This window comes from Pseudarthrobacter cellobiosi (assembly GCF_023913755.1).
Classification (GTDB): Bacteria; Actinomycetota; Actinomycetes; order Actinomycetales; family Micrococcaceae; genus Arthrobacter; species Arthrobacter cellobiosi.
On the sequence record NZ_JAMXBJ010000027.1, the window covers coordinates 1 to 57,671 of the forward strand.

General features: G+C 65.2%; 49 protein-coding genes. 38 read left to right on the plus strand and 11 right to left on the minus strand.

From position 1 onward, the window contains the following. Positions 1 to 49: 49 nt before the first annotated feature. Positions 50 to 1,876, minus strand: coding sequence for a hypothetical protein (locus tag NG696_RS02260; RefSeq protein WP_252573812.1), 1,827 nt, complete (start codon positions 1,874 to 1,876; stop codon positions 50 to 52). A gap of 123 nt (positions 1,877 to 1,999) precedes the next feature. Then, complete coding sequence (locus tag NG696_RS02265; RefSeq protein ID WP_252565553.1) at positions 2,000 to 2,674, minus strand: acVLRF1 family peptidyl-tRNA hydrolase; 675 nt, start codon at positions 2,672 to 2,674, stop codon at positions 2,000 to 2,002. Positions 2,675 to 2,735: 61 nt separating this feature from the next. On the opposite strand from NG696_RS02265, the gene NG696_RS02270 reads away from it, so the two are divergent. The 22 genes from NG696_RS02270 (at position 2,736) to NG696_RS02375 (ending at position 24,889) form a co-directional block, all read left to right on the plus strand. After that, complete coding sequence (locus NG696_RS02270) at positions 2,736 to 4,136, plus strand: replication-associated recombination protein A (RefSeq protein ID WP_252565551.1); 1,401 nt, start codon at positions 2,736 to 2,738, stop codon at positions 4,134 to 4,136. A gap of 279 nt (positions 4,137 to 4,415) precedes the next feature. Beyond that, positions 4,416 to 5,042 carry a 30S ribosomal protein S4 gene (rpsD, locus tag NG696_RS02275; protein ID WP_058932352.1) on the plus strand — a complete coding sequence of 209 codons (627 nt, stop codon included), beginning with the start codon at positions 4,416 to 4,418 and terminating at the stop codon, positions 5,040 to 5,042. 147 nt (positions 5,043 to 5,189) lie between these two features. Continuing rightward, positions 5,190 to 5,564 carry a DUF948 domain-containing protein gene (locus NG696_RS02280; RefSeq protein WP_252565549.1) on the plus strand — a complete coding sequence of 125 codons (375 nt, stop codon included), beginning with the start codon at positions 5,190 to 5,192 and terminating at the stop codon, positions 5,562 to 5,564. 18 nt (positions 5,565 to 5,582) lie between these two features. After that, the gene (locus NG696_RS02285) at positions 5,583 to 5,813 is read left to right on the plus strand and encodes a DUF6167 family protein (protein WP_252565547.1); all 231 of its coding nucleotides are present in this window, start codon (positions 5,583 to 5,585) and stop codon (positions 5,811 to 5,813) included. Positions 5,814 to 5,932: 119 nt separating this feature from the next. After that, the gene (gene alaS / locus NG696_RS02290) at positions 5,933 to 8,611 is read left to right on the plus strand and encodes an alanine--tRNA ligase (RefSeq protein WP_252565545.1); all 2,679 of its coding nucleotides are present in this window, start codon (positions 5,933 to 5,935) and stop codon (positions 8,609 to 8,611) included. Positions 8,612 to 8,618: 7 nt separating this feature from the next. Further along, complete coding sequence (ruvX, locus tag NG696_RS02295) at positions 8,619 to 9,230, plus strand: Holliday junction resolvase RuvX (protein WP_252565543.1); 612 nt, start codon at positions 8,619 to 8,621, stop codon at positions 9,228 to 9,230. Next, on the plus strand, positions 9,214 to 10,974 hold the full coding sequence (gene mltG / locus NG696_RS21165; protein WP_252573814.1) for an endolytic transglycosylase MltG: 1,761 nt from the start codon (positions 9,214 to 9,216) through the stop codon (positions 10,972 to 10,974). The genes ruvX and mltG overlap by 17 nt, the downstream gene beginning before the upstream one ends. Continuing rightward, positions 10,971 to 11,831: a shikimate dehydrogenase gene (locus NG696_RS02305; RefSeq protein WP_252565539.1), complete on the plus strand. Its 861-nt coding sequence runs from the start codon at positions 10,971 to 10,973 to the stop codon at positions 11,829 to 11,831. Before mltG ends, NG696_RS02305 begins: the two co-directional genes overlap by 4 nt. Positions 11,832 to 11,857: 26 nt before the next feature. Then, positions 11,858 to 13,057, plus strand: coding sequence for a chorismate synthase (gene aroC / locus NG696_RS02310; protein ID WP_252565537.1), 1,200 nt, complete (start codon positions 11,858 to 11,860; stop codon positions 13,055 to 13,057). A gap of 23 nt (positions 13,058 to 13,080) precedes the next feature. After that, positions 13,081 to 13,626 carry a shikimate kinase gene (locus NG696_RS02315; RefSeq protein WP_308291928.1) on the plus strand — a complete coding sequence of 182 codons (546 nt, stop codon included), beginning with the start codon at positions 13,081 to 13,083 and terminating at the stop codon, positions 13,624 to 13,626. Continuing rightward, positions 13,623 to 14,714, plus strand: coding sequence for a 3-dehydroquinate synthase (gene aroB, locus NG696_RS02320; RefSeq protein ID WP_058932360.1), 1,092 nt, complete (start codon positions 13,623 to 13,625; stop codon positions 14,712 to 14,714). The genes NG696_RS02315 and aroB overlap by 4 nt, the downstream gene beginning before the upstream one ends. Then, positions 14,714 to 15,232, plus strand: coding sequence for a tetratricopeptide repeat protein (locus NG696_RS02325; protein ID WP_252565534.1), 519 nt, complete (start codon positions 14,714 to 14,716; stop codon positions 15,230 to 15,232). Before aroB ends, NG696_RS02325 begins: the two co-directional genes overlap by 1 nt. Before the next feature lie 178 nt (positions 15,233 to 15,410). After that, entirely contained in the window at positions 15,411 to 15,974 is a 564-nt protein-coding gene (efp, locus tag NG696_RS02330; protein ID WP_056340266.1) for an elongation factor P, read from the plus strand. Then, a complete protein-coding gene (gene nusB / locus NG696_RS02335; RefSeq protein ID WP_056340263.1) occupies positions 15,974 to 16,384 on the plus strand; it encodes a transcription antitermination factor NusB in 411 nt (136 codons plus the stop codon). The genes efp and nusB overlap by 1 nt, the downstream gene beginning before the upstream one ends. Positions 16,385 to 16,509: 125 nt before the next feature. Beyond that, positions 16,510 to 17,244, plus strand: a complete 735-nt coding sequence (locus tag NG696_RS02340) for a GntR family transcriptional regulator (RefSeq protein ID WP_252565532.1) — start codon at positions 16,510 to 16,512, stop codon at positions 17,242 to 17,244. Between the two features lie 131 nt (positions 17,245 to 17,375). After that, positions 17,376 to 18,377 (plus strand): sugar phosphate isomerase/epimerase family protein, encoded by a 1,002-nt coding sequence (locus NG696_RS02345; RefSeq protein WP_252565530.1) that lies wholly within the window; start codon positions 17,376 to 17,378, stop codon positions 18,375 to 18,377. Positions 18,378 to 18,385: 8 nt separating this feature from the next. After that, positions 18,386 to 20,176, plus strand: coding sequence for a dihydroxyacetone kinase family protein (locus NG696_RS02350; RefSeq protein WP_252573816.1), 1,791 nt, complete (start codon positions 18,386 to 18,388; stop codon positions 20,174 to 20,176). After that, positions 20,173 to 20,655 carry a ribose-5-phosphate isomerase gene (locus NG696_RS02355; RefSeq protein WP_252573818.1) on the plus strand — a complete coding sequence of 161 codons (483 nt, stop codon included), beginning with the start codon at positions 20,173 to 20,175 and terminating at the stop codon, positions 20,653 to 20,655. Before NG696_RS02350 ends, NG696_RS02355 begins: the two co-directional genes overlap by 4 nt. A 2-nt stretch (positions 20,656 to 20,657) precedes the next feature. Further along, entirely contained in the window at positions 20,658 to 21,626 is a 969-nt protein-coding gene (locus NG696_RS02360; protein WP_252565524.1) for a 3-hydroxyacyl-CoA dehydrogenase family protein, read from the plus strand. Positions 21,627 to 21,637: 11 nt separating this feature from the next. Continuing rightward, entirely contained in the window at positions 21,638 to 22,405 is a 768-nt protein-coding gene (locus tag NG696_RS02365) for an SDR family NAD(P)-dependent oxidoreductase (protein ID WP_252565523.1), read from the plus strand. 156 nt (positions 22,406 to 22,561) lie between these two features. Beyond that, positions 22,562 to 23,920 (plus strand): MFS transporter, encoded by a 1,359-nt coding sequence (locus NG696_RS02370; RefSeq protein ID WP_252573821.1) that lies wholly within the window; start codon positions 22,562 to 22,564, stop codon positions 23,918 to 23,920. A gap of 9 nt (positions 23,921 to 23,929) precedes the next feature. Continuing rightward, complete coding sequence (locus tag NG696_RS02375) at positions 23,930 to 24,889, plus strand: triose-phosphate isomerase family protein (RefSeq protein ID WP_252565521.1); 960 nt, start codon at positions 23,930 to 23,932, stop codon at positions 24,887 to 24,889. Here NG696_RS02375 and NG696_RS02380 read toward each other — a convergent pair. Further along, complete coding sequence (locus NG696_RS02380; protein ID WP_252565520.1) at positions 24,801 to 26,063, minus strand: PrsW family intramembrane metalloprotease; 1,263 nt, start codon at positions 26,061 to 26,063, stop codon at positions 24,801 to 24,803. The genes NG696_RS02375 and NG696_RS02380 overlap by 89 nt on opposite strands. Before the next feature lie 100 nt (positions 26,064 to 26,163). Here NG696_RS02380 and pyrR point away from each other — a divergent pair, with 100 nt between their 5' ends. The 13 genes from pyrR to NG696_RS02445 all read left to right on the plus strand — a co-directional run bounded on the left by pyrR (position 26,164) and on the right by NG696_RS02445 (position 41,240). Continuing rightward, positions 26,164 to 26,751: a bifunctional pyr operon transcriptional regulator/uracil phosphoribosyltransferase PyrR gene (gene pyrR / locus NG696_RS02385; RefSeq protein ID WP_252565519.1), complete on the plus strand. Its 588-nt coding sequence runs from the start codon at positions 26,164 to 26,166 to the stop codon at positions 26,749 to 26,751. Then, positions 26,748 to 27,791 (plus strand): aspartate carbamoyltransferase catalytic subunit, encoded by a 1,044-nt coding sequence (locus NG696_RS02390; protein WP_252573822.1) that lies wholly within the window; start codon positions 26,748 to 26,750, stop codon positions 27,789 to 27,791. Before pyrR ends, NG696_RS02390 begins: the two co-directional genes overlap by 4 nt. Beyond that, a complete protein-coding gene (locus NG696_RS02395; RefSeq protein ID WP_252565516.1) occupies positions 27,791 to 29,143 on the plus strand; it encodes a dihydroorotase in 1,353 nt (450 codons plus the stop codon). Before NG696_RS02390 ends, NG696_RS02395 begins: the two co-directional genes overlap by 1 nt. Continuing rightward, positions 29,143 to 29,673, plus strand: coding sequence for a PH-like domain-containing protein (locus NG696_RS02400; RefSeq protein ID WP_252565513.1), 531 nt, complete (start codon positions 29,143 to 29,145; stop codon positions 29,671 to 29,673). The genes NG696_RS02395 and NG696_RS02400 overlap by 1 nt, the downstream gene beginning before the upstream one ends. Beyond that, entirely contained in the window at positions 29,654 to 30,925 is a 1,272-nt protein-coding gene (gene carA / locus NG696_RS02405) for a glutamine-hydrolyzing carbamoyl-phosphate synthase small subunit (RefSeq protein ID WP_374208660.1), read from the plus strand. The genes NG696_RS02400 and carA overlap by 20 nt, the downstream gene beginning before the upstream one ends. Then, positions 30,925 to 34,269, plus strand: a complete 3,345-nt coding sequence (carB, locus tag NG696_RS02410; RefSeq protein WP_252565511.1) for a carbamoyl-phosphate synthase large subunit — start codon at positions 30,925 to 30,927, stop codon at positions 34,267 to 34,269. The genes carA and carB overlap by 1 nt, the downstream gene beginning before the upstream one ends. Next, entirely contained in the window at positions 34,262 to 35,134 is an 873-nt protein-coding gene (pyrF, locus tag NG696_RS02415; RefSeq protein WP_252565509.1) for an orotidine-5'-phosphate decarboxylase, read from the plus strand. Before carB ends, pyrF begins: the two co-directional genes overlap by 8 nt. Before the next feature lie 109 nt (positions 35,135 to 35,243). Beyond that, positions 35,244 to 35,561: an integration host factor, actinobacterial type gene (gene mihF, locus NG696_RS02420; protein ID WP_252565589.1), complete on the plus strand. Its 318-nt coding sequence runs from the start codon at positions 35,244 to 35,246 to the stop codon at positions 35,559 to 35,561. 47 nt (positions 35,562 to 35,608) lie between these two features. Beyond that, complete coding sequence (gmk, locus tag NG696_RS02425; RefSeq protein WP_252573825.1) at positions 35,609 to 36,181, plus strand: guanylate kinase; 573 nt, start codon at positions 35,609 to 35,611, stop codon at positions 36,179 to 36,181. A 39-nt stretch (positions 36,182 to 36,220) separates the two neighbouring features. Then, positions 36,221 to 36,481, plus strand: coding sequence for a DNA-directed RNA polymerase subunit omega (gene rpoZ / locus NG696_RS02430; RefSeq protein WP_056340218.1), 261 nt, complete (start codon positions 36,221 to 36,223; stop codon positions 36,479 to 36,481). A gap of 29 nt (positions 36,482 to 36,510) precedes the next feature. Then, complete coding sequence (gene coaBC / locus NG696_RS02435; protein WP_252565505.1) at positions 36,511 to 37,761, plus strand: bifunctional phosphopantothenoylcysteine decarboxylase/phosphopantothenate--cysteine ligase CoaBC; 1,251 nt, start codon at positions 36,511 to 36,513, stop codon at positions 37,759 to 37,761. 78 nt (positions 37,762 to 37,839) lie between these two features. Then, positions 37,840 to 39,075: a methionine adenosyltransferase gene (metK, locus tag NG696_RS02440; RefSeq protein ID WP_252565503.1), complete on the plus strand. Its 1,236-nt coding sequence runs from the start codon at positions 37,840 to 37,842 to the stop codon at positions 39,073 to 39,075. Between the two features lie 11 nt (positions 39,076 to 39,086). Next, the gene (locus NG696_RS02445) at positions 39,087 to 41,240 is read left to right on the plus strand and encodes a primosomal protein N' (RefSeq protein WP_252573827.1); all 2,154 of its coding nucleotides are present in this window, start codon (positions 39,087 to 39,089) and stop codon (positions 41,238 to 41,240) included. A gap of 22 nt (positions 41,241 to 41,262) precedes the next feature. On the opposite strand, the gene NG696_RS02450 is transcribed toward NG696_RS02445, so the two are convergent. Genes NG696_RS02450 through NG696_RS02465 form a run of 4 tightly spaced genes read right to left on the minus strand, consistent with a single transcriptional unit; the run spans position 41,263 to position 45,131 of the window. Then, positions 41,263 to 42,339: a glycosyltransferase family 4 protein gene (locus tag NG696_RS02450; protein ID WP_252565499.1), complete on the minus strand. Its 1,077-nt coding sequence runs from the start codon at positions 42,337 to 42,339 to the stop codon at positions 41,263 to 41,265. Beyond that, positions 42,336 to 43,265, minus strand: coding sequence for an alpha/beta fold hydrolase (locus NG696_RS02455; RefSeq protein ID WP_252565498.1), 930 nt, complete (start codon positions 43,263 to 43,265; stop codon positions 42,336 to 42,338). Before NG696_RS02455 ends, NG696_RS02450 begins: the two co-directional genes overlap by 4 nt. Before the next feature lie 11 nt (positions 43,266 to 43,276). Continuing rightward, positions 43,277 to 44,146 carry an aldo/keto reductase gene (locus NG696_RS02460; protein WP_252573829.1) on the minus strand — a complete coding sequence of 290 codons (870 nt, stop codon included), beginning with the start codon at positions 44,144 to 44,146 and terminating at the stop codon, positions 43,277 to 43,279. Between the two features lie 10 nt (positions 44,147 to 44,156). Further along, positions 44,157 to 45,131, minus strand: a complete 975-nt coding sequence (locus NG696_RS02465; RefSeq protein ID WP_252565495.1) for a sugar-binding transcriptional regulator — start codon at positions 45,129 to 45,131, stop codon at positions 44,157 to 44,159. Between the two features lie 124 nt (positions 45,132 to 45,255). Between NG696_RS02465 and NG696_RS02470 the strand changes: the two genes are divergently transcribed. From NG696_RS02470 to glpK, 3 genes are all read left to right on the plus strand, one after another. After that, positions 45,256 to 47,115 (plus strand): glycerol-3-phosphate dehydrogenase/oxidase, encoded by a 1,860-nt coding sequence (locus NG696_RS02470; protein ID WP_374208659.1) that lies wholly within the window; start codon positions 45,256 to 45,258, stop codon positions 47,113 to 47,115. Between the two features lie 93 nt (positions 47,116 to 47,208). Then, entirely contained in the window at positions 47,209 to 47,961 is a 753-nt protein-coding gene (locus NG696_RS02475; protein WP_252565493.1) for an MIP/aquaporin family protein, read from the plus strand. 49 nt (positions 47,962 to 48,010) lie between these two features. Next, the gene (gene glpK / locus NG696_RS02480; protein WP_252565491.1) at positions 48,011 to 49,525 is read left to right on the plus strand and encodes a glycerol kinase GlpK; all 1,515 of its coding nucleotides are present in this window, start codon (positions 48,011 to 48,013) and stop codon (positions 49,523 to 49,525) included. Positions 49,526 to 49,643: 118 nt separating this feature from the next. Here the strand turns inward: glpK and NG696_RS02485 are convergent, their stop codons facing one another. From NG696_RS02485 to NG696_RS02500, 4 genes are read right to left on the minus strand one after another with little or no spacing between them, the layout of a single operon-like run. Next, positions 49,644 to 50,546 carry a hypothetical protein gene (locus NG696_RS02485; RefSeq protein ID WP_252573831.1) on the minus strand — a complete coding sequence of 301 codons (903 nt, stop codon included), beginning with the start codon at positions 50,544 to 50,546 and terminating at the stop codon, positions 49,644 to 49,646. A gap of 30 nt (positions 50,547 to 50,576) precedes the next feature. Further along, positions 50,577 to 53,714, minus strand: a complete 3,138-nt coding sequence (locus tag NG696_RS02490; protein ID WP_256471886.1) for an efflux RND transporter permease subunit — start codon at positions 53,712 to 53,714, stop codon at positions 50,577 to 50,579. A gap of 1 nt (position 53,715) precedes the next feature. Then, positions 53,716 to 54,171 (minus strand): hypothetical protein, encoded by a 456-nt coding sequence (locus NG696_RS02495; RefSeq protein WP_252565485.1) that lies wholly within the window; start codon positions 54,169 to 54,171, stop codon positions 53,716 to 53,718. Further along, a complete protein-coding gene (locus NG696_RS02500) occupies positions 54,168 to 57,344 on the minus strand; it encodes an efflux RND transporter permease subunit (protein WP_252573834.1) in 3,177 nt (1,058 codons plus the stop codon). The genes NG696_RS02495 and NG696_RS02500 overlap by 4 nt, the downstream gene beginning before the upstream one ends. Positions 57,345 to 57,671: the final 327 nt, after the last annotated feature.

Consider the following 57,671-nt stretch of genomic DNA (forward strand, 5'->3'; position numbering starts at 1 on the left):
TGGGTTCTAGACAAGCTCCATTTTCCTTGAAAAGACGGGCATTCTCGGTTTAAACCGCCGTCGGCGCCCCGAGCAACATCGGTGGATCAAGGCTTAGGTGCCCCTCGTGGATGGATCCGCCAGCCAGCACCGTCCGGGCCGGCGTCTCGGCCAGTGAACCGATGTAGCGGCCAGCGGACGGCTTGCCCCGGAGATCGCTTCCCTGGACATGGCTCCACCTGGCGCCGTCCTCGGAAACAGCGATTCCCGCATGGTCGGCATCGTCCGCGCGGAACCATCCGGCTGCGAGGAAGCCGTGGCTGGAGGGCAGCGCCGCTTTCACCGGCGAGTCCCCGTTCTCTGTGCCGGCACCGAATATGTTGCCGGTATACACCGACCATGCTCCGCCTTCGGGCCGTGACCAGATGACCGGCAGTTGGCTGTTCGCGGTGCTGCTGCTGCCCAGCAGCATCAGACCGCCGGTTCCGGCCGCCATGGTGTCCAACGTCTGGTTCTCGTCACTGACCAGGGTGGTGTAGTTGCTGAAGTCCCGTTCGCCCTCCAGCTCCCAGATAGTGGGCTGGGAACCCACCGAGCCGAATGCCAGCGGTTTGCCGCTGCCGCTGCTAAAACCGGTGATATACGGTTCCTGCCCGGCGGCGAGCCAGGGTGCCGCGGTTTCCAGGGCGGCATGCCGTTCGGTGATGGCTCCGCTGGCGTCTATGTGCCAGAGGCGGACCTGGTCGTTTCCATGGTTGGAGTCGGTGCCGGCCACCAGGAAGCCGTCAGCCACTGCTGTCACGTCGGAATAGAGCCGAAGCCAGTCTTCGGCCGGTTCAGGTATCGGCAGTTCGGACCAGGGCTGGCCAGGCCGCTGAAGCAGGACCTTGGGTATGTCGACGCTCAGTTCGCCGATCATCTGTGTGGCGATCGCACCGGCGGAACCGTAGGCCACGATGGACTGCCGGGGGAATTCCTGGTCCTGGCTGCTCCACGCATGGTCAGCGGAGAGTTGCCATCCACCTTCCGGCGTCCAGCTGCCGGACATGCCAAGGGGAAAGTGTTTCGGCACGGAGACTCCAGGCCACGCATGTCCAGTCACCCTGAAATCCGTTCCCGACCAGGCCGCGGTCCAGAGGGCGTTGCCGAGGGGACCCACACCCGAGCTGTCCGGTGTGGCATCCTGCCAACTGCTCCCGCCGTCGGTGGAGGAAAAGGCCCGTGAATATGGTGGACGGCTGGGATCGTTTTCCTGCCCCACGAGAAGCACGGCTGCCGGTCCCACGGCCATGTTCAGGGGATGGAAGGTGCCGTGCGCCGGGGGCAGCCCGGCAGCCGTGCCGTCCCGCCCGGTCCAGGCTGATCCGTCGGTGCTTTGGTAGAGCGTCATAGCCGTGCCGTCGGATTCCTGCTCTGGTGACGTGGCGATGAGCCAGCCCAGATCGGTACCCACCACCGTGTTCAGGCTCGTGGCGGTGGTTTCGAAAATTGGTCCCTGCTGAAGGCTGAAGTCCTTGCCGTTGCTGCTGGTGAAGGCGAAGACCTGCCCGTTTCGGTGCCCTAGCAGGAGCCACTGGCCCTCACGGGCAGTAGGCAAGCTGTACAGCACCATGCCCGGATCTGCCTGGCCATCAAACAACACTGGTTGCCAGGAAACACCGTTGTCCGGTGAGTAGGCAGCTCGGTGACCATCGAAGGCTGCGTTTGCAATGCCCAGCACCGCCAGGACTTCCTGTCCCCGGCTCGTGAGGTCCCGCAGCGAACTGTTGGCGCGCTCTTCGCTGGCCAGCGCGGTGTCGATGCCGCCGATATGGAAGGAGAGCCGGGACTGGTCCAGCCAGCTGCCGTCCGTGCAGCCGGTGCAAGACAGTGTCAGCGCTGCCACAATGGCAGCCATTCTCGTTCTTAGGTTCATGTCTTCCCCCGGCAGCTGATCCGGGCCGCGGCAGCGGCCCCTTGCTGGGGAGTCTAGGCAGGAAGAGTCGGCCGGCGCTTGTCACCGAGGGCCGGTTGTGGATAACTATGCCGGTGAGTCGGCCACCTGTATCCGGACGGCGCAGACATCCGCGGCGGCCTTCCGCAGCACCGAGCCATTGGGATCAGGCACATCCAGGAAGTCCAGCCGCGGGACTGAGGCGTAAACCTTCAGGGCCGGGTGGTCCACGACCAGCCCCGCAAGGGTCCGGTCCCCGCCGGGCGCCAGGTACTCGATCGGCTGGCCGCCAAAGACCACGGCTGCGTGCGCCGCCACCTTCTCCACCAGCTCATCAGCCTGATTGGCCCGGCGGCGCGCGAACCGCTGCTGGGACTGGCCACCGGCCGCCGTGCGGGACTGCACGTAGCGGGACCCCGCCTTGGACGCGAGCAGGATGCCTTCCCGGGCCACGGCCACCGCATAGCCGCCGCGCCGCACAAGCACCAGGCCAGCCGTCCGGGGCTGGGCGGCCACTGACGCCAAACGTTCCAAGGGATCGGCGCCCCGTCCAGGCCGTCCGTCCGGCGGCCACGGAGCCTGAAGCAGCGCAGTGGTGCCGTCGGCCGCCAGCAGCCGCACGCCGTCGTCGTTATCGCTGATCCGGAAGCCGCCGTGCGAGGCACCGAAGCGATCCGCCCAGCCAGCCAGGCGTTCGCCGGACACAAACGCGGTCCTGACGGACCCCGGCCGGCTGGCGCCGGGGGTACTGCGTGCGCTCATGGCGGGATTCCTTGCATGGAGGGCGGAAGTGGGGCAGTGAACTAATGAGTAGCCTATCTATGTGGATGATCTCTTCGCCCAAGGGCATGGCAATGACGACGACGACACTGACGAACCGTCGTCGTCCGGCCGTACCGCCGCGCCCCGCAGTCCGTTGGCCGTGCGGATGCGGCCACGCACCCTGGATGACGTGGTGGGCCAGCAGCACCTGCTGGGGCAGGGATCGCCGTTGCGGCAACTGGCCGCCGGCACCGACGCCCTGGGTCCCGCAGGGCCCAGCTCGCTGATCCTCTGGGGACCGCCCGGTACCGGGAAAACCACGCTGGCGCACGTGATCGCCAAGGGCAAGGGGCGGAAGTTCGTGGAGCTGTCCGCCATCACCGCAGGCGTCAAGGACGTCCGGCGGGTTATGGACGAAGCCCTGACGGCGCGGGACCTGTACAAAACCACCACCGTGCTTTTCCTCGACGAGATCCACCGCTTCAACAAGGCCCAGCAGGATGCCCTGCTGCCCGGCGTCGAAAACCGCTGGGTGGTGCTCGTAGCAGCAACCACCGAGAACCCGTCCTTTTCGGTGGTCTCGCCACTGCTGTCCCGCTCCCTCCTGCTCACCCTGAAACCGCTGACGGAGGCGGACATTGAAGGGCTGCTGCAGCGCGCCGTGGCGGACGAACGCGGCCTGAACGGGAAAGTGGAGCTCTCCGCCGAGGCCCTGGCGCACCTCGTCCGGCTCGCGGGCGGCGACGCCCGGCGAGCCCTGACGGCCCTCGAAGCCGCAGCAGGCGTGGCCTTCGGCGATGCGGACGATGCCGCTTCCGACTCGCTGGTCACCGTGGAACTCAAGCACACCGAACGCGCCCTGGATGTGGCCGCCGTGCGCTACGACCGCGCCGGGGACCAGCACTACGACGTCGCCAGCGCATTCATCAAATCGGTCCGCGGCTCCGACGTCGACGCCGCACTGCACTACCTGGCCAGAATGCTGGAGGCAGGGGAGGACCCGAGGTTCATTGCCCGGCGCATCGTGATTTCCGCGGCGGAAGACGTGGGAATGGCGGACCCCACAGCGCTGCAGACGGCGGTCGCCGCCGCCCAGGCAGTCCAGCTGATCGGCATGCCCGAGGGGCGGATCGTCCTGGCCGAGGCCGTGGTGCATCTGGCCACCGCGCCGAAATCCAATGCCGCGTACATGGGAATCAACAAGGCCGTCGCGGATGTCCGTGCCGGCCTGGGCAACGGGATCCCGGCGCACCTGCGTGACGCGCACTACCCCGGCTCCAAGCAGCTGGGCCACGGGCTCGGCTACAAATACGCCCACGATGCCCCCCATTCCGTGGCCAGCCAGCAGTACCCGCCGGATGATCTGGTGGGTCGGGACTACTACGAGCCCACCGCCAACGGCGCGGAACGGGACATCGCCGTGCGCCTCGAACGCCTGCGCAAGATCATCCGCGGCAACTGACCGGCCTTGGCGGTGGAGTGGACCCGGGGAAGTGATGCCACGGGAGTGACGGCGGGCGAGCGCGGCCGGAGCGGCCGGCGGAGTGTGGGAGTGCAGCCGAATCCTGCTAAGATTGTTCGTTGTCTGGCAAGGCGCGGACGCAATCTCCCCATCCTTCAGTATTTTCTGCTGTTTCGTTGGGGTAGCCCTGTGCCCAGTAGCAAAAGGCAGCGGTTGGCCGATGCTCTCCATTATGGAGGCCAGTAACACTGACACACCGCAGATATTGAAAGGACACAAGTGGCTAACAACACTCGTGCTCGCCGTACAGCACGCCTCTCGCGTGCACTCGGCATTGCTCTGACCCCCAAGGCCGCCAAGTACATGGAGCGCCGTCCGTACGGCCCCGGTGAGCATGGCCGTGCCCGCAAGAAGCAGGACTCCGACTACGCCGTACGTCTGCGCGAAAAGCAGCGTCTGCGCGCCCAGTACGGCATCCGCGAAGCCCAGATGACCCGCGCCTTCGAAGAAGCCCGCCGCACCAAGGGCCTGACCGGTGAAAACCTGATCGAACTGCTCGAAATGCGTCTCGACGCCCTCGTGCTGCGTGCCGGCTTCGCCCGCACCATCGCCCAGGCCCGCCAGCTTGTTGTGCACCGCCACATCATGGTTGACGGCATCCGCGTTGACCGCCCGTCCTTCCGCGTCAGCGAAGGCCAGCTTGTCCACGTCCACACCCGCAGCGAAACCATGGTTCCGCTCCAGGTTGCAGCAGCCGGCGCACACCGCGACGTCCTGCCCCAGGTTCCGGCCTACCTGGACGTCAAGCTTGACGCCCTGCAGGCCCGCCTGGTCCGTCGCCCGAAGCGCTCCGAGGTTCCCGTAACCTGCGAAGAGCAGCTCGTCGTCGAATTCTACGCACGCTAAATCCCAGCAGCGTATCCAAAGAAGCCCGTGGCAAGCGCCACGGGCTTCTTTGTATGTAAGGTACTTGGGGGACATCTGCGGAACGCATCAAGGCAGCGTGCGCGCGGAGGTAAAAGATCCACGTCAGTTTCAAGGAGATGAACGTCTATGTCTGGTGGCGATATTGCCGGCCTGATCGCAGCCGGGGTGTTCGCGCTCCTGGTGCTGCTGCTCGCCGTGCCCATCCTGAAGCTCGGCAGTGTGCTGGAGGAAATTCGGACCTCCATCCGCTCCCTCAGCGATGGCGCCACGCCTCTGATGGACGAAGTCACCGCGACTGTGTCCACCACCAACCAGCAGCTGAAGAAAGTGGATGGCATCACCTCCAACGTTTCGGATGCGTCGGCAAACCTTTCGGCGCTGTCATCACTCGTAGCAGCGACAGTCGGTTCACCGCTGATCAAGGTGGCGGCCTTCAGTTACGGCGTGCGCTCAGCACTGGCCAACCGCAAGAAGCCCGCCCCCGGCCGCCGCAGCCGCTAAGCCACCGGAGAAACTGAAATGAAACGATTTGTCTGGATGGGAATCGGCGTGGCCATCGGAGTCATCGCGTTCCGTAAGGTCACCGAAGCCCAGTCCAACCTGGGGCCCGAGGGCCTGAACCGCGCGGTGGGCCGGCTGGCTGACGGCGTATACGACTTCGCCGACGCCGTGCGTTCAGGAATGCATGAGCGCGAGACCGACCTTCGGGCCGCCCTCGGGGTCGACTCCCAGGACGTAGCCCGCCGCTGAACGCGCGGGAAAAACGCGCGAGAATTAAACCAGCAGCCGCCGCTTGCCGGCACTGCCGTCTGAATCAATAAGTCATGCGTGGCATAACGCGTGAACCGAGAAGGGTATGTAATCAGCTCATGAAGTCGCAGGAGATCACAAAGCGCTGGGTGGACTTTTTTGTCAGCAAAGGACACACAGCAGTTCCCTCCGCCTCGCTGGTCTCCAGCGACCCCTCCCTCCTGTTCACCGTGGCCGGCATGGTCCCGTTCATCCCTTACCTGACTGCCCGCGAAGAGGCCCCTTTCGCTCGGGCCACCAGCGTTCAAAAATGCATCCGCACCGGTGACATCGAGGAGGTGGGCAAGACCGCCCGCCACGGCACCTTCTTCCAGATGTGCGGCAACTTCTCCTTCGGTGATTACTTCAAGGAAGACGCCATCAAGTACGCCTGGGAGCTGCTTACCAAGAGCGTGGACGACGGCGGCTACGGCCTTCCGCCGGAACTGCTGTGGGTGACGGTCTACGAAGAGGATGACGAAGCCAAGGAGCTGTGGCTCACAAACACCGGCGTCCCGTCCGAGCGCATCCAGCGCATGGGCAAAGCCGACAACTACTGGCACACCGGCCAGCCGGGCCCCGCAGGCCCCTGCTCGGAGATCTACTACGACCGGGGCCCTGCCTACGGCGTCGAGGGCGGACCCATCGCCGACGAAAACCGCTACGTTGAAATCTGGAACCTGGTGTTTATGCAGTACCAGATCGACAACGTCCGCTCCAAGGACGACTTCGACGTCGTCGGCGAGCTGCCCAAAAAGAACATCGATACCGGCCTCGGCATGGAGCGCCTCGCGATGATCCTGCAGGGCGTCGAGAACATGTACGAGACCGACCAGGTCCGGCCTGTGATCGACAAGGCTGCCGAGCTGTCGGGCCGGGAGTACACCTCGGCCGAAACACCCGAGGACCCGCACCACACGGACGACGTCCGCATGCGCGTTGTCGGTGACCACATCCGCTCAGCCCTCATGCTGATCGCCGACGGCGTGACCCCGTCCAACGAGGGCCGCGGCTACGTCCTACGCCGCCTGATCCGCCGTGCCGTGCGTTCCATGCGCCTGCTCGGCGTCGAAAAGGCCTGCCTGCCGGACCTGCTCCCCGCCTCACGCGATGCCATGAAGGGCGTCTACCCCATCGTGGCGACGGACTTTGACCGCATCAGCCGGATCGCCTACGCCGAAGAGCGGGCCTTCCTGCGCACCATCGCTTCAGGTACCGCCCGCCTCGAAGACGCTGTAACGGAGTCCAAGGCCGCCGGCACGCCGCTGTCCGGGGCAGATGCCTTCGCCCTGCACGACACCTACGGCTTCCCGATCGACCTCACCCTGGAGATGGCAGAGGAAGCCGGGCTCAAGGTCGATGAGCCGGAATTCCGCCGACTGATGCTCGAGCAGCGCCAGCGTGCCCAGGCGGACGCCAAGGGCAAGAAGGGCGGCCACGCCGATCTCAGCGCCTTCCAGGAACTGCTGGCGCAGGGCGAGACTGTCTTCACCGGTTACACCGAGCTGGATGGTGAGTCCCGGGTCCGGGGCATCCTCAGCCGCGGACAGAACGTGGGGCACGCCGCCACCGGCGACGAGATTGAACTCGTCCTGGCGGAGACCCCGTTTTACGCTGAGGCAGGCGGCCAGTCGGCTGACACCGGCCTCATTACCGGTGATGGATTCGTCGTCGAAGTCCTTGACGTCCAACGCCCCATCAAGGGACTGAGTGTTCACAAGGCAATCGTCCGCGAAGGGGAGATCGGCTCCGACTCACTGGTCCGCGCAGCCGTGGACCGCGAGCGGCGCCACGCCGCCGAGCAGGCCCACACCGGCACGCACATCGTCCATGCCGCGCTGCACCAGATCCTCGGCCCCGAAGCCACCCAGCGTGGTTCCTACAACAAGGCCGGCTACCTGCGCTTCGACTTCGCCTGGGGCGAAGGCCTCAGCACCGCCACGCGTTCGGAAATCGAGGAAGTCTCCAACCTCGCCATCCGCAACAACTTCCGCGTGGACACGAAGGTCATGGGCCTGGCAGAGGCCAAGGCGCTGGGCGCCATGGCGCTCTTCGGCGAAAACTACGGCAGCGAAGTCCGTGTTGTGGAGATCGACGGCGCGTGGTCCCGGGAACTCTGCGGCGGCACGCACGTAGCAAACACGTCGCTGATCGGCAGCCTGTCGCTGCTCGGCGAGCAGTCAGTCGGTTCAGGAAACCGCCGTGTGGAGGCGTTCGTGGGCATGGATGCTTTCCGCCACCTGGCCGCCGAGCGTGCCCTGGTGACTGAACTGACCGAGATGCTCAAAGTGCCTTCGGGTCAGCTCGCCGACAGAATCGCCAGCACGCTGAACAAGCTCAAGGCCACGGAGAAGGAACTCGACCGCCTGCGCAAGGAACAGATCGCCGCGGCGGCCGGAAACCTCGTGGGCACAGCCCGGGACGCAGCCGGCGTCCAGGTCATTGCACACGACGCCGGCCAGATCGGCGGCGCTGACGACATCCGCAACCTTGCCCTCGACCTGCGCAACCGACTCGGTTCGGCAGCATCCACCGTGGCAGTAGCCGGTGTCAGCAATGACCGGCCCATGATTCTCGTGGCCACCAACGAGGCAGCCCGGGAAGCCGGCGTGAAGGCCGGCGCACTGGTCCGGCTCGCGGCCGGAATCCTCGGCGGCGGCGGCGGCGGCAAGGACGACGTCGCCCAGGGTGGCGGCACGGACACCGCCAAGGTCGCACCGGCGCTGGCCGCCGTTGTGGACGCCATCTCCCGGCGCTAGGGAACCCGTGACAGAATCCGCTGGCGTCGCCGTCTACCCCCAGGGCATCAAACTGGGTGTAGACGTCGGCACCGTCCGCGTGGGCGTGGCCATCTGCGACCGGGACGAAATCCTGGCCACTCCGCACAAGACCCTGGACCGCAACGTCAAGAAGAATTCCGACGTGCGTGTCATCGCGTCCCTCGCTGTGGAACTGGGCGCCGTCCAGGTCTTCGTGGGGCTGCCACGCACTATGAAGGGCGAGGAGCACGCCTCTGCCAGGATGGCCACCGACTACGCCGAACTGCTGGTCGCGGAGTTCGTTGCCCGGGGAATGGATGTTCCGGTAAACCTCGTGGACGAGCGTCTGAGCAGTGTTACGGCGCACCGTAACCTGCACGAAGCTGGCATGAGCAGCCGGAACCACCGTAAAGTGGTGGATCAGGTCGCGGCGGCAGGCATCCTCCAGCACGCCATCGACATGCAAAAAGCCAGGGGAACGGACGTTGGCAGCCGCGTGACTGCGCCGCCCCGTACTCGGCCATCCGGAGCAGGTTCGGCAGTTCAGCCGGGGCATGCGGCCCCGGAAGGCACGACTCGATCTCAGAACACGGAAGGCTACAGTGAGCCCGTCCAATAACGACGACGCCTCAGGCGCCACGAGCAACGATGGCGCCAGGCCGCTGACCCGAAAAGAGCTCCGCGCCCTGGAGAAGCACACGGGAAGCAGCGATGTGGTTCCCGAGCAGGCCTACGAAACGGGGCAGGATGCGCCCGCACCTGCCACGGCTCCTGTTCCCGAAGCTGCACCCGCTCCGGCGCCTGCCCCCGTTCCGGTCCGGGCGCCCGAACCTGTTCAGGCGCCTGAACCGGATCCGGAGCCGGCTGTTCCCACAGTCCCGGAAACGCCGCCTTCCATCCAGGACGCCGGTCCGGCCGCAGCCCACCAGCCGGATGACGCCCAGGTTCAGGAATACCAACCCGAAGAGCAGCACTTTTATGAAGCGCACGACGCCGGGCACCACCACCCTGACGAAGCGCTCCATGAAGCCGGGCACCACTATCCGGACGAAGAACACCATGATGCAGGCCACCATGATGATCGCCATGCCGATGACCACTACCCTGATGATCACCATGCCGATGACCACTACCCTGATGATCACCATGCCGATGACCACTACCCTGATGATCACCATGCCGATGACCACTACCCTGATGATCACCANGATGATCACCATGCCGATGACCACTACCCTGATGATCACCACCCCGACACCGGCCTGTTCGCCGGCCCAGCCGCGGTTTCCGTAGTGGCGAAGCCCTCCAAGAAGGTGCGGCGCCGGCGCCGCCTCCTGGCCCTGTTCCTGACCCTTGTGGTCTTCGTGGCAGCGATCGCCGTGGGCGCGCAGTTCCTGAAGCCCCTGCTTGGAAACGACAAAGCGGCCGACTACCCCGGCCCCGGCACGGGCGAAGTCATAGTTTCGGTCCAGCCAGGTGAAGGTACGCGCTCTGTGGCCACCAAACTGGAAAGCGGGAAAGTCGTGGCCAACGCTGACACTTTCCTGCAGGCATTTGCTTCTTCCGGCGGAACGCTGTCGCCGGGGGACTACACGTTCATGATGGAAATGAAGAACTCCGACGCCGTCAGCGTCCTTCTCGGCACCGACAAGAGCAAGGTCATCTACTTCGCATTGAGTGCCGGTCTCAGGGTCGGCGAGTCGCTTCAGGCCATATCCGAGGGCTCCGGTGTATCGCTGCAGCAACTGAAGGAGCTCAGCAACGCTCCCGCACAGTTTGGGCTCCCAGCCAACGCCAAGAACCTTGAGGGCTACCTCGCTCCGGGGGAGTACCGCTTCCCGCTCGGCACACCGGCCAAGGACATCCTCCAGTCACTGGTCAAGGGAACCACCGACGAACTGGTGGCACAGGGCATCACCGATCCGGCGAAGCAGTATGAAGCCGTGATCGTGGCGAGCATTGTGCAGGCCGAAGGCGGCCAGGCTGAGTACGGCGATGTTGCAGGAGCCATCTACAACCGCCTCAAGCCGAATGACCAGACCTCCGGTTACCTGCAGGTCGATTCGGCCGTGACGTACGGGCTGGGCACCAAGAGCTTCAACTTCACCGATGAAGAGCGCCAGGACAAGTCCAACCTCTACAACACCTACGCCAACCCCGGCCTACCGCCGGGCCCCATCGGCTCCCCGGGCAAGACCGCTATCGACGCTGCGGCGAAGCCCAAAACCAACGACTACCTCTACTGGGTAACCATCAACCTGGACACGAAAGAGACAAAGTTCTCTAAGACGCTCGACGAGCACAACGTCTACGTCAACCAGTACAACACCTGGTGCCAGGCCAACGTGGGCCGCTGCACATGAGTCTCCGGGCCGCCGTCCTGGGCCATCCGATCAGCCACTCCAAATCCCCGGCCCTGCACCTGGCGGCCTACCGCAAACTCGGGATGGACATCGACTACACGGCCCTGGACCTGACCGAGCAGGCTCTGCCCGCGTTTATGGAACAGGTCAGGACACAGCAGGGCTGGCGTGGTCTCTCAGTCACCATGCCCCTGAAATCAGGCATGGTTGCCGAAGTGGACGAAGTCCGCGGCGTGGCACGGACACTGGGCGTGGTCAACACCGTCGCCTTCGAGGAAAACCTCGGCTCCGTCAGGCGTATCGGCTACAACACCGACGTCGCCGGCATCGTCAACGCTGTCCTTAACGCCGGAGTGGCGGCCAGCCCCGCCGCCGTGGTGCTGGGCGGAGGCGGTACAGCCGCAGCCGCAGTGGCCGCGCTGAAGGATCTGGGCACGCAGCACGCCCAGGTGTTCGTCCGGGACATCTCCCGGGCCGACGAAGCACGCGCCGCCGCGGCCGGAGTAGGCCTTTCCATCGTCGTCCGGCCGCTGACCGAAGCCGCCGTTCCGACCGCAAGTGCCGACGTCGTAATTTCCACGCTCCCGCCGCGCGCAGCGGACGGGCTGGCGGCGGAGATCGCCGCGTTGGGGACCGGAACACCCGGTGTCCTCCTGGACGTGGCCTATGATCCGTGGCCCAGCCAGATTGCGTCGGCGTGGCAGTCCGGCGGCGGTGCGGTGGTGCCCGGACTCGAAATGTTGATGTACCAGGCGGTGGAACAGGTACGCCTGTTCACCGGCCGCGGTGACGACGTTAATGCAGCTGTCATAGATGTGATGTGCGACTCAGTCGGCCTTCCCCGACGGGCGTTCTGACCGCCATACGTGGCAGGATGGAAATTATGTTGCGTTGGTTGACTGCCGGTGAATCCCATGGTCCGGCCCTGATGGGAATTATTGAAGGCGTCCCCGCCGGTGTTGAACTCACCAGCGGGCAGATCGCCGATTCATTGGCACGCCGCCGTCTTGGCTACGGCCGGGGCGCACGGATGAAGTTCGAGCAGGACGTCGTGACCATTCTCGGCGGCGTCCGCCACGGCCTGACCCAGGGCGGTCCTGTGGCCGTCCAAGTCGCCAACACCGAATGGCCCAAGTGGGAGCAGATCATGTCTGCCGATCCCGTGGATCCGGAAATCCTGGCGGACCAGGCCCGCAACGCACCGCTGACCCGGCCCCGTCCGGGACACGCAGACTTCACCGGGATGCAGAAGTACGGATTCTCCGAGGCCCGCCCTGTCCTGGAACGCGCCAGCGCCCGGGAGACCGCCACACGGGTTGCCATGGGCACCGTGGCGTCCCAGTTCCTCAAAGCGCTCGGCATCGAACTGGTCAGCCACACAGTCTCCATTGCCAGCGTGACCGTACCGGAGGGCCGTCCGCTGCCCGTTCCGGCCAACGTGATTGCGCTCGACGCCGATCCTTTGCGCTGCTTTGACCGTGAGACCTCTGACGCCATGGTGGCCGAGGTTGACGCTGCTCACAAGGAAGGCGAAACCCTGGGCGGTGTGGTGGAGGTACTCGCGTACGGACTGCCGCCGGGACTGGGCAGCTATGTCCACTGGGACCGCAGGCTTGATTCGCGCCTCGCCGCCGCCCTGATGGGCATCCAGGCCATCAAGGGCGTGGAGGTCGGCGACGGTTTCCTGACAGCTGCGCGCCGCGGCTCCGCTGCCCACGACGAAATCGTCAAGGACGCGGACGGCAAGATCATCCGGACCAGCAACCGGGCCGGCGGCATCGAAGGCGGCATGAGCATCGGCGACGTCCTGCGCGTACGTGCGGCCATGAAACCCATCGCCACGGTGCCCCGCGCCCTGCGCACAGTTGACGTCAGCACGGGAGAGCCTGCCAAGGCGCACCACCAGCGCTCCGACGTCTGTGCCGTGCCGGCTGCCGGCGTGGTGGCTGAGGCGATGGTGGCGCTGGTCCTGGCGGAAGCCGTCACCGAAAAGTTCGGCGGTGACTCCGTGGCGGAGACCGCCCGCAACATCAAGGGTTACCTGGACAACATTCCGGCATCCCTGGACTCGATCGGCCACTAGTGCCCGGGAGCCGTAAGGCCGGTGTGCCTGGCAACCGGCCCATTGTCCTCATCGGACCCATGGCGGTGGGAAAGTCCGCGATCGGCCACGAGCTGGCCAAGCTGCTGGACGTGCCGTTTGTCGACACGGATAATCTGATCGTGGACGCCCATGGCAGTATCGCTTCCATTTTTGCCGGCCGCGGCGAGCACGCGTTCCGGGAGATTGAGGCCCGGACGGTGGCCAGCGCGGTGGAGCATGCAGAAGGCTCGGCCAGCGTGATTTCCCTGGGCGGCGGTGCAGTGCTGGATTCCGGCACGCAGCAGCTTCTGGGCCGCTGCACTGTGGTGTACCTCGAATGCGATGAGGAAACCGTGGCCGTCCGCATTGCCCGGAACTCGGGCCGGCCGCTGCTTGCCGGCGATGCCATGGCCCGATGGTCCGCCCTCTTTGTCACCAGGAAACCCGTTTACGAACGGCTGGCCGACCTCGTGGTGGATGTCCGCCATGGCTCGGTCAGCGAGCTGGGACACCGGCTCGAAGTTGCGCTGCGTGACTACGCGGCCGCCAAACAGGAAGTTGAAAATTGAGCGTTGATTCAACAGTCATCAAGGTCACCGGCGAATCCGCTGGGCAGAATTACGACGTCGTAGTTGGCCGCGGTCTGCTGGGGAACCTTCCGGCGTTGCTGGGGGAGCGGGTGCGGCGTGTCCTGGTCATCCATCCCCGTGCGTTGCGGCTCACGGGTGATACTGTCCGCGACGAGCTGGCTGCAGCGGGTTTCACCTCGCTGACCGCGGAAATCCCGGACGCTGAAGAGGGAAAACACATCCAGGTCGCCGCTTTCTGTTGGCAGGTCCTGGGCCAGAACGATTTCACGCGCTCCGACGCCATCGTGGCAGTGGGCGGCGGGGCCGTCACCGACCTGGCCGGTTTTGTGGCGGCCACCTGGCTCCGCGGCGTGAAGGTCATCCACATGCCTACCAGCCTGCTGGGCATGGTGGATGCTTCCGTGGGTGGAAAGACCGGCATTAATACGGCTGAGGGCAAGAACCTGGTGGGCTCCTTCCACCCGCCGGCCGGAGTGCTGGTGGACCTGGATACCCTTAACACGTTGCCCAGGAATGAAATCATTTCCGGCATGGCAGAAGTTATCAAGTGCGGCTTCATCGCAGATCCGGCCATCCTTGACCTGGTTGAAAAGGACCCGGCGGCGGCCACCGACCCCGGATCGGACGCCCTGCGCGAACTCATTGAACGCGCCATTGCGGTCAAGGCCAAAGTGGTCTCGGAAGACCTCAAGGAATCCGGGCTGCGCGAAATCCTGAACTACGGCCACACCCTGGCCCACGCCATTGAACTGGTGGAGCGGTACTCCTGGCGCCACGGCGCGGCAGTATCGGTGGGCATGATGTTCGCCGCTGAACTTGCCCGCAGCGTTGGCCGGCTCAGCGACGCCGACGCCGACCGCCACCGCAGCATCCTGGAAACACTGGGACTCCCGGTCACGTACCGGCGGGACCGTTGGCAGGGGCTGCTGGACGGCATGCGGCGGGACAAGAAATCACGCGGGGACCTCCTGCGTTTTGTGGTCCTGGACGGCATCGCCAAGCCGGGCATCCTGGATGTCCCGGACACATCCCTGCTCTTCGCGGCCTACCAGGAAATCGCCTCCTGATGCAGGGCGACGTGGCGGGCACCAGCGACTGGCCCGAGGCTGGCTTCCCCGGAATCCGGATCAACCCGGTCTCCCTGCTGCCGGAGATTGTCAACGAGGACGCCTGCCGCGCGGCCCTGGCGGCGTCCACGGACCCGTCAGACCAGATCTTCGTCCTGATCGTGGAAGGGCACGCTGCGGAGGCGGCCGAACTGCTCGCGGAGGCCCGCTTCAAGGACCCTGAGTCTTTCCGGCTCCGCACGTTCGAGGCCGAGGTGCTGCGCGTCTCACACCGCACCGACCGCGCCCTTGATTTGTTCAGGCAGTTGCTCGCGGAGTTCCAAGGCACTGACCGTGAAGCCCTGGTCCTGCAACACCTGGGCAAGACTCAATACGCCGCCGGACACACGTCCGCCGCGGTGGAAGCCTTTGCCCGTGCACTGGATCTGCGGGTCGCGCAATCGGCTGATGCCGCACAGATCTACTCGTCCACCGTGGCGCTACAGCGGGCCCGCGACGTCCTGGATCTCGCCTGCTGACACGCCTGTCACGTTCCGGGGTGGGCGGCCGGTAAAGCCCGGACGCAGGCCGCCCGGGTTTTACCGGTAGAATGGTTCTTGGATTTTTGATAAACACGCGCTGGCGGGCCGTTCGGCATGCCTGGCCGGCATAGAACGTCTGACAACTGACCAGACAGATAGAAACCAGAGGATACCAGTGGCAACCACTAACGACATCAAGAACGGAACGGTCCTGAAGCTTGAGGGCCAGCTCTGGAACATCATTGAATTCCAGCACGTCAAGCCCGGCAAAGGTGGCGCGTTTGTGCGGACCAAGATGCGGAACGTGATGTCCGGCAAAGTTGTAGACAAGACGTTCAACGCCGGCCTTAAGATCGAGACCGCCACGGTTGACCGCCGCGACTACCAGTACCTGTACCAGGACGGCGCCGACTTCGTGTTTATGGACACCTCGGACTTCGACCAGCTCACCGTCTCCGGCGCCACTGTTGGCGACGCCACCAACTTCATGCTGGAGAACCAGATGGTGAACATCGCCATCCACGAAGGCAACCCGCTCTACATCGAACTTCCTCCCAGCGTTGTCCTGGAGATCACCTACACCGAGCCTGGCCTGCAGGGCGACCGCTCCTCGGCCGGCACCAAGCCCGCAACGCTGGAAACCGGCTACGAGATCCAGGTTCCGTTGTTCGTCGAGAACAACACCAAGGTCAAGGTCGATACTCGCGACGGCAGCTACCTCGGCCGGGTCAGCGAGTAGTGAGCGCACGCGGTAAGGCCCGTAACAGGGCGCTGGATGTCCTCTTCGAAGCTGAGCAGCGCTCGGTTTCCGCCTTCGATGTACTCAGGTCCCGGCGCGAACTGACAGACCAGATCGTGAACCCGTACACCTTGGAAATCGTGGAAGGCGTCGTCTCACAGCAGACCGCCATCGACGAATTCCTCGAGACCTATTCCCAGGGCTGGACCCTGGAACGTATGCCTTCGGTGGACCGGATCATCCTGCGGATCGGCACCTGGGAACTGCTGTACAACGACGACGTTCCCGACGGTGTCGCGGTCAGTGAGGCAGTGGCACTGTCCAAGACGCTCTCAACGGATGAATCGCCGTCGTTCATTAACGGCCTCCTCGGCCGGCTGCAGCAGCTGAAGCCCTCCCTCTTGGCCTGAGCTGTTACGGCGCGGGCAAAGAGCCCGCGCAGAGCGTCATGAAGAGCCCCGGCCAGGTCCACCTGGCCGGGGCACTTTGCGTCCCGGAAACGATCGCTGACCGGCGCTTCCTATAGGATCTGACTATGCAAAACGCGTCCCCAGGCCCCCGCGCCGGCAGCAGCACAGATGACCAGACCGGCCCCCGCAGGACCGGCCGCGCGGTCAGCCGCGAGGTGCTGGCGGACCACGTTTATGCGGAGCTCCTGGCCTCCCTCATGGATGGCCGGCTGGCGCCCGGCGCCGTGGTCAGCATTGACGGGACGGCCCGCGAACTGGACGTTTCTCCCACTCCGGTCCGCGAGGCCCTTGCACGGCTTGAGCACACCGGAATGGTCCGCAGGGTGGCGCTGAAAGGCTACCGCGTGGCTCCCGTTTTTACGCAAGAGGATTTTGCGGAGCTGATGGAGGCGCGGTTGGCAATCGAGCCCGTCAACGCCCGGCTGGCCTGTGAACGCATCAACCAGCACGGCCTGGCCGAGCTCGGGAAGGCCGTCGAGGACTTGAAATCCGCACCGCGGGGACCTTCGTTTGCCGAGTTCAAGGACTACCTCGAAGCGGACGAGAGGTTCCACCAGCTGATTGCGCGGCAAACGGGCAATCAGTTTATGGAGGCCGCCTACTCAGCCCTTGGGGGACAGGTCCAACGGTTCCGGCTTTTTGGCGGCGTGGGCATTACGGACGCCGAGCACGCCATCGCGGAACACCAGGCAGTCCTGGATGCCGTTACCACCGGGGATCCGGACAAAGCAGCGGCAGCCATGGCGGACCACATCCGCAAGGTCCGTTCCCGGGCCATTGCCGACGCCCCGGAAAGCTAAACCCGGCCCCATCCAGGTAGCGCTCCAGAGCCCTATCTAGTTTGGGAGGACCCAGCCAGGATGTGATCTTGACAACTCTTTTTTGATAGTAGATCCTATAGGAAAGAGGATACGAAGAGGAGTAAAGCACCGTGGCTTACACAGCTGAGAATTGGCCCATCACCGCGGCACTGCTGCAGTTTCCGGGAACTGATGCCAAGGGCACACAGATCAATGACGCCGACGCGTCCAGTTGGGCGGAAGTCCTGACCGAGGTCAAGGAAGCCGGCTTCACCAACGCTGACCTGACCGACAGCTGGGTCCGCCCCGGCGATCTGAGCAACGAGCGGCTCGCCGAGTTCAAGCAGACCGCAGAGATTGTGGGCATCGGGATCCCGGTCATTTCCGCCATCCGCCGCAGCGTGATCCACCAGACGGACTGGGCAGACAACCTCGCCTACAGCCACCGGACCATCGACGCAGCCGCCGAGCTCGGCTGCGAAGTAGTTTCCTTCGGACTGCACCAAGCCATTACTCCGGAGCAGCAGAAGCAGCTGTGGTTCTGGACCGTTGAGGGCTACAAGGACCCGGTGGGGGACAAGGAAGTGTGGGGCAAGGCAGTCTCCCGCATCCGTGAGCTGGGCAAGCACGCAGCAGACGCCGGCGTCCTGCTCTCCCTGGAGATGTACGAGGATACCTACCTCGGCACGGCAGACTCCTCGGTACAGCTGGTGCAGGACATCGGCCTGGCCAATGTTGGGCTCAACCCGGACCTCGGCAACCTGATCCGGCTGCACCGGCCCATCGAGGACTGGCGCGAAATGGTAGCCAAGACCATGCCGTACTCGAACTACTGGCACATGAAGAACTACATCCGGGACGAGGACGTGGCGCGGGACAGCTACATCACCATGCCCGCCCCGATGGAGAGCGGCCTCATCAACTACCGCGAAGCCTTCAAGGTTGCACTCGCCGCCGGCTACCAGGGCATCATCTGCGCCGAGCACTACGGCGGGGACGGCCTGAGCGTTACGGCACGCAACCAGGAGTACCTCCGCCGCCATGTCCTGCCGAAGCGGGACGGCTACGCCCTGGGCCAGAGCCAGGTGTCCCAGGGGCGGCAACAGCCCGCCGCGGAACTGGCAGGAGTCTAGGAAGAGCCATGACGCAGATCTTTGACAATCCCGCTGATTTCGCGGATGAGGCGCTGGACGGCTTCATCGCTGCCAACCGCGCATACGTTGCCCGCGTTGACGGCGGTGTGGTCCGCTCGACTGAGGTGCCCGCCGGCCAGGTTGCACTGGTCGTCGGCGGCGGCTCCGGCCACTACCCGGCCTTCGCCGGTCTGGTTGGGCCGGGGCTGGCAACAGCCTCCGCCTGCGGCAACATGTTCGCTTCACCGGCCGCCGGGCAGATTTACCGCGTGGCCAAAGAGGCAAACGCCGGCGGGGGAGTGCTGCTGAGCTACGGCAACTACGCGGGCGACGTCCTTCACTTCGGCCAGGCGCAGCTGCGCCTGAACGCCGAAGGCATCGAGACCCGCACCGTCACCGTCACGGACGACATCGCCAGTGCACCACCGGACCAGATCGGAAAGCGCCGCGGCATTGCCGGCGACCTCACGGTTTTCAAGATTGCCGGCGCCGCCGCCGAGGCAGGTCTGGGCCTGGACGAGGTGGAACGGCTCGCCATCAAGGCCAATGACCGCACGCGTTCCCTGGGCGTGGCCTTCGACGGCTGCACGCTGCCCGGCGCCGGCGAACCGCTCTTCCACGTGCCCGTAGGCCAGATGTCCCTGGGCCTGGGCATCCACGGGGAACCGGGCATCTCGGAACATCCCATGCCCACGGCGTCCGAACTCGCCGAACTGTTGGTCTCGCGCCTCCTCGCGGACACCCCGGATCGCCGCGGAAGCCGCGTGGTGGCCATCGTCAACGGACTGGGGACCGTCAAGTACGATGAACTCTTCCTCCTGTTCGGCAAGATCGAGAAACTCCTCGTCAACGCCGGACTGACAGTGGTGGAACCGGAATGCGGCGAGTTGGTCACGAGCCTGGACATGTCCGGACTTTCCCTCACGCTGCTCTGGCTGGACGAGGAACTCGAACGCTACTGGGCCGCCCCTGCAGACTCACCGGCCTACCGCAAGGGCAACCTTGCAAAGCGTGCCCGCCGCGACGCTGTACAGCAGGAAGACCTTGAGGCAGCCGAGGCGGAATCACCGTCACTGGCTTCCGCTGACCTGGGCCAGCTGGCAGCCGCCGTGCTCGCCCAGGTTCGGGACGTCGTCGTCGAGCACGAAGAGGAACTGGGCAACCTGGACGCCATTGCCGGCGACGGCGACCACGGCATCGGCATGCGCCGCGGCGTGGAAGCCGCAGTCGACGCCGCCGCGCAGGCCGCAGCGGCCGGAGCTTCGGTAGGGCGGGTGCTTGAAGCAGCCGGCGAAGCCTGGAGCGAACGAGCCGGCGGCACCTCAGGCGCACTGTGGGGATCCGCGGTCATCGCTTCAGGACTGGCCCTGGGCAACCGGGAAACCTACACCGACGAGGACGCGGTTGCCGCCGTGACCGCATTCGTGGGTGCCATTACAGAGCTCGGCAAGGCCGAGCCGGGCGACAAGACCATGGTGGACGCGCTCCTGCCCTTCCGGGAGGCTCTTCTCCGGGAGTTCGACGGCGGCACCTCCCTCGCAGGGTCTCTCACCGCAGCCGCAGTCGCTGCCCGGGCGGCGGCCGCGAAGACAGCGGAACTGCGCCCGCTCAAGGGCCGCGCCCGTCCGCTGGCCGAAAAGAGCCTCGGGCACCCCGACCCCGGCGCGGTCTCCTTTGGACTGATCGCCGAACGGATTGCCGCATACTTCCACGCCGGGCCCGCGGACCCAGGCTTCACGCAATCAGGGCTGGCCCATTCTGAACTGGCCTCCGCGGCTGGAAAAGGAGCAACGACATGAATACCCACGCAGGGTGGCGCATCGTCATCGGCAACGATGAGGCCGGCGTTGAATACAAGGAAGCACTGAAAGCGCTGCTTACGGCAGACAGCCGCGTTGCCTCTGTGCTGGACATCGGTGTTGGGGCCAACGATGCCACCGCCTACCCGCACGTCGCGGTCAATGCCGCCCGTAAGGTGGCCGACGGCGACGCCGACCGTGCACTCCTCATCTGCGGAACGGGACTGGGCGTGGCCATCGCAGCCAACAAGGTCCCCGGAATCCGGGCCGTGACGGCCCACGACAGCTATTCCGTGGAGCGCTCCGTCCTCAGCAACAACGCCCAGGTCCTCACCCTGGGCCAGCGGGTCATCGGCCTGGAACTCGCCAAGAAGCTCGTGGGCGAGTGGCTCAAGTACCGCTTTGATGAAAGTTCAGCGTCCGCCGACAAGGTCGACGCCATCTGCTCCTATGAGCCCGAATACACGAAGGCAGTCTGATCATGACCACAACACCTAACAGCGCACGCAAGATCGCCGTCGTCGGATCGGGCTACATGGGCGGCGGTATCGCCCAGGTCCTGGCACTGGGCGGAGCCCGCGTTGCCCTGGCCGATGTCTCCGCCGAGGTGGCGCAGAAGAACTATGACCGTCTGCTGGCCGAATCGGACCAGTTCGTGGCCGACGGACTGTTCCCCGAGGGTTCAACCGCCATCCTCAAGCAGAATCTGTGGGCCGCCAACGACATCGAGGAAGCCGTGGCGGATGCCGACTTCATCGAAGAAGCCGTGCCCGAAGTCATCGCCATCAAGCACCAGACGCTGGCCCGGATCAGCGCCGCCGCCCGGCCGGACGCCATCATCGGTTCCAACACGTCAACCATCTCCATCGCGGAGCTGTCCGAGCCGGTCGCCAACTCGGAGCGGTTCCTGGGCGTGCACTTCTCGAACCCGTCCCCGTTCATCCCTGGCGTGGAAATCATCCCGCATGCCGGTACGTCGGCGGCCACCATCGGCGCCGTCCGGGACCTGGTCCATGCCGCCAACAAGCAGACCGCGGTGGTCAAGGACGTCACAGGATTCGTCCTGAACCGCCTGCAGTACGCCCTCTTCCACGAGGCCGCGCAGCTCGTGGAGCAGGGAATCGCTACCGCTGAGGACGTGGACACCCTGGTCCGCACCACCTTCGGCTTCCGCCTGCCGTTCTTCGGTCCGTTCGCCATCGCAGACATGGCCGGACTGGACGTCTACAACTTCTGCTACAACTCCCTGCAGACCGAATTCCCGGAACGCTTCGCCACGCCCAAGATCCTGAGTGACCTAGTGGAAGCAGGCAAACTCGGCACCAAGACCGGCGCGGGCTTCCTCAACGTCCCGGCCGAACGCACCCCGGAACTCATCGCCTACCGGAACAGGGCCTACGTGGCCATGCAGAAGCTCATCGACGGGCTCGGCCCGGCCCCCATCAACTAAGGAGCATTTCCATGACCACTTTCCCCACTGAACGCACCGCAATCATCACCGGCGCCGTCTCCGAACGCGGTATCGGCCGTGCCACGGCCGGATACCTTGCCGCCCAGGGCTGGAACATCGGCATCATCGACCTGGATGACGCCCAGTCCCAGGCCACCGCCAAGGAAATCGCCGCCCAGTACGGCGTGAAGGCCCACGGCGTCGGCGCCAACATCGGCGACGAAGCCTCCGTCCGCGCAGCCATCGACTCGATCGAAGCAGAGCTGCCACAGGTCGTCGCACTGGCCAATGTGGCCGGCGTCAGCTCGCCTGTTCCGTATCTTGAACTGGACGCCGCTGAATGGGACCGCGTCATGAGCATCAACCTCAACGGTGTCCATTACGCCACCCGCCGCGTCGCCGAATCCATGGCGAAGAACCGGATCGGACGCATCGTGAACATCTCTTCCGTCTCCGCGCAACGCGGCGGCGGCACCTTCTCCAAAACGCCGTACTCCGCGGCCAAGGCAGGGGTCATCGGCCTGACCCGCGCCACCGCCCGCGAACTGGGGGAGTATGACATCACGGTCAACGCCATTTCCCCTGGCCCCGTCGACACGGACATCATGGGCGGCACCCTCAGCCAGGAACGCAAAGACGAACTCACCAAGGACCTCGTGGTCAACCGCGTCGGTTCCACCCGCGACATCGCAGCAGCCATCGCCTTCCTCATCAGCGAGGACGCCGGATACATCTCCGGCCAGACGCTGAACGTGGATGGCGGACTCTACATGCACTAGGAAGGACCACCATGGGCTCCTGGACCAAGGAACGCAGAATCTACATGGCCGTGGGCGTGTTCGCCTGCCTGGTCGGCGCAATACTCATCGCCTTCTCGCTCTAATCGCTCCACCTTCCACTGATTTGCTCACCTACTTACTCAACGAGGAGTTTGAATGACTGTCACCACTGGAACAAACGCCACCAAGGAGTTACTGGATTCACCGGTCCTCAAATCGGCGATCTCCAAAGCCTCCTTCCGGCTGATGCCGATGCTCGTCATCCTGTACGTCGTGGCATTCCTGGACCGCACCAACGTGGGCTTCGCCGAGGCAGCACTGGAAGTGGACAGAGGCATCACCGCCGGCGCATATGCCCTCGGCGCCGGAATCTTCTTCATCGGCTACGCCTTGTTCGAGATCCCTTCCAACCTGCTGCTGACCAAGTTCGGTGCCAAGGTGTGGCTGGCCCGCATCGCCATCACGTGGGGCATCGTCTCCGCCTGCTTCGCCTTCGTCCAGGGCGAGACGTCCTTCATCATCCTGCGCTTCCTGCTGGGCGTCACCGAGGCCGGCCTGTTCCCGGGCGTCATCATGTTCCTGGCCGCCTGGTTCCCCAACAAGGTCCGCGTCAAGATGTTCGCCATCTTCTACCTGGCCCAGCCGTTCTCCCAGATGATGGGCGCCCCGCTGTCGGGGTGGCTCATCAACATCGGCGACCAGGTTCCCGGCGTTGCCGGCTGGCAAGTCATGTTCTTCGTTGAAGGCATGCTGGCGGTACTCGCCGGTATTGCGGCGTACTTCTTCCTCATCAACTCCCCGCAGGACGCGAAATTCCTGGACAAGGACGAGAAAAAGGCGCTTCTGGACGTTATGGCCCTCGAGGACGGGGTCAAGGAAAAGGACGGCCCCCGCGGAGTCCTCGCCGCCATGAAGAACCGCAAGGTCTGGTACTTCACCGCCATCTACTTCTGCCTCCAGATTGCCGTCTACGGCGTGACGTTCTACCTGCCGCAGCAGGTGGCACAGCTCACCGGGCAGAAGGTGGGCATCGAAGTCGGCCTGCTGGCGGCCATCCCATGGTTCTTCGGCATCTTCGCGTGCTACTTCATCGGCAAGGCTGCCAACACCATCGTCCGCCGCCGCATTTGGGGCACGGGCCTGTTTATCTCCACCGGCCTGTGCATCTTCGGCTCCGCCTGGGCGGGCTCCAACCACCTCCCGGCGCTGGGCATCATCTTCATCACCCTCGCGGTGTGCAGCTTCCTCTCGATCGGTCCCATCGCATGGTCCTACCCGACGGCGTTCCTCACCGGAACGGCGGCCGCTGCGGGCATCGGCTTGATTAACTCGCTGGGTAACCTGGGCGGCTTCGTGGCCCCCATCCTGCGGACCACGGTCAACCAGGTCACCGCATCGGACACCGGCACCATGGGCGTGTACGCCCTCGGCGGGCTTCCGTTCGTGGCGGCCATCATGATGTACGCCACCAAGAGGTTCCGCAACAAGGCCGACGATCTGCTCGACAACAAGTGACCGGACACCATGACTGAATGGAGCAGCGCTGACCAGAGCGGCACCCCGGAGATCCTCTACATCGGCGTCAGCACCAAGATGTACATGGGATACCGGGACTGCCTGGACTGGCTCGCCCGCATACGGCATGAAGTGGACTCCCGTCCGGCCCTTGCGGCCGGGCGTGTGGTCCCGTTTGTGATCCCTTCCTTCCCGGTTCTTCCGGCCGCCGGCAGCGTCATCTCAGGATCACCGCTTCTGCTGGGGGCCCAGAACTGCGGCTGGGCGGACGGCCCGTGGACAGGTGAGGTGTCGCCGTCGCTTCTGGCCGAGCTTGGGGTAAGCCTCGTGGAGATCGGCCACGCCGAACGGCGGCGGCACTTCGGCGAGGATAACACCATGATCGCCCGGAAAGTCAGGGCAGCCGACGACGCCGGCATTACCCCGCTGCTGTGCGTGGGCGAGGAAACACGCGATGAAAAAACCGGGACCGGAGCCAGCGGAGCGGCTGCATTTGTCCATCAGCAGATCGACGAGGCGGTCGGCGGTGACTGGGCCCTGGCATCCCGGCTCATGATCGCCTACGAACCGGTCTGGGCCATTGGCGCAGCGGAGCCCGCCGACGCAGGCTGCGTCGCCGCCGTCGTGCGTTCACTGCGGACGCTGCTGGCTGCCCATTCGCACGAGGCCGGCGACGCGTTGGGGGAGCTGCCGGTCATCTATGGCGGGTCGGCCAGGCCAGGGCTGCTGCCCGCGCTCGACGGCGTCTCCGGGCTTTTCCTGGGCCGTTTCGCCCACGATGCGGAGAACTTCGGCAAAGTCCTCGATGAGGCACTGTCAATGACGGCTTTGCCGGAAGCTCTCCGGGGAACGTGGCAGGAGGAACCGAACAGCGCCCACGTCAGCCCGCGACGGCGGCGCGCAACGACAGAATCCGCTGAAGTTGCTGCTGTTCCTCCATCTGGTGCAGCCGGACGTCGCGGCCGCTGAGGATGCGCTGCCGGATGAAGGCGAGCTGGGTGGCAGAGTGCAGGAACGCCTTCATCTGCGGGCGGCGGTTATAGCCGGCCGCCCACTGCAGGGCGGTCCGCCGGCCGCGCGGGGTGGCCAGCAGTTCCACCTCGGCGGGGCTGAACCAGCCAGCCGCGGAATATTCCATCAGCCGTTGGCGCGTGAGCCGGTTTTCAGCGACGCGGAGGAGGATGATGCCCACAATAGCCAGCACAAAGATGGGCACCTGGATCAGGATGTACTCGGCCAGGAACCCCGCGCCCATGCTGTTCCACCGGTTATGCAGCAGCATCGCCGGGATCAGTCCGATGACAAAGGCCAGCACCGAGGCCCCGGGGTGCCAGCGGCGGGCAGCGAAACCCATGATGAGGCCGGTGGTTCCCGTGAAAATGGCATGGGCGAAGGGTGACATCGCGCCGCGGAGGAGGAAGATCTGGGCCAGGTCCGTTCCCGGGTTGGCGGATTCGGCGATGGCCCGTCCAAAGTAGAGGATGTTTTCGGTGAACGCGAAGCCGCCGGCGATGGTGAAGGCGAAGACTATGCCGTCCACCGGACCGTCGAAGTGTTTGCGCGCCAGCAGCAGGATCAGCAGCAGGCCCAGGGACTTCGCGAACTCCTCCACCACGGGCGCCTGGACGGTGGCCATAAACGTCTGGAAGTCCGCCACATCGCTGAACTGGAAGGTCAGGGCAAAGAGCGGCTGGATGAGCAGTGTGACGGCGATGGACACGGCCGCGCCCCAGGTGAATGCGAAGAGCAGGAGCCGCTTTGGTTCCGGTTCCCACCGGTCGATCAGGTAGACGGCAAGGAGCACCGCGGACAGCGGGATCAGCGACACCACAAAGCCCACCAGGAAGCCGCCCACGCCGGTGTTGGCCAGCAGGAAGGGCACCACCAGGAACAGGCTCAGGAACACAAGGGCGGCGCCGCCCACCGTGAGGGCCAGGAGGCCTGCGGGCCGCCTGCCTGCCAGGGTTGCCGGCGGAGGCCCCAGCGGCGGCAGCTGAGCTGCGTTGATTCCGGGCGCGGGACGGTAGTACTCCGGCTCAACCCGGCCCATCCAGCTGGGGTTGGCCTGCGTGGGGAAGGAATCCGGTGGCCCGGCCGGCCCGCTGGCCGGGCCGGAACCCGGCTGATGAGGGTGCATGGACATACTGGAAGCCTATGATGCCCCGCCCGATGTGGTAATTTTGAAACGCAAATGATCCTTTTTTAATTCCGTCCCGTGAGGCGGGGAAAGGGGAGACGAGAGTTTGACTTCTGTTACAAACGCACCGGTTCCAGCCAGGGTTGTCCTCAACCAGGCGGACATTGACCGTGCACTCACTCGAATCGCCCACGAGATCCTTGAGGCCAACAAAGGGGCCGAGGACCTGGTCCTGCTGGGCATCCCGCGCCGCGGTTACCCGCTGGCCGTCCGCCTCGCACACAAGATTGCAGCCGCGGACCCCAACGTGGACGCCACCGCCATTGTCGGGCAGCTGGACGTCACCATGTTCCGCGATGACCTTTCCCACCAGCCCACCAGGCCGCCGTACCCCACCCAGCTCCCGCGCACGGGAATCGATAACAAGGTTGTGGTGCTCATCGATGATGTCCTGTATTCCGGCCGCACCATCCGTGCCGCCCTTGACGCCATCATCGACCTCGGCCGTCCGCGGATCGTCCGGCTCGCTGTGCTGATCGACCGCGGCCACCGTGAGCTGCCCATCCGGGCCGACCACGTGGGCAAGAACCTGCCCACCTCGTCCGCCGAGAAGGTCCGGGTCCGCCTTGAGGAAACCGACACCGCCGCCGACGGTTCCGTAGTCAACGAAGTAGTTATCGAGGGCGGCGCGTGAGACACCTCCTCTCCACCGAAGACCTCAGCCTGGCCAACGCCATCCGCATCCTCGACACCGCCGAGGAAATGGCTGCCGTAGGGGACCGCGAAGTCAAAAAGCTCCCGGCCCTCCGCGGCCGCACCGTGGTGAACCTCTTCTTCGAAGACTCAACCCGCACGCGGATCTCCTTCGAAGCGGCCGCCAAGAGGCTGTCCGCCGACGTCATCAACTTCGCCGCGAAGGGCTCCTCCGTCTCCAAGGGCGAATCCCTCAAGGACACAGCCCAGACGCTGGCAGCCATGGGCGCGGACGCCGTTGTGATCCGGCACTGGGCCTCGGGTGCGCCGCACCGGCTCGCCGCCACGGACTGGATCGACGCCGCCGTCATCAACGCCGGCGACGGCACCCACGAACACCCCACGCAGGCCCTCCTGGACGCCTTCACCATGCGCCGGCACTGGTCAAAGCTGGCGGGATCCGCCTCGACCGGGTCGGACCTCAAAGGCATGCGCGTAGCCATCGCCGGGGACGTCCTGCACTCCCGCGTGGCCCGCTCCAACGTCTGGCTGCTCCGCACGCTCGGCGCCGAAGTCACACTCGTGGCGCCACCCACCCTGCTGCCCATCGGCGTCGAACACTGGCCGTGCAAGGTCAGCTACGACATGGACGACACCCTGGCGCAGGGTGTGGACGCCGTGATGATGCTGCGCGTGCAGGGCGAGCGGATGAACGCCTCGTTCTTCCCCTCCACCCGCGAATACTCGCGCCGCTGGGGCTTCGATGACAACCGGCTCCGGGCCCTGGACAGCCTGGGACTGAAGGACACCATCATCATGCATCCCGGACCCATGAACCGAGGCCTGGAGATTTCTTCCGCCGCCGCCGACTCACCCCGTTCCACCGTGCTTGCGCAGGTGCGCAACGGCGTCTCGGTCCGGATGGCCACCCTCTATCTGCTGCTCTCCGGGGATACCCGCGAACCAGCCGCCACAGCGGGCGCAGCCCGCACCAATGAAGCGCGTTCAAACGCCGCCCATTCCACCAAGGAGAGCAACTGATGGCAGAGAACAACGGAACCTATCTGATCCGCGGTGCGTCGATCCTGGGCGCCGGGGCCGAGGACCTGCTGATCAGTGGCGGCGTCATCGCCGCCCGGGGCGCAGCCGCTGCCACCCACCAAGACGCCCATGGCGCCACCATCATCGAAGCCGCCGGCCTGGTGGCCCTGCCCGGCATGGTGGACGTGCACACGCACCTGCGCGAACCCGGCCGCGAAGACGCTGAAACCGTCGAAACCGGCACCCGCGCCGCCGCCTTGGGCGGGTTCACCGCGGTCCACGCCATGGCCAACAGCAACCCGGTGGCGGACACCGCCGGTGTGGTGGAACAGGTCCACAGCCTCGGCCGCGCGGCCGGCTGGGTGGACGTCCGTCCTGTCGGCGCCGTGACCGTCGGCCTGGCCGGCGAGCAGCTCGCCGAACTCGGCGCCATGGCAGATTCCCGCGCCCAGGTCCGCATGTTCTCCGACGACGGCATCTGCGTCCACGATCCCGTGCTGATGCGCCGCGCCCTGGAGTACGTCAAAGCCTTCGACGGCGTGGTGGCCCAGCACGCGCAGGAACCCCGCCTTACCGCCGGGGCCCAGATGAACGAGGGCGCCGTCTCCGCCGTCCTGGGACTCACCGGCTGGCCGGCGGTGGCCGAGGAGAGCATCATCGCCCGTGACGTCCTGCTGACGCAGCACGTGAACTCCCGCCTGCACGTCTGCCACGTCTCCACCGCCGGCTCCGTGGAAATCATCCGCTGGGCCAAGGCACGCGGCATCAACGTCACCGCCGAAGTCACCCCGCACCACCTTCTGCTCACCGACGACCTGGTCCGCAGCTACAACCCCGTCTACAAGGTCAACCCGCCGCTGCGGACAGATGCAGATGTACAGGCACTGCGCGCCGGCCTGGCTGACGGCACCATCGACGTGGTGGGCACCGACCACGCCCCGCACCCGAGCGAGCACAAGGAATGCGAGTGGGCACAGGCCGCCATGGGCATGACCGGGCTGGAAACCGCTCTGTCCGTGGTCCAGCACACCATGATCGAAACCGGCCTCATGACCTGGGCCGATTTCGCCCGCGTGACCTCCACCGCGGCGGCGCAGATCGGCCGAGTGGCGGACCAGGGCCGTCCCCTGGACGCCGGCGAACCCGCCAACATGATCCTGGTGGACCCGGCGGCACGCTGGACCGTTGACCCTGCCACGATGGCAACCATGGGCCGCAACTCCCCGTTCGCCGGCCTGGAGCTGCCGGGCAAGGTGGTGTCCACCTTCTACAAGGGCCACCCCACCGTCCTGGACGGAAAGCTCAACACGCCGTACCGCGAACCGGCGGCGTCTGCGGCAGGCGCCTCCTGATGGACACCAAACTACTCACCGGCCTCATCACGACGGTGCTCATCGCTGTTGTCCTGCTGATGATCTGGGTAGGCTGGCGCAACCGACTCAGGCGGCAGGCCGACGTCGGCCGGTTGCCCGACGTGCCCGAGGCGCCCGGGGTGCCCCTCGCCGGGGCCGACGGCCAGTACGTTGCGTCCACCACCGCCGGAGACTGGCTGGACCGGATCGCGGTCCACAGGCTTGGCATCCGGACCAATGCCGTTCTCAGCGTGTACCCGCACGGCGTCCTCTTCGACAGAACGGGTGCCCCGGCGCTCTACATCCCGGCAGGAAGCCTCACCGCCGTCCGGCAGGAAAGCGGAATGGCCGGCAAGTTCGTTGAAAAGGACGGCCTCCTGGTCCTCACCTGGGACCTCGGGACCCACGAACTCGACACGGGTTTCCGGACCCGCCGGGCCGCCGACAAAGACGCCCTCTATGACTCCCTTCAGCAATTGATCGCCGCAGCCCCCCAGGAACATTCCCAGGATCCCCAGAGTGGAAAGTAAGACAGTGACAGAAACAGCGACAGCAAAAGCAGAGACCGCGGCACCAGCAGCCCTTTCCACCACAGTTCCCACACCGGCGGTATTCGTCCTGGAGGACGGCCGGATGTTCCGCGGCACCAGCTACGGCGCGCAGGGTACTGCCCTGGGCGAGGCCGTGTTCGCCACCGGTATGACCGGCTACCAGGAAACCATTACCGATCCTTCCTACGCCCGCCAGCTGGTGGTGCAGACGGCGCCACACATCGGCAACACGGGTGTGAACAGCGACGACGCCGAATCCCGGCGCATCTGGGTGGCCGGCTACATCGTCCGCGACGCCGCTCGCCGCCCCTCCAACTGGCGCTCCGAACGCTCCCTGGACGAGGAACTCATCGAGCAGGGGATCGTCGGCATCCAGGGCGTGGACACCCGCGCCATCACCCGACACCTGCGCGAGCACAAGACCATGCGCGCCGGCATCTTCTCGGGTGCGGCCGCCAAGGCCACGGACAAGGAGCTCCTTGACTCGGTCCTGGCCAGCGCCCCGATGGAAGGCGCCCGCCTGGCCGAGGAAGTCAGCGTCAGCGAAGCCTATGTGGTGGATCCCCAGGACCACGGCTGGGACGGCGAGCCGCGCTTCAGCATTGCCGCGATCGACCTCGGCATCAAGGCCATGACCCCCATCCGCTTCGCCGAGCGCGGCGTCCGGGTCCATGTCCTGCCGGCAACCTCCACCCTCGAGGACGTCAAGGCCGTCAACCCGGACGGCTTCTTTATGTCCAACGGCCCCGGAGACCCCGCCACGGCTGACGCCCAGGTCAAACTGCTGCGCTCCGTCCTGGACGAGAAGCTGCCGTACTTCGGCATCTGCTTCGGCAACCAGATCCTGGGACGCGCCCTGGGCTTCGGCACCTACAAGCTCCGCTACGGCCACCGCGGCATCAACCAGCCCGTCCTGGACCGCCGCACTGGCAAGGTGGAGATCACCTCGCAGAACCACGGCTTCGCCGTGGACGCACCGCTCGACGGCGCCACACAGGCTCCCGAGGAGCGCTACGGCCGTGTCGAGGTCAGCCACATCAGCCTCAACGACGACGTCGTCGAAGGCCTCGCGTGCCTGGACATCCCCGCCTTCTCGGTGCAGTACCACCCGGAAGCCGCAGCCGGCCCGCACGACGCCGCCTACCTGTTTGACCGTTTCATCGACCTGATGGCCGTCACCAAAACCGGCTCAGAGAACACCACCGATTCCAAGACTGAGGACAAGAAGTAATGCCCAAGAGAACTGACCTTAAGAGCGTCCTGGTCATCGGTTCCGGCCCGATCGTCATCGGCCAGGCCGCGGAGTTCGACTACTCCGGCACCCAGGCACTGCGTGTCCTCAAGGAGGAGGGCCTGCGGGTCATCCTGGTGAACTCGAACCCGGCCACCATCATGACGGACCCCGAGTTCGCCGACGCCACCTACATCGAACCCATCACCCCTGAGGTGGTGGAGAAGATCATCGCCAAGGAGCGCCCGGACGCGATCCTGCCCACCCTGGGCGGGCAGACCGCGCTGAACACAGCCATCGCGCTGGACAAGAACGGCGTGCTGGCCAAGTACAACGTGGAACTCATCGGTGCGAACATCGCCGCCATCGAGCTCGGCGAGGACCGCGAAAAGTTCAAGGGCGTGGTGGAACGCTGCGGCGCCGAATCGGCCCGCAGCCACATCATCCACACCATGGACGAGGCCTTCACCGCCGCCGAGGACCTCGGCTACCCCATGGTGGTCCGGCCTTCCTTCACCATGGGCGGCCTCGGCTCGGGCCTGGCCTACAACGAGAATGACCTCCGCCGCATCGTGGGCCAGGGCCTGCAGTACAGCCCCACGTCCGAGGTGCTGCTTGAAGAGAGCATCCTCGGCTGGAAGGAGTACGAGCTTGAGATGATGCGCGACAAAAACGACAACGTCGTGGTGGTCTGCTCCATCGAGAACTTCGACCCCGTGGGCGTGCACACCGGCGACTCCATCACCGTGGCGCCCGCACTGACCCTGACGGACCGCGAATACCAGCGGCTACGCGATATCTCCATCGCCGTCATCCGTGAGGTGGGCGTGGACACCGGCGGCTGCAACATCCAGTTCGCCATCGAGCCGGACACCGGCCGGGTAGTGGTCATCGAGATGAACCCGCGTGTATCCCGGTCCTCCGCCCTGGCGTCCAAGGCCACGGGCTTCGCCATCGCCAAGATCGCCACCAAGCTCTCCCTCGGCTACACGCTGGACGAGATCCCGAACGACATCACGCAGAAGACCCCGGCGTCGTTCGAGCCCACCCTGGACTACGTGGTGGTCAAGGTCCCGCGCTTCGCTTTCGAGAAGTTCCCGGCCGCCGACGACACCCTCACCACCACCATGAAGTCCGTGGGCGAAGCCATGGCCATGGGCCGCAACTTCACCGAGGCCCTGCAGAAGGCGCTGCGCTCCCTTGAGCAGAAGGGATCGCAGCTGGACTTCACCTCCGTCCCCGAGTGGGAAGTCCCGGAGCTGATCGAGAAGGCCAAGCGGCCCACCACCGAACGCCTGCACCAGGTCCAGCGTGCCCTGCTCGGCGGCGCCACCGTGGAACAGCTGTTCGAAGCCACCAAGATCGACCCCTGGTACCTGGACCAGCTCCAGTTGCTCAATGAGATCTCCCATGAGATCCGCCAGGCCGGAGCCCTGACCGTGGAGATGCTCAAGCGCGCCAAGCGCCACGGCTTCTCGGACGAGCAGATCGGTTCCCTCACGCACAACTCCGAAGCCGTGGTCCGCGGTGTGCGGCAGGCGCTCGGGATCCGTCCGGTCTACAAGACGGTGGATACCTGCGCCGCCGAGTTCGCCGCCTACACCCCGTACCACTACTCGTCCTACGACGAGGAGGACGAGATTGCGCTGCACTCCAAGCCGTCCATCCTGATCCTCGGCTCCGGTCCCAACCGCATCGGCCAGGGCATCGAGTTCGATTACTCCTGCGTCCACGCCTCCATGGCGCTGCGCAAGGCCGGCTATGAGACCGTTATGGTCAACTGCAACCCGGAGACCGTCTCGACGGACTATGACGTCTCCACGCGCCTATACTTCGAGCCGCTGACCCTTGAGGACGTCCTCGAGGTCATCGCCGCAGAGGAACGCACCGGCGGCGTGATGGGTGTCTTTGTGCAGCTCGGTGGCCAGACGCCGCTGAAGCTTGCACAGCAGCTGGCCGACGCCGGCGTCCCCATCCTTGGCACGTCACCGGAAGCGATCGACCTCGCCGAGCACCGCGGGGAGTTCTCCCGCGTACTCGACAACGCCGGACTGATCGCCCCGAAGAACGGCACCGCGGTGTCCTTCGAGGACGCAAAGAAAATCGCCGACGAGATTGGCTACCCCGTCCTGGTCCGCCCGTCCTACGTGCTCGGCGGCCGCGGTATGGAAATCGTCTACGACGAGCCGAACCTCTCCCGGTACATCGCCAACGCCACGGAAATTACCCCGGACCACCCGGTGCTGATCGACCGCTTCCTGGAGGACGCCGTCGAAATCGACGTCGACGCGCTCTTCGACGGCACCGACATGTACCTGGGCGGCATCATGGAACACATCGAGGAGGCCGGTATCCACTCCGGCGACTCCGCGTGTGTCCTGCCTCCCATCACCCTGGGCAACAACGTGATCGAGCGTGTCCGCACGGCAACCCGCGCCATCGCCGAGGGCGTGGGCGTCCGCGGCCTGATCAACATCCAGTTCGCGCTGGCCTCGGACGTTCTCTACGTGCTCGAAGCGAACCCGCGTGCCTCCCGCACCGTGCCGTTCGTCTCCAAGGCCACGGGCGTCCAGATGGCCAAGGCCGCCGCGCTGATCGGCACGGGTGTCACCATCCACCAGCTCCGGACCGCCTACAAGATGCTGCCGGAAACCGGTGACGGCTCCACGCTGCCGCTCGACGCTCCGGTCTCGGTCAAGGAAGCCGTGCTTCCGTTCAGCCGCTTCCGCACCCCGGAAGGCAAGGTTGTGGACTCGCTGCTCGGGCCGGAAATGCGGTCCACCGGTGAAGTCATGGGCATCGACAAGCACTTCGACACCGCCTTCGCCAAGAGCCAGGCAGCCGCCAACAATGCCCTGCCCACCGAAGGCAAGATCTTCGTCTCCGTGGCCAACCGGGACAAGCGGGCGGTCATCATGGCCGTCAAGCGCCTCTCGGACCTCGGCTTTGAGATCGTCTCCACCGGCGGCACCGCCGACGTCCTGCGCCGCAACGGCATCCAGGCCAGCACGGTCCGCAAGGTCGCCGAGGGCAGCAGCGCCGAAGGCGAGGGCACCATCGCAGACCTCGTCATCGCCGGCGAGATCGACATGGTCTTCAACACGCCCTCCGGCGGCGAAGCCCGCAGCGACGGCTACGCCCTGCGCGCCGCCGCGACCTCCATCGGCATCCCCTGCATCACCACGGTGGCAGAGTTCAACGCCGCGGTGCAGGCCATCGAGGCCATGCGCACCTACGAGTGGTCAGTGACCAGCCTGCAGGAGCACGCCGCTGCGCTGGTGGCGTCCCAGAAGGCAGCTGCGGAGAACGCGGCGGCCGAGTCTGCGGTTTCGCAGCATGCCTGAGGCCGGTTCCACCTCATCAAGCCCCGCCGGCCGGGAGTCCTTCGGCTCCCGGCTCGGGGCGGCCATGGCGTCCCGCGGGCCGCTGTGCGTGGGTATTGACCCGCACCCGGCACTCCTGAACGACTGGGGACTGGCCGACGACGCCGCAGGGCTGAGGCGGTTCTCGCTGACGGTCCTGGAGGCCGTCGGTTCGCTCGCTGCCGCGGTGAAGCCGCAGGTGGCGCTTTACGAGCGCCACGGCTCGGCCGGGATGGCAGTCCTTGAAGAGGTCCTGGCCGCGGCAGCGCAGGCACAGGTCCTCACCATCGCCGACGCCAAGCGGGGCGATATCGGCTCCACGATGGCTGCCTACGCGGACGCCTGGCTGCGGGACGGCTCGTCCCTGGCGGCCGACTCCGTGACCCTCAGCCCGTACCTGGGGTTTGAGTCGCTCCGCCCGGCCCTTGACCTGGCCGCGGACAACGGCCGCGGCGTTTTTGTCCTGGCGCTGACCTCCAATCCGGAGGGCGCTTCCGTGCAGCATGTGGGCGGAGCCGACTCGGTGGCCCGGCGGATCGTCGAGGCGGCAGCGGCAGAGAACAGCCGTTATGCCGGCAGCCTGGGGTCCGTTGGACTCGTCGTCGGCGCCACCGTGGGATCAGCGTTGACTGACCTGCACCTGGACCTTCCGGCGGTCCGGGGACCGATCCTCGCCCCCGGACTGGGCGCGCAGGGTGCAACCCCTGCGGACCTGCGCCGGACTTTCGGGGCCGCGTACCCGCAGGTCCTGGGGACGTCCAGCAGGGATATCCTGGCTGCCGGTCCAGGGACCCAAGGTCTCCGCAACGCTGCGTTGCGCACGCTTGTTGGGCTCCTCGGCGAATAGGTGCCTAATGGCGGCATCCATTGATTCACCGCCCGCCAAGGGGTAGGTTTCAGGACAAGTCCAATGGCGGTCGCCTTGGACTCAGCCGATGAATCCGGGGGTGTCCTCCATGAGCCTGCGACCCTTATCCGCTTCGGAACGCGCGGCCGCCCTGAACAAGGCGGCCGCCGCCCGGGCCGCCCGGGCGGCCGCGAAAGATCGCCTCAAGAATGGCAAGACATCGGCCGCGGACCTCCTTGACGCCGCCGCAGCGGACGACGCCTTGGCCCGGATGCGCGTGGTGGAGCTGTTGGAGGCTCTGCCGGGTATTGGAAAAGTCAGGGCTGCCGCCATTATGGAGCAGCTGGGCATAGCGGCCTCCCGCCGGCTCCGCGGCCTGGGCATTCACCAGCGCCAGGCGCTGGTAGATTTTATAGACGAGAAATAGGGCGTTCCTAGAGGCGCCCGCACCCAAACTCCGCCGTAAAGGAATACGTGAGCAAGAAACCGGGACTGACAGTCCTCGCTGGTCCGACGGCTGTTGGCAAAGGCACCGTGTCCACCTACATCCGGGACAAGTACCCCGAAGTCTGGCTTTCCGTATCGGCCACCACCCGCGCTCCGCGGCCCGGTGAGCAGGATGGCGTCCACTACTTCTTCAAGTCCAAGGAAGAGTTCGAATCGCTCGTTGCAGCCGGCGAGTTCCTGGAGTGGGCCGTAGTCCACGGCCAGAACACCTACGGCACCCTGCGGAGTTCCGTGGACGAGGCCATCGCCGCCGGCAGGTCCGTCCTGCTGGAGATCGATCTGCAGGGTGCACGCCAGGTCAAGCAGGCCGTTCCTGACGCCCAGTTTGTGTTCCTGGCGCCGCCCAGCTGGGACGAAATGGTCCGCCGACTGGTGGGTCGCGGCACGGAAACTGAGCAGGAGCAGCAGCAGCGGCTGGAAACAGCTAAACTGGAACTTGCCGCTGAACCGGAGTTTAACCACACCGTCATCAATGATGACGTTCGCCGGGCAGCGGACGAGCTTGTTTCACTCATGGGGCTGACCCCGCACCCGCACTAGTAGCCGGTACCAGCCAGCCCGTTAGAATTTGGAGAATTCGTGTCCACGAACCTTGAAGGCATCATCAACCCGCCGATCGACTCACTGCTTAAGGCAGCTGATTCCAAGTACGGCCTGGTGATCTTCGGTGCCAAGCGTGCACGTCAGATCAACGCTTACTACGCCCAGCTGCACGAGGGCCTGTTCGAGTACGTCGGCCCCCTGGTCGACACCAAGCTGAACGAGAAGTCGCTGTCCATCGCCCTGCGCGAAATCAACGAAGGCAAGCTCGTTTCCACGCCGATCGAAGCCGCAGAGTAAGTTCAGACTGCCCTGTTGACGGAGGTCACGTGCGCATAGTCCTCGGAGTCGGGGGAGGGATTGCGGCCTACAAGGTCGCATCGCTCCTCCGGCTTTTTACTGAAGCCGGCCACAATGTCACGGTGATTCCCACTGAGGCAGCCACCCGCTTTGTGGGTGTCGCCACGTGGGAGGCACTGTCCGGGAACCCGGTCAGCAACAGCGTCTTCGACGACGTGCACCAGGTCAACCACGTCAGGCTTGGCCATGAGGCGGACCTCATTGTGGTGGCGCCCGCGACCGCGGACCTGCTGGCGCGCGCGGCCACCGGACAGGCCAACGACCTCCTCACCAACACGCTGCTCATGGCCAGCGGCCCGGTACTCTTTGCCCCCGCCATGCACACGGAGATGTGGCAGCACGCCGCCACCCGCGCCAACGTTGAAACGCTGCGAAGCAGGGGCGTCGCGGTCCTCGAACCGGCCAGCGGCCGGCTCACCGGCACGGACTCCGGTCCCGGCCGCCTGCCTGAGCCCGAAGCAATCTTCGACGCCGCCATGGCACTTGCCCAGGGTCAGTCCGATTACCAGCTTCCGCTGGCCGGGCGGACCGTCACAGTCAGTGCAGGCGGAACCCGGGAACCGCTGGACCCCGTCCGTTTCCTGGGCAACCGGTCCTCTGGTAAACAGGGCGTGGCGCTGGCCGTCGCCGCCCGCAACGCGGGTGCCACGGTTCGCCTGGTCGCCGCCCATATGGAGGTCCCGGCGCCGGCCGGGGTCGACGTGGTGACCGTTGAGACCGCCCTGGAGTTGCGCGAGGCCATGCTGGCAGCCGCGGCGGATTCCGACGTCGTGATCATGGCTGCGGCCGTGGCGGACTTCCGCCCAGCGGAGATCTCCGGCACGAAGATCAAAAAACGTGATGACACCGCTGACCCCGTCATTTCCCTGGTCCGGAACCCGGACATCCTCCAGGAACTGGTCGAGGTCCGGGACCACGCTCCCGAAAACCAGGCCAGCCGCCGCAGCCAACTGATAGTGGGCTTCGCAGCAGAGACCGGTGACGGCCAAGGCGACGTCCTGACCTACGCGGAGGCAAAGCTCAAGCGCAAGGGCTGCGATCTCCTGGTGGTCAACCATGTGGGATCGGACAAGGTCTTTGGCCAGGACAGCAACTCGGTAGTCATCCTTGCCCGCTCCGGCGCCGAACCACAACTGGCCGCCGGAACCAAAACAGAGGTTTCGGCCGCCGTCATCACGCGGATCGGCTATGAGCTGAGCCACGTTTCGCCACGCGCCTGACCGAAAGCCACGCACCGTTTCCTTAGCACGGGGACACACGCCGCCGGACGTCCGATTCCCAACCAGTAAGGTAGTTGAGTGACTTTACCGCTGCACATTCCCCACGCCCACGGGGCCACGCCCTCCGCCCTCCGGCTCTTCACGTCCGAGTCGGTCACTGAAGGCCACCCGGACAAGATCTGCGACCAGATCAGTGACGCCATCCTGGATGCACTTCTCGCCGCGGATCCCGAGTCCCGCGTCGCCGTGGAGACCATGGCCACCACCGGCCTGGTCCATGTAGCCGGTGAGGTCACTACCGACGCCTACGTCGAAATTCCGCAGATCGTCCGGGAAACCATCCTCGGCATCGGCTACGACTCCTCAGCCAACGGGTTTGATGGTGCCCGCTGCGGCGTCTCCGTCTCCATCGGACAGCAGTCCAACGACATCGCCGGGGGTGTCTTCAACTCCCTCGAAGCCCGCGAAGGCCGCCAGGAGGACGACTACGACCTCCAAGGTGCCGGCGACCAGGGCCTGATGTTCGGGTACGCGAGCGACGAAACCCCGTCCTACATGCCGGTGCCGATCTGGATCGCGCACCGCCTGTCCGAACGCCTCACCGAGGTGCGCAAGTCCGGCGAACTGTCCTACCTCCGCCCCGACGGCAAGACCCAGGTCACCATCGGCTACGACAAGGACGTGCCGGTTTCCGTGGAAACCGTCGTCATCTCCAGCCAGCACGCCGCAGGCACTAGCCTGGACCGCCTGCGCGCGGACCTCGCCTCCTTCGTCATTGAGCCCGTTTTAGCTTCAGCCAACCTGGACATTTCCCGGGCTGCCAACATCCTGAACCCGGCAGGCGAGTTTGTCATCGGCGGGCCCGTCGGTGATGCCGGCCTGACCGGGCGCAAGATCATTGTCGATACGTACGGCGGCATGGCCCGCCACGGCGGCGGTGCCTTCTCGGGCAAGGACCCGTCCAAGGTGGACCGTTCCGCGGCCTACGCGATGCGCTGGGTTGCCAAGAACGTCGTGGCGGCCGGACTGGCAAAGCGTGCCGAGATCCAGATTGCCTACGCCATCGGCCAGGCCCGTCCCGTGGGCACGTATGTCGAGACCTTCGGCACCGAGACGGTGGACCCGGCCAGGATCAGCGCCGCCATCGCAGAGATCTTCGACCTCCGCCCGCGTGCCATCATCGACGCCCTGGACCTCAAGCGCCCCATCTACGCCAAGACGGCGGCGCACGGTCACTTCGGCCGTGACGATCCCGACTTCACTTGGGAGCGCCTGGACCGGGTGGAGGACCTGAAGGCCTTCTTCAACGCGTAGGCCAGTCCGCCATGGCCTCTGATGAGTCTGTCCCTCCCGGCGCCGTCCAGTTGTCGCTGCTGCAGGGCTTCCCGGCGAAGGCCAGGCCGTCCGGGCCCCCGCTGGCGGCGCACCTTCCGGTGGCCAGAGTCCTCGTGGAGACGCCGCTGCCGCATCTGGACCGGCCCTTCGACTACAGCGTGCCGGCCGAACTGGACGGGGCCGCACAGGCCGGCGTCCGGGTAAAGGTCAGCTTCAACGGCCAGGACCTGTCCGGGTTCATCATTGAACGGACTGAAGAATCCGACGCCGGCCACACCCTGGTGCCCCTGCAGAAGGTGGTCTCTCCCGTCGTCGTCCTGACGCCGGCTGTCCGGGACCTGGTGTCCGCCGTCGCGGCCCGGTATGCGGGGACCGTCAGTGACGTGCTTCGCGTTGCGGTGCCTCCGCGCATGGCGAGGCTCGAGAAGGACTTCCTCTCGCCCCCCGAAGCAGAGCCTGCGGCACCGGATCCGCTCGCCGACGCCGGGGCCTCGACCGGCCCGGACATCCCCGCCGGGACTGAAGCAGACTGGACCGGGTACCGCAACGGCCCGGCATTTGTCCGCCACCTGCGGGACGGCGGATCTCCACGGGCGGTCTTCAACGCGCTCCAGGGATTCGGCCCGGCAGCATGGCCGCACCTGATAGCAACGGCCGTGGCAGCAGTCCGTGCCTCCGGCCGCGGCGCCGTGGTGGTGGTGCCGGACTACCGGGACCTGGACCAGCTCGAAATGGCGCTCCTGGAGGTGCTGCCTGCCGAGGATATTGCCCGCCTGACATCAGACGACGGGCCCACCCCCCGCTACCGGAACTTCCTGCGCCTCCTGGCCGGGTCCGCGCGCGTAGCCATCGGCACGCGTTCTGCAGCGTTTGCCCCGGTTCAGGATCTGGGCTTTGTTGCCTGCTGGGACGACGGCGATGACCTTCACATCGAACAGCGTGCCCCGTACGCCCATGCCCGCGACGTGCTGTTGCTGCGCGCGGACCAGGAAGGCACCGCCTGCCTGATGGCGGGTCATGCCAGGAGCACGGAACTTCAGCGGCTGGTGGAGGCCGGCTGGGCCATGCCCGTAGAGGCCGATCGGGCGTTTGCACGACGGACCGTGCCCCGGGTACTGAACACAGCGGACAGCTTCGAGCAGGAGCGCGATCCCCTGGCACTGGTTGCCAGGCTTCCCGGTGCCGCCTGGCGCGCCGCCAAGGAAGGACTGGAACGTGGGCCCGTCCTGGTGCAGGTGGCCCGCGCCGGCTACGCGCCGTCGCTCGTCTGTGAGACGTGCCGCGAACCCGCCCGCTGCCAGGCCTGCCAGGGTCCGCTTGCCCTGGCCGGAGCCAGCGGCAGCTCTGCGATCCCGCAGTGCCGCTGGTGTTCCACGCCGGCACCGGAGTGGCAGTGTGCCCATTGCACGGGGCACAAGCTCCGAAAGGGCGCCACCGGCGTCCTGCGCACAGCCGAAGAGCTGGGCAGGGCGTTCCCCGGAAAAGCCGTCATTACGTCCTCGGGCGGCAACATCAAAGCCGGTGTTGGCAGCGCTAAGGCCTTGGTGGTGGCCACCGTCGGGGCCGAACCCGTAGCGGAGGGCGGTTACGCTGCGGCGCTGCTCCTCGACGGCGACTCCCTGCTCCGCCGGGAGAACCTCCGCGCCGGGGAGGACACCGTGCGCCGCTGGTTCAACGCCGCAGCCCTGGTACGCCCGGCGTCCGACGGCGGGCTGGTGGTCATCACCGCGACGGAAAGTGTTGCTGTTGGCGCGCTGCTGCGGTGGGACCCGGCCGGGTACGCCCGGCGCGAGCTGGAACTCCGGATGGAACTCCAGCTGCCGCCGGCGGTCAGGATTGCCTCGGTCACCGGCCCACGGGCCGCCGTCGTACATTTTTCCGGGACCGTGGAGAAGGAGCTGGCCGCCGCCGGAGTGGCGCTGCGGACCGCAGGCCCGGCGCCACTTGTCCTCACCGGTCCAGGGGCCGCCGGGGGTGCCGGGGGTGCCGCGGGGGCTGGGGAGGACGCGCGGACCCTGCTGTTCTTTGCGTACGGGCAGGCAGCCACTGTCACCCGCGTGTTGCGTGCAACAAAGGCTGCGGCCGCCGCCAAGAGGAGCACGGAACCGGTCCAGGTCAGGCTGGACGGTGTGGACGTCCTCTAGCGGCTTCCTTTGGCGGCGTCAGTCAGCGGCTGCGCCGCGCCATGATGTCGTGGGCCACGTCCACCAGCTGCTGCGCGGATTCGTCCCAGCTGAACTCCTGCGCACGTGCCACGGAACGGCGGGACACCTGTTGCCAGTGAGCGTCGTCCCGCAGTTTCTGCACGGCCGCGGCGAACTCTGCCGGTGATGCGGGATCAACGTAGGTTGCCGCGTCGCCGCCCACCTCGCGGAAAATCGGGATGTCGCTGGCGATGACCGGCGTGCCGAGGGCCATGGCCTCCACCAGCGGAAGACCGTAGCCTTCGGCGCGGGAGAGGCTCACCAGCGCGGTGGCACGTTTGAGCAGGACGGCATATTCGTCATCGGTGACCCCGTTGTGGAAGACCACCGTGGCAGCCGGCGGCACCATGATCTCCAGCTCGGCCCGGCGCTCGGCGGTGATCCTGCTCAGCAGGTGCAGGGTGAAATCAGGCAGCTCGGACATGCCGGCCACCATTGTTTCAACGTTTTTGTAGGGCATAAACGAGCCCATGTACACCAGCGAATGGTCCGCCCCGGTGGCAGGGTCGCGCGGTTCCTGGGCGGGCTGCGGGGCGTTGCTGATGATCCGCACCGGCCTTTTGGTGAGCCGGTACTTGGCCATCAGCGCTTCCGTGGTCCGGCTGATGGTGGCCACGGTGTCCGCCCGGTTGAGGAGGACGCGTTGCGGCCAGAACGCTTTGTGGTAGAGCCGCCAGAGCACGCGGACGGGTGCCGGCAGGAATCCCGGGGGAGCGGGGTGCTCGTAGTAGATGAGGTCGTGCAGGGTCAGGACCAGGCCGTACTTGCGCCCCCAGCTGCCCATGGTCTGCATGGGGCACACCACAACATCGGCGCCGAGCGGGTTGATCCTGCGGGCCACGAACAGCTCCCGCGGGGACAACGGGCTGTTGACCAACGTGTACGGAACATCCGGGAGCAGCGCCAGTTGGCGCGTGTCGCTGATGAGCATGGAAACGTCGGCCAACTTCGCCGTGGCGGCGATGAGGCTGGCTCCGTATCGGCTGATGCCGTCGTGATGGTCGGTCCGGGTGAATCGTGCATCGATGACAATCTTCACGCGGGGTGGTCCTTAAGGAAGCTGCGGATGAAGCCGGCGGCGGGGCCGGGCGTTTCGTAGTGGATCAGGTGGCCGACGCCGGGAATGACTTTGAGGACGCCGTCGGGGAGGAGCGCGGCGAGGCGGTGCTGGTCCGGCAGGGTGGCAATCTCGTCTTTTTCGCCGGCGACCAGGAGCACCGGCAGGTTCAGCTTCCCGGCAACCTCGGCAACATGGGCGCTGACCGACGCCGTGAACGATTCGAGGAGGCTTTCCCGGTTAGCGAACGCGCTGAAGTAGGCATGGTGCTGGCCGTGGATGAAGCGGCGCAGCTCTTTGTCGGCCGTCTTGGCCATGGCCTCGCTCATTACCCTGACGATCAGCGGGCTGCGCAGCAGGACCAGTCCCAGCGGGCGGGGGAGCCGGGCCGCCAGCCGGTAGTAGAGGACAGCCAGCTTGGTCATGATCCCCTTGGGGCCTTCCAGGGCGGGCGCGGCGATCGGATTGATCAGGATCAGCGGTGTGACGGTGCCCGGGTGGGTTGCGACACAATGGGCGGCGACGATCGAGCCGAAGGAGTGCCCCAGCAGCACGGTGTCCGGGCCGAGGCCGAGCGCCGCCATAAAGTCGGTGACAAAGGTGCCGTACTGCTCCACCGAATGTTTCCCGGAGGCGAACGCGGCGGAGCTGCCGAACCCTGGCAGATCCGGCATGATGATGCGCATTTCCGGCAACTGGTCTGCCACGCGGAGCAGGCCGTGGTGATCGCCGCGGAAACCGTGGATGACCAGGATGGTGCGGCTATCAGGTGAGGCCTGGACGGGTTCGTAGGTCCAGTACGCCACGGCGGTGCCGTTAATCACGATGTCGGCGGCCCGGGTGCGGGCCGCCAGCCCGGCGCTGAAGAAGGAGGGCGCAGGGGATGGCTGTTGATCGGCGGTTTTCATGACCCTCGGTCCTAGTTGACGTTGTCGGGGTGGGATCCCGTGCGCTGACCGCGGTCAAGCTCGGCAAGGGCTGCCATGTCGCGGTCTGAAAGTTCAAAGCCAAAGACGTCCAGGTTTTCCCTGATCCGCGATTCGGAGCTTGCCTTCGGAATGGCGATGTTCCCCAGCTGGATGTGCCACCGAAGAATGATCTGGGCCGCTGTCCTGCCGTGTTCGGCGGCCAGGGCCAGGACCACGGGATCCGACAGTACGTGTCCGCGCCCCAGGGGGCTCCAGGCTTCCGTCCGGATGCCCAGGGTGTGGTGTTTGTCCCTGAGTTCGGCCTGCTGGAGCCAAGGGTGCAGTTCAATCTGGTTCACGGCGGGCACCACTTCGGCACTCTCGAGCAGACGGTCCAGGTGCGCGGGCTGGAAGTTGCAGACACCGATGGCCCGGACTTTGCCTTCGCGGTAGAGCGTTTCGAGGGCGCGGTAGGTGTCGGTGAACAGATCCCGCTTGGCGCAGGGCCAGTGGATCAGGTACATGTCCACGTAGTCCAGGCCGAGGTTGACCATGGAGGTATCGAAGGCACGGAGGGTTGCGTCGTATCCCTGGTCATCGTTCCAGACCTTCGTGGTGATGAAGACGTCCTCGCGCCGCAGGCCGGGCGAGGACTCCCCGGAGCCGCCGCTTCGGCTTTCGACATCCATGGCGGGGCCAAGCCCCCGTGCCACGCCGGTTTCGTTGCCGTACATGGCTGCCGTGTCAAAGTGGCGGTATCCGGTGCCGAGGGCCGTGGCCACCAGGCCGGATGCTTCCGCTGCCGGAACTTTGTACAGCCCGAATCCCAACTGGTCGATCAGCACACCGTTGTTGAGGCTGAGCCGGGGTGAGGTTTTCATAGCATTGACTTTACCCATTGGGCCAGGCGACACCGCCAAAGCCCACCAGGCGGCGCGCGGTGGCTTCATCCAGGATCAGGTCGGTGGCTAGGCCAGCGGAGAGGGCGCCCCGCAGACCATTGATCTTGGATGCGCCGGAGACCACGCAGATCCGACGCCGGACCTGGCGCAGCTGGGAGAGCGCCGGACCCGTGGAGCGTTCGTTCAGGACGATGCCGTCAGAGGATCCGTCACGCCGGAAAAAGACCGTGGCAACGTCTCCCACCACATCTGAATGGGCCAGCATCGTGAGGTCGCTTTCATCCAGGTAGCCACCCGCGTAGACGTGGCTCGGGTAGTCGGCGTGCACCGATCCAACGCCGAAGATGGCGATGCTCATCCGGGCCTGCAAGTCCAGGATGCGCTGCACGCTGCGCTCATTCCACATGGCGGTTTTGGTGGCTGCATGGTCGAAGAATGCGGGAACAGGGAACTGCTCCACGCGGGCGCCGTAGGCACTGCCGAAGCGGCGCATGATGTCACTCGCATAGGTGATACCGGTGGTGTGCATGTTGCCGGCGCCGTTCAACTGGACCACCACGGTATCGTGCGTGATCTTGCGCGTGAGGTGCCTGCTGACCGCACTGAGCGTTGAACCCCACGCGACGCCGATGATCGCATTGGAGTCCACCAGCGGGCCGATGGTGCGGGCAGCCTGAATAGCCACGCGGTCCAGGGTTTCCGCCTCGTTCAATGACTCCAGCACCGGAACAACGTGCACGTCTACGTTGTACTCGCGACGGATCATGCTTTCGAGCTCGGGACCCGTATCCAGCGGGTTGCGGATCTGGATCTGGACCAGGCCCGTGTCCCTGGCGGCCGACAGAAGCCGGGAAACCGTGGACCGGGACGTCCGCAGTTCCCGGGCGATCGCGTCCATGGTCAGGTCCTGGAGGTAATACATCTGTGCAGCCCGCAGCGCATCTGAGTGCCGGGAAGGCGTCATTCCGACTCCATTCTGCACGTTTGTGCATAGTGCTTGACTCCATTTTCCATTACTCCAAACAATAGTTGAAGAACGGCGGTGCATCCGGCGGATGCCCGCACGCCAATAAACCCAAGGAGCAGTGTTGGGACTCAAAGATACATTCGGCCACAGCGGAGCCAGGCCCGCCCACAGCACCGTGCCGCGCGCATCGGTGCAGGGTCTGCGGAATCGTCCGTACGCCAAGGTATTGATCATCGGTGGTGGCATCAACGGCGTGGGAACCTTCCGGGACCTCGCCCTGCAGGGAGTGGACGTGGCCCTGGTGGAGCGTGGCGATTACTGCCAGGGTGCCAGCGGTGCGTCCTCCCACATGATTCATGGCGGCATCCGCTACCTGGAAAACGGGGAATTCCGCCTCGTCCGGGAATCCGTGGTGGAACGCAACCGCCTCCTGCGGATCGCACCGCACTATGTGAAGCCCCTCCAGACCACCATCCCGATCTTCAGCACCTTTTCCGGCGTCCTGTCCGCACCGTTGCGGTTCCTCACGCACAAACAGCAGGGCAAGCCCAAAGAGCGCGGCGCCTTCCTGATCAAACTGGGACTGAGCATGTACGACTCGTTCTCCCGGGACGGCGGCTCCGTGCCACGCCACCAGTTTCGCGGACGCAAGCGGGCCCTCGCCGAGCTGCCGCAGCTGCACCCCGGAATCAAATACGCAGCCACCTACTTCGACGCCTCGGTCCACAACCCCGAGCGGCTCACGCTCGATGTGCTCCAGGATGGCGAAAAGGCCGGGCAGGGCAGCGGCGGACCGGGAAGCTCAACAGCCCGGGCGAGCAACTATCTCTCACTTCATTCGCTCGGCGGTGTTGGCGGCGCAGCATTCACTGGCGACGGAACCACTGGTGCAGGAACCGCGCCCACACAGTCCGGCACCACGGTGCAGCTCCGCGACGAACTGACTGGCGAGCTGTTTGATTTCACCGCGGACGTCATCGTCAACACCACCGGCGCCTGGGTGGACCTGACCAACGAAGCCATGGGGGCGGCGTCGGCCTTTATGGGCGGCACGAAGGGATCGCACATTGTTCTGGACCACCCGGTCCTGCTCGAGGCCTGCAAAGGCCGGGAGATCTTCTTTGAGCACACGGACGGCCGGATCGTCCTCATCTATCCCATGGGCGACCGGGTCCTGGTGGGAACCACTGATGTCCTTGCCGACATGACGCAGGACGCAGTGTGCACGGATGAGGAGATCGAGTACTTCTTCAACCTGATCGGCCACGTCTTCCCGGACATCACCGTGCAGCGTGACCAGATCGTCTACACGTTCTCCGGCGTCCGGCCGCTGCCACGCCACGACGCCACCCAGCCGGGGTTTGTCTCGCGCGACTACCGGATTGAACGGCGCACCCCCGCTGCCGGGGCACCCGGCGCAGGAACCGCCGTCGAACTCAGCCTGGTGGGTGGTAAGTGGACCACTTTCCGGGCACTGGCCGAGCACATGGCAAATGATGTGCTTGCCGAGTTGGGAATGGAACGGAAGGTCTCGACGGCGAAACTCGCCATCGGAGGCGGCGCCGGCTTCCCCGAGGATGACGCCGGAATCCAGAAATGGATCAAGGCGCATATGGGCGCCGGCAGGGACGCTGACCGCACCGCCGTCCTGCTGACGCGCTACGGCACGAGGGCAGCCGACGTAGTCGGCTACCTTGATGCCGGCCCGGACAGGCTGCTCCGTTCCACCCGTGAACTCAGCGTCCGGGAGCTGGAGTTCATGGCCCGGAACGAGCAGATCGGGCACCTCATCGATGTCCTGGTCAGGCGTACGTCGCTCGCCTTCCGTGGACTTGTCACCGGAGAACTTCTTGTCGAGGTTGCGGACGTCCTGTCCGCCCCGCTGGGCTGGGATGCCACAGCCAAGACGGACGAGATCAAGCATGCGCGGGAAGTACTGGAGCGATTCCACCGCGTACAGATCCACAGCCTGGTCGTCTAGGCAGACCAGGCTGCAGCCGGGGCGTCAAAGCGCTCCGGCCCAACGGTCCTTCAACCCGCGAAGGACCGAAAACAGAAAATAGAGGAGTCAATGATGTCTCTTGGAATTGTTTTTCTTTCCGAAGTCTTCGGAACGGCGATGCTCACCCTGCTGGGTTGCGGCGTCGTGGCCAACGTGGCCCTTAAGGGCACGAAAGGCAACAGCGGCGGGTTCCTGATGGTGACCTGGGGGTGGGGGATCGCCGTCTTCGCGGGTGTTTTCGTTGCCGCCAAATCCGGCGCCCACCTCAATCCCGCCGTCACGCTGGGCCTACTCGTCAAGGGCAGCAAGGAGTACGCCCCGGACGTCCCGGTAGATGTCGCGTCCACGTTCACCTACTTCGGTGGTGAACTGCTTGGCGCTTTCCTGGGTGCTGTCCTTTGCTGGGTCGCCTACAAGCAGCACTTCGATGCCGAACCCGTGGAAGCCAACAAGCTGGCGACGTTTTCCACCGGTCCAGCCATCCGCTCCACGCCCTGGAACCTGCTCACGGAAATCATCGGCACGTTTGTCCTGGTCTTCGTCATCCTGACGTTCGGCGGGACGCCCTCGGGCCTTGGGCCGCTGGCGGTGGCACTGCTCGTGGTGGGCATCGGCGTATCCCTGGGTGGACCCACGGGTTATGCCATTAATCCGGCCCGCGACCTCGGGCCCCGCATCGCCCACGCAATCCTGCCCATCAAGGGCAAGGGTTCCAGTGACTGGGCCTACTCCTGGATCCCCGTCGTAGGGCCGTTGGTCGGAGGAAGCCTTGCCGGCCTGGTGGCGTTCTGGGTTCCCATGATCATGCCTGCCGTCGCCGGTTAGTAACCATTTCAAACACACCCACACACAAAATAGAGACAAGGACGTCACCATGAACCAATACGTAATCGCCATCGACCAGGGCACTACCAGCTCCCGCGCCATTATCTTCGACCACAGCGGCAACATAGTTTCGTCGGGACAGATGGAGCACGAGCAGATCTTCCCGCAGGCGGGCTGGGTAGAGCACAACCCTGCCGAGATCTGGAACAACACCCGCGAGGTGATCGCTTCCGCCCTCTCCAAGGCGAACCTGACCCGGCACGATATCGCCGCCGTCGGAATTACCAATCAGCGCGAGACCGCCGTCGTCTGGGACAAGACCACCGGCGAGGCCGTCTACAACGCAATTGTCTGGCAGGATACCCGCACGCAGGACATCGTGGATGAGCTGTCCAAGGACGGCGGCCCGGAGCGGTTCAAGCAGAAGGTGGGGCTGCCGCTGGCCACGTATTTCTCAGGGACAAAGATCAAGTGGATCCTGGACAACGTTGACGGCGCGCGGGCCAAAGCGGAAGCCGGTGACCTGATCTTCGGCAACACCGACGCCTGGGTCCTCTGGAACCTGACGGGCGGGGTGGACGGCGGCGTGCACGTCACGGACGTCACCAACGCCTCCCGCACGTTGTTCATGGACCTGGAGACCCTGACCTGGGACGAGGAGATCCTGGGCATCTTCGGCGTGCCGCTGAGCATGATGCCGGCCATCAAGTCCTCCTCGGAGGTCTACGGCACCGTGCACACCTCTCAGCTGCTGCGCGAAGTTCCCGTGTCAGGCATCCTGGGTGACCAGCAGGCCGCCACGTTCGGGCAGGCGGCGTTCGAGGCCGGTGAAGCCAAGAACACGTACGGCACCGGCTGTTTCCTGATCTTCAACACCGGTGAGGAGATTGTTCACTCGAAGAACGGTCTGCTCACCACGGTCGGGTACAAGCTCGGCGATGCCCCAACGCACTATGCGCTGGAAGGCTCCATCGCGGTCACCGGTTCCCTGATTCAGTGGCTCCGGGACAATTTGGGCATGATCAGCAGCGCGCCGGAGGTGGAAACGCTGGCGGCGGCCGTTGAGGACAACGGCGGCGTCTACATTGTTCCGGCCTTCTCGGGGCTCTTCGCCCCGTACTGGCGTTCGGATGCCCGCGGCGCCATCGTGGGCCTGACCCGGTTCGTCAACAAGAACCACATCGCCCGGGCGGCGCTGGAGGCCACAGCCTTCCAGACCCGCGAGGTGCTGGACGCGGTCAACGCGGATTCCGGCGTTCCGCTCACTGAACTGAAGGTCGACGGCGGCATGGTTGCCAACGACGCGCTGATGCAGTTCCAGGCGGACATCCTGGGCGTTCCGGTGATCCGGCCGAAGGTAGTGGAAACCACCGCGCTGGGCGCCGCCTACGCAGCCGGCCTCGCCGTCGGCTTCTGGAAGGACCTCGGCGAACTCTCGTCCAACTGGTCCGAGGACAAGCGGTGGGAACCGAAGCTGGACCAGGCCGAGCAGGACCGGCAGCTGCGCCTGTGGAGGAAGGCAGTCACCAAATCCATGGACTGGGTTGACGAGGACGTGCGCTAGGCACTCCGAACCGGTATCCGGACAGCAAAGAAGAGGGAGGGTGGCCCGAGGAGTGCCGCCCTCCCTGGTCTGTTCGGGTCAGGACCCCAGGGTCACCAACCCTCCGCCAGCACTGTAGTCAGGGTCCGTCGAGTTGGGCCCGCGGCGTCTTGGCGTAGACGCTTCTGCTGACCGAGTATGCCCGCTCATCCAGTTCCAGCGCTTGGGTGTTGACGGCCGCGAACTGCGCGGCGCCCAGCTTCTTCACTTTCACCAGGTCCATGAATTCCTGGTCGGGACCGCCGACGGCGGTGACTTTCACCAGCCCTGTTCCGGCTGAGTAGAACTTCCGCTGGTGGCCTGCCTCAGGCGGTTCCAGCGGGTTGTATTCATCGATCACCAGTACATCGTCGTAGCAGCCAGTCGGGACGCAGACGTGCTGGTTTTTCTGGAACACTGTCCCGCAGTCAAGGAAGTCAACCTTGGGTGCATAGGCCTGGACATAGTCCGGCGTGCCGGTCCGGGGCCTGGCCTGCATGGCGATGCCGGCCTGGGCCTTGGCAAGCCCGCTGATGAAAGTGCTGGGCGCACCAACGAACTCGCACTTTTCGTATTCCTCCGGATATTCGCCGAAGAGCCAGACCGTTCCCTTTCCAGTCTGCGCAAAGAAGGCCAGCTCGGATTCCACCAGTTCGCCGTCCGAGTAGTCGCGGTCCCACAGGACACGGGTCTTGACGCCGTCAATTAGCTTGGTCAGCCCGGTGACTGTATGGACGACAGTGCGTGTGCTGGTCCCTTCGGCAGAGGTCACGGTCCCCGTCGTCGTGTACTGCATACCGGGCTTCAGCGGGAACCACTTGTTAGCGATCCGGGGCGTTGCCTGGAAATCCGAACGGTCAAAATTGATCGCGGACCCTGGCCCGCAGAGTTCCGGGGACGGCGGTGCGGCAGCCGCCGTGGGTGCCGACACCACCGGCAGCGATCCGAAGGCCAGCAGCGATGCGGACCCGTATGCCGTAAAACGATGTGCTCGAAAAGCCATCTCACGTGCCTTTCATACTCGTGGGATCTGCTAAACCGCAGGCGCGGGTTCCAGCTCGTGTGCCCCGTGCCGGCGGCCGCGCTTGGCGAACCGCAGGTACAGCGAAGGGACGATGAACAGGTTGACCAGCGTTGACGTGACCAGCCCGCCCAGGATCACCACGGCCATGGGATGCTCGATCTCGTGGCCCGGGATGTTCCCCATCACCACCAGCGGCACCAGGGCCAAGGCAGTAGCCAGTGTGGTCATGAGGATCGGCGACAAGCGCTCTGCAGCCCCCCGAAGCACCAGCGCAGGTCCGAAGGGCATGCCCTCGTACTGCTCCAGGTGCTGGCAGTGGTTGATGAGCAGGATGCCATTGCGTGCCGCGATCCCCATGAGTGTCAGGAAACCAACCAGCGAACCGAGGGACAGGATTCCGCCGCTGAGGTGGGCGGCGATCACCCCGCCCACGAGAGCCACCGGCAGGGTCAGGATGGCCAGGGTGGCCAACCGCCAACTCTTGAAAGCAGCCTGCAGGAGAAGGAAGACGACGATGACCGCGCCAATGGAGTAGAGCAGCAGCCGTTGGGATGCCGCCTGGCGTTCGGCGTATTCGCCGAGGACAACCGCGCTGTAGCCGACCGGGAACTGAACAGATTCCATACCGGAATTGAGCTTCTCCACGACCTTCGCCAGATCGCCTTCCTTGACGTTGGCGCTGACGTCGATGCGCCTGGACCCCTCCGAACGCTCAATGACATTGGGCGTGGGCTTGACCGAAATCGTGGCCACATCAGCCATCCGTATCTTTTGCCCGCTCGGCGTATCGAGGGGAAGACTCTCAATGTTCGTGACACTCGTCCGGGCCTCCGGCGGGCTCCACACCTGGACGTCGTAGGCCTTCCCGTCCCGGTAGATGTCGCCGACCTCTTCACCGGCAACGAAGGTCGCCGCGGCACGCCGCACGTCGCCCGGTTTCAACCCGTAGCGGTTCGCCGCCTCCAGGTTCACCTCCACATCGATCTGCGGGATGTTGGCCTGGAGGGCAACCTTCGCGCCGATAGCTCCGTCAATGCCGCCCAGAATGGTCTTGATCTTGTCAGCCTCCTGGCGCAGCGTCGCCAGATCGTCCCCGTACACACGGACAACGACGGCATAACCGGTTCCGGTGAGTACCTCGCGGATGCGTTCCTTGAGGTACGTCTGCACGTCCCGTTGGATTCCGGGGTACCCGTCCACCACTGCCGAGACTGCTGCCAGGGTTTCGTCATAATCCACCCCGGGGTCAATGCTGATCCAGTTCTCGCCGAAGTAGACGCCCACCACCTCATCGGCGTTGAATGCCTGTCCCGTGTGTGACCCGCAGTTGTTTACTCCGGGGATGGTCATGAGTTCCCTGCAGGCCAACTGGCTGACGCGGACTTCCTCGGCGTTGGACGTGCCAGGCTGCGTGAGCCAGTGCATGAGGAAATCACGCTCCTTGAAAGACGGGAGCAACGATTGGCCCAGCAGCGGTGCCGCCACAATGCCGACGACGCCAACGGCTGCCAGGGTCAGGTAACCGGGCACAGGACGGCGGACAATGGGCCGGAGCGCGTTGGCGTACCAGCGTTTCAGGACCCTGACCACGGGCGGATCCCGGTCCTCCAGCTTGGCATTTCGCAGGACGATGTAGGCCATTGCCGGCGTGACCGTCAGCGCCACGAGCATGGACGCGATTACCGAGAGGGTGTATGAGGTGGCCAGCGGCCGGAAGAACGCCCCGGTCAGCCCGTCCAGGAAGAAGATCGGAACTGTGGCGGCGACGATGATCAGCGTGGCGTACACAATCGGTCCGCGGACCTCAAGCGAGGCGTTGACCACCACCCTGGCGGTGCTTCCGGGCGCTCCGCTGGCCCTGTGGTGCCGGAGCCGTCTGACGATATTCTCGACGTCGATGATGGCATCGTCCACCACCACTCCGACGGCGATCACCAGCCCCGCAAGCACCATGGTGTTGATCGTGCCGCCGGTCCAATACAACACGAGGGCCGCCGCCACCAGTGACAACGGGATGGCCAGCACGCTGACCAATGCCGTCCGCCACTGGAAGAGGAAGACGCTCAACACCAGGATGACCAGTAGACATCCGAGCAGCAGGGCGACGCCCAGGTTGTCGAGGGATTCCTCAATGAAGGTTGCCGGCCGGAAGATGGCCGTGTCCACAGCGATTCCGGTCAGGCCGGGTTCGAGCTGCTTCATGGCCTCTTCAACCCCCCGCGTCACTTCGAGGGTGTTGCCCCAAGGCAGTTTTTCCACGATCAGCATCAGACCCGGTCCGCCGTTAATGACGGCGTCACCGATCAGCTGCTGGTGGTCCTCCACCACATTTGCCACGTCGCCCAGCTGGAGCGGGGGCTGTCCCTCACGATCCTCCAGTGCCACCTTCGCGAGGTCCGCAGGTGTGGCGATGGGTTGGACATGCCTGATCCCGATTGTCTGGCTGGGTGTGTCCAGGGAACCTCCGGTGCCGATCATGGCACCGGAGGAATACTGGAGCAATCCGGCGTCGAGGGCGTTGGCGGTGGTACTCATGACGGTTTCCAGGCTGACCTTGTTTGCTGCCAGCTTGGCCGGGTCAGCCTGGACCTGAAGCATCTGGAGACGTTCGCCCCAGATTGCCACGTTTGCCACGCCGGGAACGCGGAGCAGATGGGCCCTGATGTTCCAGTAGGAGATCATTGACATCTCGATCAAGGACCGGGTGTCGGAGGACAATCCGATCTTCATCACCCGGCTGGTCGAGGACAGGGGCTGCAGCATGACCGGCGGCGCCGCCCAGGTGGGCAGCGTCGGAATGACCGTCGCCATCCGTTCGGACACAAGCTGTCGGGCAGTGAGCAGATCCGTGCCGTTCTCGAATTCCATCACAATCGAAGACAGCTGCGGTACCGACTTGGATCGCATGTGGTGGAGGCCGTCGATGCCGTTGAAGGCTTCTTCCATAGGAACCGAAACGAGTTCTTCCACCTCAGCGGCGGTAAGTCCCAGGCATGCTGTCTGGACCTCCACTTTAGGCGGCGCAAATTCAGGGAACACGTCCACCGAGGCACTGCTGAGCTGGGCGCCGCCCACCATCATCAGCGCCGCCGCCATCGCAATGATGATCGATCTGAACCTTAGGCTTGCCGCGACTATCCGGCGCATGTCATTTGCCCGTAACGAACTCTGCGCCGAACAACTCAGCCGCGGCTACAGTTACCACTGGCGTTCCCACGGCTGGGCCGATGCTGGCCGTGACCGCTCCCGCTTCGATTTTGGTCACGGTGACGGACTGGCGCTCATACACCCGTGGCTCGGCGTTGATGTAGACCCAGGTATTCCCCTGCGGGTCGTACAGCAGCGCTGCGTAAGGGAACAGGAGGCCTGCGCCCCCTGGACCCGGTTTGACCGTGTCAGTTTGCAGCTCCAGCCGTTCAATAGCCCGCTGGCTCAGTGTGATGCGTGCAATGCCGGTGGTGGCATTCTTTTCCACCGTGGCAGGCGCTTCAGAAACGGATTCTGCCAGGGCTGCGGGTTGCGCACAGGCGGGCAGTGAAAACAGCAGTGCTGCACAGACAGCGGCCGCCACGGGCAGGCGCCCCAGGGTCCTTTTGCTGGTCATGATACTTCCACCTTTTCGGGCATAACGGGGGTGACTGGAACTTCCGATTCGTAGACCTCTGACCACTCTTCCGGCTCGGTGCGGGGACCGAACCAGAGCGTGAGCAGCGGGAGCACAAACAGCCCCACGAGCGTTGTGGTCACGAGCCCGCCGGCAATGATCAGCAGCATGGGCACGATTAGGGTCTGGCCTACCGTGCCGCCGAGGAACGCGGGCGGTATCAGCACGAGGAACGTAATGAGGGCGGATTTCAGGATCGGCGATATCCGGTCCCGGGCCGCCGTCATGACCACGTCAGTGCGTGACATCTGTTCGGATTCCCGCCAGAGTTCGTCAACACGCGCGGACAGGAGCGCCGCATTACGTGCAGCGATGGCCACCACGGCCGCAAACGCAGTCAGCGACAGCCAGGACAGAGACTCCGCCCCGAACCATGCGGCGACCGCTGCTCCCGCCATCGCGGCGGGAAGCGTCAGGAAGACGGCGAGGGCAAGCTTCCAGCTCCGCACTGCAGTCTGAAGCAGAAGCAGCACAGCCAGGATGGCCGCGATTCCGAGTCCATGAACCAGGGTGTCTGCGGCCTGCATCTGGCTGTATTTCGTGGGGATCTCGGCGTGGTATTCGAGCGGGAACTGGATTTGTTGGATGGCCGCCTCGATGTCCCGCTGGATATCTGCCAGCGGGCGTCCGCTGACGTCAGCCACAACGTCGATTCGCCGCGAGGTGTCATCGTGCTGGATAACAACTTCGCTGGGGACCATGCGAACGTCGGCGACCTGGCCCAGTTGGACGTGGCCGCCATTAGGAGCGTCAAGGAGCAGCTCACGGATGCTGGTCAGGTCATCCCGGACGCCAACCGCGCCGCGAACAACCACTTCGAACACCTTCTGCTCCTCAAAGAGGTTCCCGACGACGATGCCCTGCATAAGTGTCGCAGCGGCGCGCCTCGCGTCACCGGGCTTGATGCCGAACTTTTGGGCAGCTTCGAGGTTGACCTGGACCTCTACGATCGGGGTCATGGCAGCAGCGTCGATGGTCGGGTTGTTCACACCGTCAATCTTCTGAAGGGCCTGGCGGACCTCTTCTGCCTTTTCACGCAGCACCGGCATTTCCGTTCCGTAGACCCGGACCGCGAAGCCCGGTTCCAGGCTGGAGCGCATGTCGCCGACGGTCTGTTGCGAGTAGTTCAGCACGTTGTGCGCGATGCCCGGGTAACCCTGGACCACGTCCCGTACCGCCTGCTCCGTTTCGCCGAAGTTGGCGTCCCGTGCGATCGACACCCACAGCTCAGCAGAGCTGTTGCCGACCACTTGATCCGCAGAGATGGCGCGTCCCACATGCCCGCCGACTCCCGAAATTCCCGGGAGCGCCCTGAGTTCATCGGAGGCCAGGGCAGCGATCCTCCGGACTTCGTCATTGGAAGTCCCGGCCATGGTGTCCCACTGCACCAACAGGGTCCTGTCGGGCATGGCGGGAACGAGGGGCCGGTTTCCTGCCAGTTGCGAGCCGGCAGCGACGCCAAAGATCCCCACGACCACGATGGCCACGATCGCCAGGGGCTTCCGGGAGTTGACCCCGCCCAGTGCTCGGTCGTAGTACGCCTTCCCACGTCCGACGGCGGGAAGTTCCCTGTCGGTCGCGGTCTTGGACGGAAGGAGGAAAAACGCCAATACCGGTGTGACGGACAAGCCTACGATCAGGGCGGCGGCCAGCGTCAGCGCCAACGACCAGAAAAGCGGCGAAAGGAACGAGGCGCCTACTCCAGTCACGAAGAGCGTCGGAATGAGGACAACCACCATCATCAGCGATGCGTGTAACAGCGGTGTGCGGACCCCGCGGACAATGTAGCTGCTGCGCGACCTCGGGGTAGCCTCGGCGTCCGTCGCCTCGCGGACGGCGCGCTGTCGTCGGTGGGCTTGGATTTCTTCCACGATGTCGCCCACGATCACGGACGTGCCTAGTAGAACTCCCATCAGGACGGTGACGTTGAGTGTTGCGTTTTGGGCGAACAGCACCACCGACGCCGTCGTGACGGTAGCGGCGATGGCCACGAGTGCGATCACGGCGACCCGCCACGACCGGAACAGCAGCCAAAACAGTGCTACCGCAATCAGCAGGCTGATCAGGAGCGCCAGGCCGAGGCCGTTGACGGAGTCCTGAACACCGGTCGCAGGCCGGAAGACGGAGGTATCGATCTGGACCCCCGTGAGGCCCGGCTCCATGTCCTTGAGGGCCGCCTCAACATCACGGGTGACCTCCAGGGCGCTGGTGCCGGGGAACTTCTCGATCACCAGCATCAGGCCAGCGTCCGCCCCGACAACGGCGTCACCGATCAGCGGCTGGTGGTCTTCCTTGACCTGGGCAATGTCGCCCAGGAGCAACTGCGGGTCCGTCTCCTCCACGCTGACCTTGGCCAGGTCGGCCGGCGTGCGGATGGGAAGGACGTGCTGGATGCCAAGGCGCTGGTTGGGCGACTCCACGAAACCGCCGGTCCCGGGCGTCGAAGCCTCCAGGAAGCTCAACGGTGAAACCCAGACCGCGTTACCTGTGGTCTTAACAAGCTGCTCAAGGGTAATGCCTTTGTCGCGCAGTTGCGTCGGAGTGACCTCAACCTGCAGCTGTTGTTCGCGTTGGCCCCAGATGGACACGTTCGCCACGCCCGGGATACCAATCAGCCGCGGTTTGATTTTCCATCTGGCCAGGACCGACATCTCAATGCCGGAGAGCTCCTTGGAGTCCATCCTGACCATCAGCACGCGGCTGGTGGAGGACATGGGCTGCATAATGAGCGGCGGCGATGAGACGTTAGGCAGCGCGTGCGCCTGCGTCATTCTTTCCGCGACCAACTGGCGTGCGCGCAGGAGGTCCGTGCCGGGCTCGAAGACCAGTTCGATGGACGACAGCCCCGGGACGGATTTCGAGCGGATCTCGTCCAGCCAGGCGACCCCATTGAGGAGGTCTGCCTCCATCGGTGCGGTGATAAGCTGCTCAACTTCAACCGCGGAGAGGCCTAGGGCCTCAGTTTGGATCTCTACCTGCGCGGGGGCGAACTCCGGCATGGTGTCCACGGCCATATGTGGAACGTTCACGATGCCAAAAGTAATAAGGCCCGCCGCAAGGGCGAGAACCAAGATTCGGAACTGCATGCTGAACCGGGTAACCCAGCCAAACATGGCTAGAGTCTCGCTGGTTCTTTGCAGGCGTGAAAGTATTGCAGTCCTTCACAACGTTGTGCGGGACATAAACGCCAAGAATACATATCAGGCTCCTCGACCTGAGACCGTCTAGTTTCCCCACAGACTTGACAATACTGTGTGCCGATTTCCCCCCCATGGCTAGGGTGGGATCTACCCCCTGAGCCACCGCTCACTAGGGGTTTCTTTGGCGAAGGGCTCAGGGGTACCTAATGGGCCCGTCGGCACTGTCCGCTTCGACGGTGCTGTGGCCCTGGCTACGAGGATCTCGCCGGTCTGGAACTGGAGAAATCCTCGGGGCCGTCG

Coding starts and splice junctions, on each gene's coding strand:
- alaS (WP_252565545.1), top strand. CDS start 5,933: ATGAAGTCGCAGGAGATCACAAAGCGCTGGGTGGACTTTTTTGTCAGC.
- NG696_RS02280 (WP_252565549.1), top strand. CDS start 5,190: ATGTCTGGTGGCGATATTGCCGGCCTGATCGCAGCCGGGGTGTTCGCG.
- NG696_RS02400 (WP_252565513.1), top strand. CDS start 29,143: ATGGACACCAAACTACTCACCGGCCTCATCACGACGGTGCTCATCGCT.
- aroC (WP_252565537.1), top strand. CDS start 11,858: ATGTTGCGTTGGTTGACTGCCGGTGAATCCCATGGTCCGGCCCTGATG.
- NG696_RS02260 (WP_252573812.1), bottom strand. CDS start 1,876: ATGGCTGCCATTGTGGCAGCGCTGACACTGTCTTGCACCGGCTGCACG.
- NG696_RS02370 (WP_252573821.1), top strand. CDS start 22,562: ATGACTGTCACCACTGGAACAAACGCCACCAAGGAGTTACTGGATTCA.
- NG696_RS02490 (WP_256471886.1), bottom strand. CDS start 53,714: ATGCGCCGGATAGTCGCGGCAAGCCTAAGGTTCAGATCGATCATCATT.
- NG696_RS02350 (WP_252573816.1), top strand. CDS start 18,386: ATGACGCAGATCTTTGACAATCCCGCTGATTTCGCGGATGAGGCGCTG.
- mihF (WP_252565589.1), top strand. CDS start 35,244: ATGAGCCTGCGACCCTTATCCGCTTCGGAACGCGCGGCCGCCCTGAAC.
- NG696_RS02380 (WP_252565520.1), bottom strand. CDS start 26,063: ATGTCCATGCACCCTCATCAGCCGGGTTCCGGCCCGGCCAGCGGGCCG.
- NG696_RS02495 (WP_252565485.1), bottom strand. CDS start 54,171: ATGACCAGCAAAAGGACCCTGGGGCGCCTGCCCGTGGCGGCCGCTGTC.
- NG696_RS02355 (WP_252573818.1), top strand. CDS start 20,173: ATGAATACCCACGCAGGGTGGCGCATCGTCATCGGCAACGATGAGGCC.
- NG696_RS02285 (WP_252565547.1), top strand. CDS start 5,583: ATGAAACGATTTGTCTGGATGGGAATCGGCGTGGCCATCGGAGTCATC.
- NG696_RS02465 (WP_252565495.1), bottom strand. CDS start 45,131: ATGACGCCTTCCCGGCACTCAGATGCGCTGCGGGCTGCACAGATGTAT.
- NG696_RS02445 (WP_252573827.1), top strand. CDS start 39,087: ATGGCCTCTGATGAGTCTGTCCCTCCCGGCGCCGTCCAGTTGTCGCTG.
- carB (WP_252565511.1), top strand. CDS start 30,925: ATGCCCAAGAGAACTGACCTTAAGAGCGTCCTGGTCATCGGTTCCGGC.
- NG696_RS02360 (WP_252565524.1), top strand. CDS start 20,658: ATGACCACAACACCTAACAGCGCACGCAAGATCGCCGTCGTCGGATCG.
- NG696_RS02500 (WP_252573834.1), bottom strand. CDS start 57,344: ATGTTTGGCTGGGTTACCCGGTTCAGCATGCAGTTCCGAATCTTGGTT.
- pyrF (WP_252565509.1), top strand. CDS start 34,262: ATGCCTGAGGCCGGTTCCACCTCATCAAGCCCCGCCGGCCGGGAGTCC.
- NG696_RS02395 (WP_252565516.1), top strand. CDS start 27,791: ATGGCAGAGAACAACGGAACCTATCTGATCCGCGGTGCGTCGATCCTG.
- NG696_RS02455 (WP_252565498.1), bottom strand. CDS start 43,265: ATGAAAACCGCCGATCAACAGCCATCCCCTGCGCCCTCCTTCTTCAGC.
- NG696_RS02460 (WP_252573829.1), bottom strand. CDS start 44,146: ATGAAAACCTCACCCCGGCTCAGCCTCAACAACGGTGTGCTGATCGAC.
- NG696_RS02305 (WP_252565539.1), top strand. CDS start 10,971: ATGAGTCTCCGGGCCGCCGTCCTGGGCCATCCGATCAGCCACTCCAAA.
- NG696_RS02365 (WP_252565523.1), top strand. CDS start 21,638: ATGACCACTTTCCCCACTGAACGCACCGCAATCATCACCGGCGCCGTC.
- NG696_RS02325 (WP_252565534.1), top strand. CDS start 14,714: ATGCAGGGCGACGTGGCGGGCACCAGCGACTGGCCCGAGGCTGGCTTC.
- NG696_RS02485 (WP_252573831.1), bottom strand. CDS start 50,546: ATGGCTTTTCGAGCACATCGTTTTACGGCATACGGGTCCGCATCGCTG.
- NG696_RS02340 (WP_252565532.1), top strand. CDS start 16,510: ATGCAAAACGCGTCCCCAGGCCCCCGCGCCGGCAGCAGCACAGATGAC.
- NG696_RS02475 (WP_252565493.1), top strand. CDS start 47,209: ATGTCTCTTGGAATTGTTTTTCTTTCCGAAGTCTTCGGAACGGCGATG.
- NG696_RS02375 (WP_252565521.1), top strand. CDS start 23,930: ATGACTGAATGGAGCAGCGCTGACCAGAGCGGCACCCCGGAGATCCTC.
- NG696_RS02265 (WP_252565553.1), bottom strand. CDS start 2,674: ATGAGCGCACGCAGTACCCCCGGCGCCAGCCGGCCGGGGTCCGTCAGG.
- glpK (WP_252565491.1), top strand. CDS start 48,011: ATGAACCAATACGTAATCGCCATCGACCAGGGCACTACCAGCTCCCGC.